This is a genomic window from Alkalicoccus luteus, assembly GCF_052061695.1.
Lineage (GTDB): Bacteria > Bacillota > Bacilli > Bacillales > Salisediminibacteriaceae > Alkalicoccus > Alkalicoccus luteus.
Genome location: NZ_JBPZEY010000002.1, coordinates 112,999 through 169,549, shown reverse-complemented (window position 1 = coordinate 169,549; position 56,551 = coordinate 112,999). Strand labels below are relative to the sequence as shown.

Here is a 56,551-nt window from a genome sequence, read left to right as displayed (position 1 = left end):
ACTGTACGGCTTCCAGCAGATGCTGCTCTTTGAAATCCGGCCAGAGTACTTCGGTAAACCAAAACTCTGAGTATGCAAGCTGCCAAAGCATGAAGTTACTCAACCGAATTTCACCGCTCGTTCGAATGAGGAGGTCAGGCTCCGTTAATCCATTTGTCATCAAATAATCTGACACGACGGATTCACTGATATCTTCTTTTCGTAAATGCCCTTTCTCCACGTCTTCATAAATATGCTCAAATGCTTCCATAATCTCATTGCGTGCACCATAGTTTAACGCAAAGTTTAAAATAAGACCTGTATTGTCAGCTGTTTTCGTGACAGCTTCTTCAACAGCCCGGCGCGTATACTCAGGCAGCCTCTCTTTCGAGCCGGTAATACGGACAATCACGTTTTCCTCCATCAAAACAGGGAGTTCCATGCTTAAGAATCGCTCCGGAAGCCTCATCAAAAAATCTACTTCTGTTTTTGGTCTCTTCCAATTCTCTGTAGAAAACGCATAAAGTGTTAATGTGTCTACACCGATCTTATTTGCAGAACGAACGATGGTCCGTATGACATTCATGCCTTCCCGGTGACCGGCAATGCGCGGCAATCCCCTCTGCTTTGCCCAGCGTCCGTTTCCATCCATAATGATAGCTATATGGGCTGGGACAGGGGCATCCTGATCAGGGAGCGTCTGCTCTACCGGATCGCTTTTCATTTTTCTTGCTAATTTATTTAACATGGCCTCTGCCTCCAACTGGTTCTAGTTGTCTAAAAAGCTCCTCTACTATTCTATCATGTTTGTCACCCCGTTATAATAAGGAAACAGATTTTTTCCTATTCCTGATGATAACAGCATAAGCATAAACAACGCTGGTCCAATTCCAACATGTTTTCTTTCTCTTAGAGCAAGGAAAGACTGTTGACTGCTCTCATTTAGTAACCTTAGGAGAAAAAATCGTTGTTTTATATTACATATGCCCGTTTTAACGAGCACCCTCCTCGCCTTCATTACATGGAATTGTCTTTGACACTGCCGGCGGCCCGGCAGTGTCAAAGGAAGCTGCATTCAGCTGAAAATGGATCCTTTTCGCTGAAATGAAAAAAGCTGCACGCCTGATTGGCGGGCAGCTTGCAACTTACACTTCCTTAACTTCGTTTTCTTTGTTTTTGGCATACTCATCAATCGTTTTAATCGTGCTGTCCGTGAGCTTCTGCACTTCATCCTGCTCACGCTTCAGCTCATCTTCTGTCAATACGCCATCCTTCTGCTCTTTCTTCAATTCATCATTACCATCCCGGCGGATGTTGCGAACTGCTACTTTTGCTTCTTCCGCATAACGGCCGATTATTTTGATCAATTCTTTCCGGCGCTCATCCGTAAGTGCTGGAATGTTAATGCGAATTACGTTGCCGTCGTTATTTGGAGACAGTCCCAGATCTGCTTTCTGAATTCCCTTTTCGATATTCTGAATGGAAGTTTTATCGAATGGTGTAATCAGCAGCAGACGTCCTTCCGGGACCGATACTGTTGCCAGCTGGTTTAACGGCGTCAACGCGCCGTAGTATTCCACCTGAACTTTATCAAGCAATGACGGGTTTGCTCTTCCTGCACGAATAGTGGAAAGCTCACGGCTGAACGCTTCTACTGATTTATCCATACGTTCTTTTGAATCTTTAATAACCTGCTGTGACATATCAGACATTCCCCCTAATAATTGTTCCAATATCTTCGCCTGTTACGGCTCGACGGATATTTCCTTTTTCAGCGATGGAAAAGACAATAAGCGGAATATCGTTATCCATGCATAAGGATGAAGCAGTAGAATCCATGACTCCAAGGCCATCCTTTAAAATATCCAAGTAAGTAAGCTGCTCGTATTTTTTAGCATTTACATCTGTGGAAGGATCTGAATTATAAACACCGTCTACGTTGTTTTTAGCCATCAGGATCACATCGGCTTCAATTTCAGCTGCACGCAGCGCGGCAGTCGTATCCGTTGAGAAATACGGATTTCCTGTACCCGCTGCAAAAATAACCACGCGCTTTTTCTCAAGATGACGAATCGCACGACGACGGATATAAGGCTCCGCCACCTGCCTCATTTCAATAGATGACTGTACACGCGTTTGGACGCCGATATTTTCCAGACTGTCCTGCAGAGCGAGTGAATTCATGACTGTAGCCAGCATACCCATATAGTCGGCTGTAGCCCGGTCCATTCCTTTAGCACTTCCGGCCATTCCTCTCCAAATGTTGCCGCCGCCTACGATGATAGCTATTTCGACATCAAGTTCATGAATTTCCCGAATTTGATCTGCGATGGACTGAATCATGTCCGGATCTATTCCGAATCCCTGCTCTCCCGCCAATGCTTCTCCGCTAAGTTTAAGTACAATTCGCTTATAGCTTGACTGCTCCATAAGTCCCTCCAAAGATGTAGATTCTCCCCATTCAGGAAAAAGGGACACCGGGGGTGTCCCTTTTTAACATGTGCTTACTTTTTCACCTGAGACATAACTTCTTCTGCGAAGTTGTCTTCACGCTTCTCCATACCTTCTCCAACTTCGTAGCGGAAGAATGTCTTCACAGAACCACCTTTGGATTCGACATACTTGCCTACTTTTTGGTCGCTGTCTTTTACGAATGCCTGCTCGTTTAAGCAGATCTCTTCGAAAAACTTGCCAAGACGGCCTTCAACCATTTTTTCGACGATGTTTTCAGGCTTGCCTTCATTCAGAGCCTGCTGCTTCAGTACATCGCGCTCGCGGTCTACTTCTTCTTCAGATACAGCATCGCGGCTGACATACTTCGGATTGATTGCAGCAATATGCATCGCTACGTCTTTAGCTGTTTCCTCATCTGCGCCTTCAACAACTGCGAGTACTCCAATGCGTCCGCCCATATGAATGTACGCACCTGCATGCTCATTATCGTCCAGCTCAACAATTTCAAAACGACGGAGGGAAATCTTCTCTCCAATTGTTGCGATCTGGTTATTAATAAAATCCTGAAGTGTATCCTGTTCACCAGCAAATTCCTGAGCAAGTGCTTCTTCAACATCTGCAGGGCTGTTAGTCAAAATGTGCTTCGCAACTGTATCGACCATATTGATAAAGCCGTCGTTTTTAGAAACAAAGTCCGTCTCTGAGTTGATTTCTACAATTACAGCGCGGTTGCCCTCTTTTACGATATGAGCAAGCCCTTCCGCTGCAACTCGGTCAGCTTTTTTGGCAGCTTTTGCAATGCCTTTCTCACGGAGGAAATCCACTGCTTTTTCCATGTCACCATCTGTTTCAGACAGAGCTTTTTTGCAGTCCATCATGCCTGCACCTGTTTTTTCACGAAGTTCTTTCACCATTTTAGCTGAAATTGCCATTTTAAAATCCTCCTTATGTGATAAAGTGAAGCCTTTCTTACAAAAAGGGTGATAAAGGGTCAGCCCCTCTATCACCCTTTTCCTGCTTACGCTGTAGTTTCTTCTCCCTGATTTGCCTCGATGATTGCATCTGCCATCTTTGCAGTAAGAAGACGGACCGCACGGATCGCGTCATCGTTACCCGGAATGACGTAGTCAATCTCATCAGGATCACAGTTCGTATCAACGATACCGACGATAGGGATTTCAAGTTTATGCGCTTCTGCAACAGCGATTCGCTCTTTACGAGGATCGATGATGAACAGTGCGTCCGGAAGCTTATTCATCTCTTTAATTCCGCCGAGGAATTTTTCGAGACGGTCCATTTCCTTGTTGAGAATAACAACTTCTTTTTTCGGAAGGACATCAAAAGTGCCGTCTTCCTGCATCTGCTCAAGCTGCTTCAGACGGGAAATCCGCTTGCGGATTGTCTCAAAGTTAGTGAGCGTTCCGCCGAGCCAGCGCTGATTAATATAGTACATTCCTGCACGCTCTGCTTCTTCTTTAACAGAGTCCTGCGCCTGCTTCTTCGTACCGACAAACAATACGGTTCCGCCCTGCGCTGCAACATCACGTACAAAATTAAATGCTTCTTCAACTTTCTTCACTGTCTTTTGAAGATCAATAATGTAAATACCGTTTCGTTCTGTGAAAATGTAGCGATCCATTTTAGGATTCCAGCGGCGTGTCTGGTGTCCGAAATGTACTCCGGCCTCCAGCAGCTGCTTCATGGAGATCACTGCCATATTCACTCACCTCCTGTAATTGTTTTTTTAAACCTCCGGCCTGTTCATTTGCAAAGGGGACTGTCTCCAGCAACGCCCTCCACATCCGGACCGTGTGTAATTAACACCAAAGAGAAATATATCATATATCAGCACTGATGACAATCATCAATTTTCCAACTGCAGATGAAAACGGATGAGCAATTCTACTTCTCCGGTTCCCATCTGCAGCTCCTCGGCAATCTGTTCCGGTTTTTTTCCTGCAGCATACAGCTGCAGGACTTTTGCACGGTCGGAGAGCTGGAACGTTTCATCCTGCTCCTGCGGCAGTGGAGGAGTATAGGAGCGCTGTACTTCCTCTGCATCTGCAACTTTCTGTTTTTGACTTATTTCAGCAGCCGCTGTTCCTTGTATTTCTTGCAGAAGCCGCTCATTACTGGCTTTCATTTCTTCTGTATAAGCAGCCAGAATGTCTTCCATCTGCCGCATTTTTTTATCCATATCCTGAGTCGGCTCTGCTTCCTGGCGCCTGAATAAAATGATCACCGCATAAAACGTCACTAGATGAAGCAGCAGGCTGGTCAGCAATAATAAGGTCATCTCTTACTCCCCCTCATCATCCCGGCACCGGGTGACGAATATAGTCGCTGCTTAATTCCCCATCACGAAGAGACACATGCATGCCTCCTGATTCTGATTGTACCGTCCTGCTGTATTTCCCTGCATGAAAGGTAACGTTCGGATACACCGTTTTATATACGAGGATCGCCCCGCTGTCGGATTCATGATCCAACGCCTCAAGGCGGTCTTCCGCAAGTCTGATGAGCTGGGCAGATTCCCGCATCGCAGCCGCTACTCTCTCAGCCGGGGCAGCGCCTGTGTTACGAATGAGGACAAGCTGCTTTAACTTTTTTCTATTCTCAGCGAGCTGCTCATCATACCGTTTCTTTTGAGCACTCACCCGGGCACTGACACCGCAATATACATCCGTTTTCGTATAAAGCCTGTTGCCGAGCACATTCATAGATGCTTCAGTCCCTGCAGAAACCGTCCCTCCGGATACAAGACCTGCACCTTTTGTACAGGTAAAGAAGGCACCGGCTTCGACTCGGCTGTGACGGACTTCTTTCTTTATGTAGACCGAACCTAGTGCCGTAACATCTGCTTCATTAAGAAACGAAGCTTCTACATCTTTATCGGCGCATACTGTTCCGTTCCCTGCTCCATTTACGCCGTATTTCACATATACTGATCCGCCACTTTTTATATAAGCAGCTTCAACAGCACCATGGATATAGATATCTCCTTCAGCTTCCAGCCGATAGCCGGATGGAACGCTTCCGTGTATCACTATATTTCCATTAAACGAAATATTGCCTGTACTCATGTCCAGGTCGCCATTTACCTCAAAGACGGGGTTAATGTGTACGAGTCTGCGGTCGACTGAAATTTGACCATCTGCAGCAGCGATAACCTTTAAACCGTCATCAGATAAAACCGTATTTTTACCTGGCCTCAGTTTGAAATCTTTACCTGGAGCAGGTTCAACCGTATTTCCAGTCACCGTAGTGCCTGGCTTTCCAAGTTCTGCTTTTACTTTTTCACCAACTTCGTCGTCTTTTGATGCCATCCAAATATCGGTGACATGACGAAGGTTAACCTGGCCTGCCTGTTCGTGATCCTGAATTTTCTGTTCGGGCAGCCGCATATACGCATCCTTTCCTTTAACAGGAGGCAGCCCAGTTGCTACTGTTACTTCCGTCCCGCAGCCGTTTGTGTGAATCTGCTGGAGCACCTCGGCAGAAATACCAAACGCCACTCCGCTCATTTGCAGCATCTCTTCCATAGCAGCAACCGGGACTCCCGGAGGTATTCCATCGGGTCCCGGCCGGATGACAGCCTCCATTTCTCCGGCAGATATGATGATCGCCGCCCCTTCCAGCTCTTCCATTCATCATCACTCCTTAAGCAATTAGTTATTCTCGTCAGTTAAAAACTGCTGAAGTTTTTTCATACACTTTGAATGAATCTGAGAGATGCGTGAGGTTGACAAATTCATAATGTTGCCGATTTCTGTAAGCGTCAGCTCTTCTGCGTAGAACAGCGAAACAACCGTCTGCTCTTTTTCGTTAAGCTTTCCTACAGCCTGGACGAGCTCCTGGAGCAGTCCTTTGTGAGCCAGTGCCTCATCCGGCGTTTTAGCCGTTTTATCAGCAAGCGTCTGAACAAATGAATCATCGCTGTCATCATCTCCTGCCTTTTCATCAATCGACAGGAAATGAGAAATGAAGCTGTCATTTAATGTTTTTGTGATATCAGATGTTTCGTAGCCGGTTTCCCTGCTGATCTCATCAGCCGTTGCTGCCCGGCCGAGCTGCTGCTCCAGCCTGTCGGCAGCCTGGTCAATCTTTTTGGCTTTTTCTCTGACAGAGCGCGGGAGCCAGTCCTCCTGACGAAGTCCGTCAATGATCGCTCCGCGGATTCGAAAGGAAGCATACGTGTCAAACTTGAGATCACGTGATGTATCAAACTTTTCCAGAGCATCATACAATCCGATAAGTCCATGGCTTCTAAGCTCTTCTTCTCTTACAGAACGCGGGAGATGGATCCGTACCCGCTGAACGTGATAATCTACGAGCGGCATATATGCTTCAATAAGAGAACTTCCAGCATGATCTGACCGATTCACCTGCCAATCCTCCCAATACTGGTGCAGCGGTTCGGCTATTTGACGGCTGTTCATTCAGCATCCTCCTCCTGAAAACTTTCCTCTTCAGCGGCTTCGGCAACATGGTCAGCAGTATCTTCCGGATGCTGTTTCAACGGCATCGTTACAGCGTTCATGATATAGAACAGTACAATTCCAGCCACCATTCCACAAACGCCGCCCAGCGCGCTTCGGAACCCGGAGACAGCTATACTGTTTACCGGAAAAGAGGCGATAAACGTTAGCAAGGCAGCTGCGGCTGCTCCAGTTACGGCAAAGCGAATCATGCTGTCACCACTCCTTTATGCACGGTACGAATTTCCAGACTCCCGTCAGCCGGATTAAATTCGATCGTTCTTCCACTATTACCACCGGTATCTTCAAACATAATTCGAATAGATGCGTCTGCTAAAAGCCGCTTCACTGCTTCTGTATTACGCGGACCGATTCGAAATGTATCCGAGTCGGAAAAAGAAAACATTTGAGCACCTCCGGCGAGCTTAGCGAGCAGCCTGCCAGACGGAACCCCTCTAGTTTGAAAGTAACGGAGCATGTCTTCTACGGCGGTATCGGCAAATTTGGCACGATTAAGTGGAGCTGACACATTTCGTGAGTCCGGAAGCATAATGTGTGCCATAACAGCCATACGGCTCTTTTGATCGTACAGGATGAGTCCGACGCAGGAACCTAATCCGGTCGTTCGAAGCTTTTCTCCTGGTTGAGCGCTCTTCATATCTGCCATGCCGACTTTGATAATCTCACTCATCTGATTGTCCTGCTGGTGGAAACAATGCGACCAGGGAGTCTGGTTCCGGAACAATCAAAAGGCTTCCTTCCATGCCGCCGCTCTCACTGTCATCAGTCAAGCATGCATCAATCAGCAAAGCAGCGTCTGCTTCCGGGGCCACCGCGCTGAGTGCTTCTGCAATGAGCACACTTTTCAGATCAGCCGCCTGCTGTGGAGGGGAAAGACTAAGCACTTTACCTGTGAGATCACTTACAGCGCTGATGTACGCTCCGCAGACAATATTGCCCGCCTCTGCAAACGCTGACTGCAGCAGCGCCGGAGAATCCGGTGCGGCATATCCTGTCATCTGCCGGGCAAGGCGCTCTGCCTGAGAATCGGGAAGCATAAAGACCATCCACCCGTTCAATGCACCCGAAAGTTGAAAGAGAACGGCTGAAGCGGCTTCCTCCTCATCGTCCAGAACAATGTCTTCAAAAGGCAGGATCGCAGCTGAGGGCACACGCATATCCATTCGCCGCCCCGTGAGGGTTGAAAGAGCAGTTGCAGCATGCCCGGCCCCTATATTTCCTGCTTCTTTCAGGAAGTCAAGCTCCTCAGCTCCAATCTCATAATTCACGGTGTTCCTCCATATTCTCAATCATGAGCAATGCCTCCTCATCGAGCACTTTTTCAAGGTGAAGCAGGATTAACAGCCGATTTTCCAGCTTTATCACACCGCGGATGCATGTATCATCAGCGGTGCCGGATTCGGGAGCTGCTTCCATACTGTCCCGCTCAATATCTATGACATCATTAGCAGCATCAACGATAAGTCCGACTTCCATTTCGCCGACCTGAACAATGATAATGCGAGTCGCATCTGTCGTTTCTCTATCTGCCATGTTAAATCGTCTTCTAAGATCAATGATCGGGGTAACGACCCCTCTTAGATTCATGACACCCTCTACAAAATCGGGTGTTCCCGGCACGCGTGTGACGTGCTGCATACGTTCAATAGAGCGAACTTTTTCTACTTCGGCGCCGTACTCTTCATCCTGCAGCTGAAAGACAATCAATTTAATGTTTCCTGCGGCTGTACTTTCCATACTCTTTCCTCCTCGTTTTTCGCGTGTGCAGTTCTATTGAATCAACGCATTACAATCAATAATTAATGCAACCTGACCGTCTCCTAAAATAGTAGCTCCGGAAACCGCCTTTGTGTTTTTCAGATAGTCACCTAGTGATTTCAGGACGATTTCCTGTTGACCGATAAACCGGTGGACGACCAGGGCCGCCATTTTATCTCCCTTGCGCACAATGATGACAGACAATTCTTCCGTTTTTTCTTCGGTAACCGGCACCTGAAAGAACTCCGTCAAATCAAGCAGCGGCACCACATGCCCTCGAAAATCTATCACCTTCTGCTGCTGCACGCTCCAGATGTCCTCGCGTTTAATAATCGCTGTTTCGATAATGGAAGAAAGCGGCACAGCATACTTTTCATGCTGAACTTCTACGAGCATCACAGATATGATGGAAAGCGTAAGCGGAAGCTGAACAGAAAACACCGTGCCCTCTCCGAGCGTTGAATCGATTGCTACCGTGCCTCCCAGCGTTTCGATTTTGTTTTTGACAACGTCCAGTCCAACGCCTCTTCCTGATATATCCGACAGCTTTTCTGCGGTGCTGAGACCGCTTGAGAAAAGCAGCTCGTAAATTTGTTTGTCTGTCAGCTGATTTGCCGCTTCCTCGGAAACAACCCCTCCTGTAATCGCTTTTTGAAGTACTTTTTGCTTATGAATGCCAGCCCCGTCATCTGAAACTTCAATGAAAACATGATTCCCACTATGATAAGCATGAAGTCGGACGGTACCGGCAGCCGGTTTCCCAGCTGCTTCACGTTCAGAAGGAGATTCAATACCGTGGTCAATGGAATTTCGAAGCAAGTGAACGAGCGGGTCCCCGATCTCATCGATCACTGTTCGGTCGAGCTCCGTTTCCGCACCTGATATGACGAGCTCCACTTGCTTTCCTAATTCTTTGGACAAGCCTCGGATCATTCGTGGAAAACGGTTGAAAACCTGCTCCACAGGCACCATGCGCATATTTAATATAATGCTTTGAAGGTCTCCTGAAATTCGGGTCATATGCTCGACTGTTTCGGTCAAATCACTGCTCCCAAGATCTTTGGCTATCTGCTCCAGCCGTCCCCGGTCAATAACGAGTTCTTCAAATAAGTTCATAAGACTGTCAAGCCGGTCGATATTCACACGGATCGTTTTTCCAGCTGGTGCTTGTTTAACCGGATCTGCTGAGCGTTCTTCATCTGCGGAGTCATTTTCTTTTGTCTCCGGAACCCTCTCCTGAATCACCGGTTTCTGCATCTCGGCCTCCGCACAGATGACGGAAGCTACCTCTGAAACTTTTAGTACAGCGGATTGAATTTCCTCAGCGGTATGTGCAGAAAGCACCACTGCCTGAAAATCAAAATCAAAAGCCTCTTCCTCAAGCTGTTCAGCTGCGGGAATGGATTTGATTACTTCGCCGTGTTTTTCCAAAGCTTCAAATACCATAAAAACCCTTGCGGCTTTTAAAACGACATTTTCCGAAAGACTGATGAATACTTGATAAGGGATAAATCCCTGCTCTCTAACTTGTTCGACGACAGCGGTTTCATATTCATCAAATGTGAGTGTTTCAAATTCCGGCACAGCTTCAGGCTGTTTCTGCTCGAGCCGGCCGAGCCGCCCTACAATCGCACTCACGTCCCTGCGACCTTCCCCGCCCGTTGCAACATCTGTAACCATTTGCTCCAGGTCATCTACCGAATCAAACACAATATCAAGAACGTTTGAACCAGCTTCAATTTTCTCATTACGGATTCCGTCCAGTACATTCTCCATGTGATGTGTTAAATTTGTAAGGTCTTCAAAGCCCATCGTTGCAGCCATTCCTTTTAACGTGTGAGCAGACCGGAAAACTTCGTCGATAATGGTTAAGTCCTGAGGGTTCTTTTCAAGTCGCAGCAAGTTGTCATTTATCGCCTGCAGGTGTTCTGTGCTCTCATCGATGAACATATCTAAATATTGATTTTTATCCATTTTTTCAGCCCTCCATATAATTCAGCATCGTCTGACAATCTCAGCGGCCATCTCATGCAAATGATGAACGGCTGTTACTAGTCCTGTAGACTCAGCTGCACGCGGCATACCATAAACAATGCATGATGCTTCTGATTCAGAGAGACATGTATAAGGACTGTGAGAAGCAATTTGCTTCAATCCTTCGGCCCCATCTTTTCCCATGCCAGTTAAAATAACGGCCGTGACATGCTCAAATTGCGCCTTAGCTGCGGAAGTGAACAACACATCAACTGCTGGACGATGTCCATGTACAGGTTTTTCCTGATCTAATTGTAATGATACATTAGTCCCTTTTCTAATCATAGTTAAATGGTATCCTCCCGGAGCAATATACGCAACACCATTTTTAGCAATTTCACCAGATTCTGCTTCTTTCACAGTAATTGCTGACAGATTATTTAACCGTTTGCTGAGAGAAGCAGTGAAGCCTGCAGGCATGTGCTGAACGATGAAAACAGGACAAGGCAGGTCTTTCGGGAGCAGCGGCAGCACCATTTGCAGTGCTTTTGGTCCTCCTGTGGAGGTGCCGATAACGACAGCTCGTTCAGAAGTCCCGGAGCTTTGAACGTTTGGAACTCGTTTCACTGGTGCAGAAAGTGAGACTGGACGATACTGTGCTTCCGCTGCAGCCCGAAGCTTACACGCTAACTCTTCAGAAAGACGATCCACTGAAGAGATTCCATTGTCTGGTTTAGCGATAAAATCGACAGCGCCGGCAGACAGTGCTTTCATCGTTTCTTCCGTTCCGGAGCTTGTCAGGCTGGAGACCATAATGACGTTAACCGGAGCCGTTTTCAACAACTCAGGAAGCGCTTCGAGACCAGTCATAATCGGCATTTCAACATCAAGCGTAATGATATCAGGCTTCAGGAGACGAGCTTGAATTATTGCTTCTCTCCCGTTTCGCGCCCGCCCGCAGACCGTAAAATCAGCCAGTAGTTCGATCGCGTCCGAAATCACCTTTCTCATAAAGGCCGAATCATCGACTACTAATACTCTATGATGCGTCACGGTCGTTCCCCCCTCAGAAAGAACGTCTTCAACCGCTCGGTGAAAGAGGAGGACGTCTGCTTCTTTTCACCCGCTAACGTATCTGCTGCCTGCTTAACTGCTTTGGAAGCTTTGGTCGCAGGTGCATGAAGGATGAAAGGGAGCTGGGTTTTCACTGCTTTTGCTACTGCTGCGTCATCCGGAATACTGCCTGCAAAGGCCACAGGAAAAGCCAGAAACTTCAAAGCGGCATGACGGAGACTGTCTGCTGTTCGTTTTCCTTCTTTTTCAGTTGACGCTCTGTTGACAAGAATGGAAACCGGTCTTGCTTCTTCAAGCTGACTGATAAATTTCAGGACAGCATACGCGTCCGTTACAGAGGTGGGCTCCGGCGTCGTAACGAGCAGCACATCATCAGCTGCCTTCAAAAACTGCAGGCTTTCGAACGTAATTCCAGCTCCGAGGTCGAAAATGAACCGGTCGTACATTCCTTCGAGTTTTTCAAGCTGCTGATTAAAACGATGCTGTTTGGCTTCATCAAGCGAAAAAAGTCTCTTAAGCGCACTTCCTCCGCTGATAAAATGGAGACCTGAATCGTGACAGGAAATGACCTCTTGAATGGCAAGCTCGTCATCAAGCATTTTCACAATACTTCCTTTCGCTTCAGTTCCTAAAAGGAGGTGTACGTTAGCCATGCCAATATCCAAGTCCATCAAAAGAACTTTTTCACCTCGATTAACGTACTCTAAGCCGAGATTCACTGACATATTCGATTTTCCGACTCCACCTTTTCCACTGCAGATCGCCGTAGTTCTGACCGGCTTCGCAGTGGATTGACGCTGCATCCGCATTCTTTCTCTAAGCATATACGCCTGATCATTCACGTTTCGTTCCTCCAGTCCAGCAGCCGATCTGTAAGCCTGTCTCTGTCCGCTGAAAGCAGATCATCCGGGACATTCTGTCCGGTCGTCATCACACTCACCGGAATACCAGCTGAACAGGCGATGCTGATTGCTGCCCCTGCAGTCACTGTTTCATCAAATTTCGTTAAAATAAGCGAATCCGGCTGGGCATGGGCAAATTGCGAAACGACCGCTTCCATATCCTCCAGCTTCGAAGTGGCTGAAAGCACTAAGTGCCGTTCCGAATCGGAATCGTCACCGAGAATGTCCTGAAGTTGGTTTACATAATGTGTGTTACGGTAATTTCGACCGGCGGTATCGATAAATACATGATCATAGTCGCTGAACTGATTTCGAAACCGCTGAATGTCTTCAGCTGAGTATGCTACTCCAACTGGAATTTCAAGAAGCTCTGCATAGGTTTTTAACTGTTCTACTGCCGCTATCCGATATGTGTCAGCCGTAATAAAAGCAGCCCTTTTTTTATCTTGGAGAACAGTTTTGGCAGCCAGTTTAGCTAATGTCGTCGTTTTGCCAACCCCAGTTGGACCGAATACCTGCACATATCGTGCTTCTGCAGCCGGAACAGGCGTAGGAATCAGTTCTGAAACAGCTTCTTTCACAGCTGACTCTAATGCTTTAGCTCCCGGCTCAGCATCAGCGGAGTACCAGACTCGAAACAGTTTATCCTTTATCTTTTCTGTCTCTGCTTCACCGAGACCTGCTTTTTGTAACCGTTGCAGCCAGCTGCCTATCGCATCCGGCGAGGATATTTTCATTTCTCCTGCGCTGATACTCTCATCCGGTGCATTGGCAGGCGCTTCCATTTTCAATCGGTTCACTTGGTTCACCGTTTTTTGCGGCTTTCCTACTCCTGGATCAGGGTCATGAGCAGCTGTCACTTCAACAATTGTTTTGGCTAAGAGACCAAATATGCCTCCCGTTTTCCGTTTTCTTGAATGCAGAATCACGGCGTGTATCCCCAGGTCCTGCTTCACTCTCGCCATTGCTTCTCCCATGGAAGGAGCTGTATATTTCTTTACTCTCATTTCACATTCACCACCCCTGTGCTCTGCACTTCAATATCGGGCTCCAGTTCGTTGTAGGAAAGTACAGGTACTTGCGGAAGATACCGCTCAATCAGATGTCTAATATACATTCGGACAGCTGGTGAACAGAGAATAACAGGTGCACGCCCCATTTCCTGCATTTTTTCTGACTCTTGCATCACGGCTTCTACGAGCTTTTGCGCATTTTCCGGATCAAGGTTTAAGAAAGCCCCGTGTTCCGTCTGCTGCACGGCATCTGCGACCATTTTTTCAACTGAGCCGCTAACCGTCATGACAAATAGCGGCTCTCCTTCTGATGCGTATTGAGCCGAAAGCTGTCTGGACAGGGCCTGCCTCACATACTCTGTCAGAACATCTGTATCCTTCGTCATTCTGCAGTAGTCTGCAAGAGCTTCAAAGATGACAGGCAAGTTTCGGATTGACACTTTTTCCTGCAGCAGTTTTTTCAGCACCTTTTGTACCTCTCCCGTAGAAAGCGGTGTCGGCGTCACATCTTCTACGAGTGTTGGATAGCTTTCATTCATATGGTCTATCAACTGCTTTGTTTCCTGGCGACCGAGCAGCTCATGGGCGTGCTTTCTGATAACTTCTGTCAGATGAGTGGAGACAACCGAAGGAGGGTCAACCACCGTGTAGCCTGATAGTTCAGCGGGTTCTTTCATGTCCTCAGAAATCCACAGGGCCGGTAGTCCAAATGCAGGTTCTATTGTATCGATTCCTGTAATTTGCTCATCATCTATTCCAGGACTCATCGCCATATAATGGTCAAGCAGCAGCTCTCCACGTGCCAGTTCACTGCCCTTAATCTTAATAACATATTCGTTAGGCTGAAGCTGAATGTTATCTCGAATCCGGATCACCGGAACGACCATTCCCATTTCTACCGCCAGCTGACGCCTTATCATGACTACTCTGTCCAGAAGATCGCCGCCCTGGTTTGTATCTGCAAGCGGAATCAGGCCGTAGCCAAATTCAAATTCCACTGGATCTACCTGCAATAAATTTACGACACTTTCTGGTGAGGTGAGATCTTCCTCTGTTTCCGGCGGTGGACTGTCGTCAGGATCCTTCCACATTTCTTCTGCCAGCTGCGACCGGACGAGCATAAAGCCGCCTATCCCGAGTACAGCTGCAATAGAGGTCGTGACGAGCAGGTCAATCGGTGTGAAGATACCTAGCGCCGCAATTGTTGCACCTGCTACGTAAAGCATTTTTGGATAAGCAAACAGCTGCGTCGTTACGTCATGACCGAGGTTGCCTTCGGAAGCTGCTCTTGTGACGACGATCCCGGTAGCTGTGGAAATAAGCAGCGCAGGTATTTGACTGACAAGGCCGTCTCCGACTGTCAGCAGTGTATATTTGTTGGCAGCCTCTGCAAGGGCAAGCCCCTCCTGCAGCATGCCGATTACCAGTCCGAAAATAATGTTTATGATGACGATCACGATTCCTGCGATCGCATCTCCTTTTACAAATTTACTGGCTCCATCCATCGAGCCGTAAAAATCAGCTTCTCGTTCAATTTTTTGCCTGCGTTCCTTTGCTTCTATGTCAGAAATCATACCTGCATTCAAATCAGCATCGATACTCATCTGTTTTCCAGGCATCGCATCCAGGGTGAATCGCGCCCCTACTTCTGAGACACGCTCCGCTCCTTTTGTGATAACGATGAATTGAATGACGACAAGAATGACGAATACAACAAAGCCGACTAAGGCGTTACCGCCGACAACAAACTGTCCGAATGTTTCGATCACGTTTCCGGCGTCTCCCTGGTTACCGAGAATTGCCCGGGTGGTGGAAACGTTCAACCCCAGTCTGAACAACGTGACTAACAGCAGCAGCGTTGGAAAAATTGAAAACTGCAGCGGCTCTCTTGTATTCATCGATACGAGAATAATCAGCAGAGCGAAGGTGATATTGATAATAATCAGAAAATCAATAATGACTGTTGGAAGCGGAATGATCAGCATGATCACTATTAAAATAACAGTCAACAATATGCTTAGATCTTTTAATGGCATGACGTGTAATCTCCTTCACTCCGCTCAGATTTTCTGCTGAATGCGATACACATAGGCTAATACCTCTGCTACGGCTTTAAAAAGATCTTCCGGTACCTGATCTCCGATTTCAGCCTCTGCATACAGAGCTCTCGCAAGCGGTCTGTTCTCCACCATGACAACTTCATGCTGTCTGGCCGTGTTCTTTATTTTCAGCGCGATATAGTCAACCCCTTTTGCGGTTATGACAGGTGCCTCCATGGCGTTCTCATCATATTTCAGCGCAATTGCATAGTGCGTCGGGTTCGTAATAACAACATCCGCTTTCGGTACCTCCTGCATCATTCGGCTCATCGCCATCTGACGCTGTTTCTCTTTAATTTTTGATTTGATGAGCGGATCACCCTCTGTTTTTTTATACTCATCCTTGACATCCTGCTTTGACATGCGGATGTTTTTTTCAAAATCGTATTTCTGATACATATAGTCGAGGATCGCCAGAAAGATCAGCAGAAACGCTACCGCCAGGCCCATAATCACGATCAGCCTGCCTATCAACATCATGCCATCCCGTATGGAATACAATCCGAGCCGGAGCAGGTCATCAATAAAAAAGTACATGACACCTCCAGTAACAATTCCAACGAGCAGAATTTTCATCATGGATTTTAAAAATTCAACGAGTGCCCGGATTGAAAAAATTCGCTTAAACCCTTTAATCGGATCAATTTTTTCAAGCTTCATTTTTATTGCTTCCGGCGCAAACAGCACGCCTACCTGCAAGAGATTTGCCGCGACACCGGCTGCTCCGGCTGCCAGCATAACCGGTGCCGTGATTAAAAACGCCTGAAAAGAAAATTCGAGCATGAGCATATGCAGATTTTCTTCTGTAAGCTCCATCAGCATGAAATCCGTAAACGTAAAGCGGAGCATCGCCATGAGTTCCTGTGTAATGTAGCTTCCCATGAGCCAGAAAAGCAAAAATACCAGCATAAGAATAAATGCCGTATTCACATCCGTGCTTTTCGCAACCTGTCCTTTATTCCTTGATTCCAGCCTTTTCTTAGGCGTCGCTTTCTCGGTTTTTTCTTGTGCAAAATGTTGAAGATCCAGCTGCAGGTGCATTAGACGCCTCCGTATATCTGCATAAGTGTACGCATCGTTTCTATCGTCGTATCAACCAGATGCTGGACGAGCATCAAAAACGGTGCCATCGTCAGTATCAGCACGATCAGTCCCAGAAATATTTTAAGTGGAAGCCCAACAACAAAAACGTTCACCTGCGGCACGGTACGTGCAATCATGCCGAGTGCGACATCAACTAGAAAAATGGATCCCACAACAGGCATCGACATTTGAAACGCGATAATAAACATTGTGCTGAATGTGACGATAATAAAATCGATAAGTCTTTCATCTCCGAACGGCAAAAATGGCTGATCAAGCGGAATATATTGATAGCTGAAGTAGGCTCCGTCAATCATCAGGTGATGGCCGTCTACTGCTAAAATAAACAGCAGTGCAAATGTATACAAGTAGCTTCCTAGCAGCGGCGACTGGGTTCCGGTTTGAGGATCCACCACATTTGCAATTAAAAATCCGAGTTTAAGGTCAATTAATCCACCAGCTATCTGTACTGCATACAACAAAATGACTGCGACTAGCCCGATTGTGAGACCGACAAGCGCTTCCTTTAAGACGAGTAAAAAATAACTGTAGTCTATTTCCAGAACCGGCCAATCTTCTGTAAAGAATATAATCCATGACATACATACAGCGACGCCTATTTTCAGTTGACCCGGGACTGTTTGATAGGAGAAAAACGGAAGCGTCATCATAAAGGCTGACATTCTGACAAGAATCAGCAGAAATGCCGGAAACCATTCCAACCACTCCATGGCTATCCGATAAACTGATGCAGGTTGCTGAAAATTGATTCAGCAAATGTAAGCAGCTGCGTCAGCATCCACGGTCCAAACACAATCAGTGCGATCATGACCCCTGCAATTTTCGGAATGAAAGCCAGCGTTTGTTCCTGTATTTGAGTCGTTGCCTGAAAAATACTGACCCCGAGTCCTATCGCGAGCGCCGTCAGCAGCAGCGGTGCTGCTATAAGGAGCGTGACGAACACGCCTTGTTCTGCCCAGCCGAGCACCATTTCCTGACTCATGCGTAAACCTCCTAAAAGCTGTATAATAGCGATCGTACAATTAAATGCCAGCCGTCGACCATTACAAAGAGTAATACTTTAAACGGCAGTGCGATCATCACAGGCGGAAGCATCATCATCCCCATTGACATGAGTACACTTGCGACGACCATATCGATGACGAGAAAGGGAACAAAGATCATAAACCCGATTTGAAAAGCCGTTTTCAATTCGCTGATGGCAAACGCAGGTACCAGAGCCGTTAACGGAATATCATCCAGCGTTTCCGGTCGCTCTTCCCCGGCATATCCCATAAACAGCGCCAAATCCTTTTCTCGCGTATGTTCGGCCATGAACTGCTTCATAGGTGCTGCAGCCTCTTCGAAAGCTTCCTCCTGAGTGAGCTCTCCATCAAACATCGGCTGCAGGGCATTCTCATTTACTTCCGAAAAGACCGGAGCCATCACAAAAAATGTAAGAAAAAGAGCCAGTCCGACGATGACTTGGTTTGGCGGCATCTGCTGTGTTGCGAGTCCGGAACGGACAAATGACAGCACAATAACGATTCTCGTAAAACTCGTCATTAATATTAAGATCGCCGGTGCGATAGACAGAACCGTCAGTAACAAAAGCAGCTGCACGGTGGACGTTAGATTCTCACCGTCCTGGCTGAAAATATCCAGAGCTGGTATCTCAATAAATGCTGTCATCATTTTTTACGAGCCTCCAGCGCCTCTTTCACTTTACTGTGAGACTGCTTTACGCGATCGAGCTCTTTGGAAAGAAAAGAAGGGAACTGCTCTCCGCTGTCTGCAGCATATGGATTCTCTTTTTTTCTCGAAAACCAGCCTGCCACTGCTTGCTTCGAAACCGAAAAATCCGAACGCTCATCAGCCAGCAGTTTTTCGATTTCTTCCGCATCCGTAATTTCTTTTAACAGCGTGACGGTGTCTCCCACTCCCAGTACAAGGAGCCGGTCGCCTGCTTTTACAAGCTGTACGGATTTATTTGTCCCGATGCCGACCCCTCCTGCATTGACAAGTCCGCGTGTGCTGCTGAAATTTTTCGCTTTTTTGTTAACCAGCTTTAAGACAAAATAAAGCAGCGCCAGCACTGCAGCCAATCCGCCAAAGAGCTGCAGCGTCATCATAAACATGCCGCTTCCTTGATTGTCACCGTTAACAGGAAAAGGCGTTTCTACCTCATCCCAGCTTTCCTCTCCCTGAGGATCTCCGCTTTCATTTTCCGTACTCCCGTTTTGGAGTCCTTCAAGCACGCTTTGCTCTTGCTCACCGTATTCCGACTCCGCCCAAGCGGTAGCAGGAAAGAGCAGGATGATGCTGATTAAGAATAGTACCCGCACGTTACACGCCCCCTGTATTACCCAACCGATTTATTAATGGCTTCGAGCACCCGGTCTGCCTGAAACGGCTTTACGATAAAATCTCTCGCACCTGCCTGGATCGCATCGATTACCATTGCCTGCTGTCCCATCGCAGAGCACATAATCACATTCGCATCCGGGTCATGCTTTTTTATTTCCTTCAATGAAGAAATTCCATCCATCTCCGGCATCGTAATGTCCATCGTCACGAGATCTGGCGAAAGCTCCTTGTACAATTCAAGAGCCTGTGCCCCATCAGCTGCTTCACCCGCTATCACAAATCCATTCTTCTCTAAAATGTCCTTAATCATCATCCGCATAAATGCCGCATCATCTACTACGAGTACTTTTTTTCCCATTGTCCATTCTCCTCATCCGCTATCCGCGTAAATTTTTCATTCGGTCTTCTTTGCTGACAATATCCAGTACGCGCACACCGAAGTTTTCATCGATGACGACGACTTCCCCTTTTGCAATCAGGCGCTGATTCACTAAAATATCTACCGGTTCTCCGGCCAGCTTGTCCAGTTCAACTATCGATCCTTTTGAGAACTCCAAAATATCTTTGATGGAGCGCTTCGTTCTGCCCAGCTCAACCGTAACTTCAAGCGGTATTTCCATCAGCATTTCCAGATTTCTTGTTTCCTGATCGCTTAACTGCGGACCTGAAAAATCTGTAAAGGCTGCTTCATGAATATCTGCTTCCCGCTGCGGATGCCTTGTACCGACATGCTGAGGCTGATGGTTGGGTTCATTTAAGCGCGCGCTCTCCGCGGGCGTCCTGCTTTCTTTTTCAGGTTCAGCGGCAGCTGCCGGCTGATCCTCCGTTACCGTTTCCAGTACCTCATTCGGGATATCCTGTGCAGCAGGGTTCATCAGCTTTTGCACCATGTTTTTTGCAAACGACAGGGTAAACAGCTGCATAATTTTCGAATCGATGAGTGTTCCGATTTTTAAATCAAATGATATTTGTACGAGCTGATCGTCATCCGGAAGCTCCGCGCCATCCGGATCCTCCTGCAGATCCATGATAGAAATGCCCGGTGGCGATATATCTACTTTTTGATTGAATATCGTCGACATGGAGGTGGAAGCTGAACCCATCATCTGATTCATCGCTTCCTGTACGGCACTCATTTCCATTTCGCCAAGCTGTTCTTCTACGTTCATCCCATCATTGCCCATCATCAGGTCTGCAATGATTGCAGCATCCTTCGTTTTAATTACGAGAAGGTTCACGCCTTCAAACCCTTCCGTGTACTCGACAGATACAGCAACGTGCGGTTTTGGGAATTCCTGCTGCAGCGATTCACGGGCAACCATCTGTACTTTTGGAGTTGTAATGTCGACCTTCTGATTAAGTAGCGTAGACAGTGCAGTAGCCGAACTTCCAAATGCTATGTTGCCGATTTCACCCAGCGCATCCTCTTCTATCGCCTCGAGCCCTGCTTCTTTTGGTGGAATCTTTTCGGCTTCAGGCTCAGGTGCCGGATCGGGTTCCTCTTCATCCAGGCCGTTCAACAATTCATTTATTTCGTCTTGTGAAAGCATATCGTCATTCATCATTATCCAGTCCCTCCAGTACTTCCGTGACCTGTACAGCAAGTGATTGTTTCATTTTACCTGGCTGTACTTTAAATTTGGATTCTTCGCCAACTCTGGCCGTAAGCGGTCTATCGTATTTTTGATTTAGTTCGATCATGTCGCCGCCGCCGAGCGATAAAAACTCCTCAATGGTGACATCGGTCCTGCCCAGCTCGACGATGAAGGGGACCTGGGAGCCTTTCACATGCCACTCCAATGATTGCAGCTCTTCTTCATTACGCTCCTTTTGCTTCTCCTGCATCCATAGATGAATCGACAATCTCGGAAGGATTGATTCAATGACTACGTGCGGAAGGCAAATATTGATCATCCCGGATGCTTCTCCAATTGCGGTTGAAAATGAAATAACGACAACCGTTTCATTTGGAGAAGCCAGTTGAAGAAATTGAGGATTGACCTCCACGTCCTCCATCACAGGATCGAACTCTTCCACTGAGAGCCAGGCCTCGCGGAAAACCTCCAGCATACGCTGAAACAGCTGGGTCATGATTTTAATTTCTATTTCCGTCAGATTTTCAACCTTGTTATATGGTTCTCCTCGTCCGCCGAGCATGCGGTCGAGCATTGCGTAGGCAATGTTTGGGTTCATCTCCATTACGAAGCGTCCATCAAGCGGAAATGGTTCAAACACGTTTAAAATCGTCATCTTCGGAACCGACCGGATAAACTCTTCGTAAGGGAGCTGATCGACAGAAGCTACCGAGATCGAAACGTACGTTCTTAGGTGAGCGGAAAGCTGGGTGGTCAGCAGCCTGGCGAAATTTTCGTGAATGCGCGTTATCGACCTGACCTGGTCTTTTGAAAAACGGAGCGCCCGCTTAAAGTCGTAGACTTTTATTTTCTTTTCTGTTTCTTCTTTTTTCAGCTCATCTGCGTCTACTTCTCCAGTAGATAACGAAGAGAGAAGAGCGTCGATCTCACTTTGTGAGAGCACATCTGCCATGCCAAACACCTCGCCTTATTGTAAAACCGGTTTATTGAATCACTTTCTGATTCATATAAACTTCTACGACATTGCCTTCTGTCATCAATTGATTTAATTCTTCCCGAATGCTGGCTTCTAAGTTACGAATTCCTTCAGATCCGCGAAAATCATCTACAGACCTGTCGGAAAGCTGTCCGATAATAATGTTTTCTACTTGAAACTGTCTCATTTCGAGCTCTGCTTTTGCATCTTCACTGTCTGCCTGCAGAACGAACGATGAACGAATAATCTGATTTGAGTACAGATTTGTCGTAATCTCTTCCGTTTCAAGCGACCTGCTTACAATTTCCTCAACTTTCGGTTCTTCTTCTCCCTCGACGCTCGTTTCGAAAAATTGTGTGTATAAAAAGAATGTAATGATACCGATCAGGGTCATAGCAGCCAGCACCATAAGCGTCACGTTCAGCAGCCTATTCTGAAGCATTTTTTTCCCCTTCCAACACGAGTCCGGCTGCTGTTCCAGCCAGTCCGACTTCTTGATAAAATCTCTTTATTTTTTCAGCCATCTGCTGCTCTGTTTCTAAAACGACCAGTTTTTTTCCGTTAATCAGGGTGATCGTTGTATCTGGAAAAGACTGAATTTGTTCAATGAACAGGGCGTTCAGCATAAATGGCTGGCTGTTTAAACGGGTCAGTTCAATCACTCAGCCACCTCCAATTAAGACGACGGAGCAGCAGAACTGCTGCCCGGTTCGCCGTTAGTTATATTTAACGCTTCAGATTAACGAGCTCCTGAAGGATTTCATCTGATGTTGTAATCATTCGTGTATTCGCCTGAAATCCACGTTGAGCAATAATCATTTCGGCAAATTCCTCGGAAAGATCGACGTTCGACATTTCAAGAGAAGCACCGACTAATTCGCCGCGCCCCTGAGTACCAGGCGTGCCAAACTGCGGATCACCAGAGTTCGCCGTGACGGCGTACGTATTGTTGCCTGCCTTATTCAGTCCACCCGGATTAGCAAAGTTTGCCATGGAGATACGCCCGAGTACAGCAGACTGACCATTTGAAAATACTCCGTTAATTTCTCCAGACGGTGCGATACTGAAGCTTTGCAGAGTTGCCTCCGCATCATCGATATCAGCTCCTATATCACCAGCTGCTGCACCTGCTTGAATAGTCAGTGGACCAAGCGCTCCCTCCCCGAAGGCATCAGCGTCATTTCCTGGACCGACACCCATTACGCTTAGCCCGTCACCGTTCACTAATGTTCCGGTTGAATCCAGGTAAAAGTTGCCGGCGCGGGTGTACATCATCTGATCGCCGTCCTGAACGACAAAGTAGCCGTCACCGGTAATCGCCAGATCAAGATCGCGGCCGGTGGTTTGAAGGGAGCCTTGCGTATTAACCGTATCGATTGTTGACATGCCGCCGCCAAGGCCAATCTGCTGCGGGTTTGTTCCGCCTCGTTGAGCACCGGCAGCACCGGCCCCCTGCATCTGCTGACTGACGAGGTCGTTAAAAGTCGTCCGTCCTTTTTTAAATCCGTGTGTGTTAACGTTTGAAATGTTGTTTCCGATAACATCCAGCTTGTTTTGGAAGTTCCCCATCCCGCCAATACCTGAATATAATGATCGAAGCATCGTATGCTATCCCCTTTCGAATGTAGGCGCTGCATCTGTCAGTCAGCAGCGCATCGGCTTCCCGAAGGTCCAGCCGACTATAAAATGATGGTGCCGTTAATATTACTGAAAATACTTCCGTTGCTCTCGCCGCGTTCGACTGCAGTGATGACTGTCTTACTGGCCGTATTAACAACCAGTGCAGCGTCAGCCGTTATAACAACGGAGTCGGTTACTCCTTTTTGTTCTGCTTCGGACAGTTTCTGATCCATCGTTCTCCAAGTATCCGAAGAAATGGATATATCTCTTTCCTGCATTCGTTTTGCTGCGTGTTTACTCAGCTGAATACCTGATTCTGCAGACTGTAGAGCTGCTTTGAAGTCGGCTCTGCCGTTTTGCTCCGGTTTGTTCAATGCTCCAGGCGGCGGAAACTGGAGATGATGGGGCATGATCTTGGTCATTGTCCCTCTCCTTTACATTTGATTAACAGATCGAAGGCTGGAGGTCGGTATCTTTTCCTCTCCGACTGCAAGCATCGCTCGCCCATCTTTAAATAAAACGGAATCTACTATTCCTGTTTTTTCTGATTTGCGGCCTTCTTCGTCTTCCATTTCATACGTAATTTCCCGACCGATCAAATCGCTGTGCGAAACAAAACCATTCTGCTGCTGGCTTTCAAACATTTTTCTCATTGTTTCGTTCAAGTTCGTCATTTGCTCCAGTGTCGAAAACTGCGCCATTTGAGCAATAAACTCTTTATCTTCCATTGGATTCATTGGGTCCTGATTTTGAAGCTGCGTCAAAAGAATCTTAAGAAATGCATCTCGGTCTAAATCCTGCTGCGGCGCCTGGTTCTTTTTCTGTTTAACTAAATCTTCGTAGAATACAGGTTGAGGACTTGTTCCTGCCGATTGAAGCATTAGTCATTCACCTCCTCTAATAAGGATGCCATCAGCTCGCTGAAATCCAAATCTGTATCCTGCTCCTCTTCATCTTCCTGAGCAGCTTCAAGGTTTGGCTCCTGCTGTTGGCGTTTTGACTCCTGATGTTCTTTCCATTGCTGTACAGACTGTTGAATATCAATGCGGTCCAACTGTAAATTCTGCTGTTGAAAGGCTTGTTTAAGCTGATGCACAGTCTGCTCCATCACTTCTCTGGCCTGCGAGGTAAATGTCATGATTCTGGCTTGCATGACACCATTTACCTGCTGCAGTGTAACTTCCAGTCTGCCGAGGCTTTGTGGATGCAGACGGATTGTAAGTTGCTGCGCTCCGTTTTGCATCTGCTGTACTTGCAGTCGTTTCACCAGCGTTTCAAATTGCTTGATCATCGTCTCCTGCCTCCCGGTGCTTTCCGTAACGGCTGCCTGCATGGAAAGCGGGACAAACGTTTGAACACGGATATCCGGGAGCGGCTTATGATGTAAGAACGCCTCTGATTTGACGGGTTTCACAGGGGCTTTTTGTTTCATCACCGGAAGCGGTTCTTCAAAAACAGGTCGAGCTGCTGTCTGTTCTCCTGGCCGTCTAAAAATAAATGCCTGTTCGGGCGCTCTGACAGGTTCGTGTTGTTTCAATTCTGATTGAATCAGTACTAAAAGAGCTTCAGCTTCTTTCACTGTCAGCAGCTGGTTGACTTCCTTCAGCTCACCAGTGGCATCCTGCATATCGATCCACTTGGTTACTTCTTCTGCGAACAGCTCCAGAGCTGCTGAGTTCTTTATAGCACTGTAGAGTACTTCAGCTGCCACTCGTTCAAGCTTTATCAGGTCCAACGAATCGACTTCACCGCTGATCAGCTGTTCAATTTGGTGCAGGAGCGTTTGATTCTCCGTGTCGACAGGCTGTTTTCTTTGTTCTCCATCACCAGGCTGCTCTAAAATCAGTTCTCCGGATATTGCATCAATGGTAAAAACACCTTGTTCCTCCTGCAGCCTCTCCAACAATTCCCTGATTACTGTTTGCGCCTCTCTCGGCAGCATCAGGAGTGGAACATCAGCTTCATCCAGTAACTCTTCTGACATCAGCTCCTCTACTGGCTCGCCCGTATTTTCTTCCGCAAGCTGAAGCAAGTCCATAAAAGCGTGCTCAGATGATGCATCGTCTTTTGAATGAATCGGCGTTTCTGTCATTACTGCTCGCATAAGCTGTATGAGCATTTTTTCACCTCCTTTCGGTATCAGATCACTGATTATTCGCTCGACAGTGCATTGATGATCGCTGCCGCCTGATCTTCCTCCATTCTGGAGAGGATCTCGGCCCTGCTTGTCACCTGCATCCCCCTAAAATACGTTACTGCCTCTTCAAGCGTCATTTCTTCCATGATCGCCGCTGCTCTCGAAGCAGTCATAAGTTGAAGCGTACGAATCATATCCTCCAGTTCTTCAAGGGCCTGACTGGAATCTTCATTTTCATCTTCCTCTTCTTCGAATTCGGGATCTTCCTCTTCAGCAGCAGCAAGCGCTTCTTCCAGCTCTAATTCCAATTCCTCAATACGTCGCTGCAGTTCCTGATTCTCATGGTGCAACACTGCTTCCTCTTCTTCATCGACTTCTTCTTCACTGAACAAAGAAGCGGTAAAATCAGCAGCATATCGAACTGGTTGAAAACCGAGATAGTACATGACTACTCCTGCCAGCATAACGGCAAACAAGACAGGAATAATCACTACCATAAAAATCAGCTGCAGTTTGCTCTGTTTTTTTTCTTTAACAGCGGGCATCGTTTGATCAACTCATCTTTCGTGAAAACTGGCGCATTGATATTTCATCCATGTTAAGCCGCTCAAGCCGTTTTTCTTCCAATTGAAACCGGTCTAATTCTTTTTTAAACAGCACATCGAATTTTCGAACGTCCTGCGACAGCTGCTGCAGAACCTTTTCTTTTTCCTGCATGTGGCGGCGCGCATGCTGTGTTTCGCGCTGCAGCGTGGCTATCATTTTCTCCAGGTAATCCATTTCCTGACGAAACTGAACGAGGTCTTCCGCCCTGATCCCCCCTGTCAAAGAGACATTTTGTTTGTCCGTTAATACTTCTTTTCTTTTTAGTGACTCAAACAAACGGCTGCCGCATTCCTCAAAGTGATCAGCTGCTCTTGCAAATGCAGCCGCCGCATCAGCTCGCTCGTTTTCTTTTATTTCCTGCACTTTTCGAAGTGAGAACGTAAACGTCAAGTTTGTCCAGCTCCTTTGTAAACGACTTCAGTTAGGGCTTCAACTGCTTCAGGAAAGGACAAATGCTCATCCGCCTGCTGTTTGACAGCCTCCATCAAATCCGGGTAAAGCTTGAGGGCCCGGTCTACATGCGAATTAGCACCTTTTTTATAGGCTCCGATTGAGATGAGATCCTCATGCTCTTTATATACAGCCAGCAGATGCCTGAATTCTTCTGCGGTGCGCAAATGGTCCGGAGTACATAACTCGTTCATCACCCGGCTGATGCTTTGCAGAACGTTCACAGCCGGAAAATGTCCGCGGTTTGCGAGTTCTCTGTCGAGAACGATATGGCCATCCAAGATTCCGCGGACCGTGTCTGCAATTGGTTCGTTGAAGTCATCTCCATCAACTAAAACCGTATAGAAGGCTGTTATAGAGCCGTTTTTATTTGTCCCGCTTCGTTCAAGAAGTCTAGGTAACATAGCAAATACGGACGGTGTATATCCCTTGGTTGCCGGTGGCTCACCAGCTGCCAGGCCTATTTCCCGCTGCGCCATTGCTACTCTCGTTACGCTATCCATCATTAAATTAACGTGCATGCCTCTATTTCGAAAGTATTCAGCAACTGCGGTAGCGGTCATAGCTCCCTTTACACGCATCAGCGCCGGCTGATCTGAGGTTGCTGCTACCACGATCGTCCTGCTCATACCTTCCAGTCCCAGATCCCGTTCGATAAAATCCTTGACTTCCCGCCCCCGTTCCCCGATCAGTGCAATTACGTTAATATCTGCATCTGAATGTTTCGCTATCATGGAGAGCAGCGTACTTTTGCCAACGCCGCTTCCAGCGAAAATACCAAGCCGCTGACCTTTTCCAATCGTAAAAAGTGAATCAATCACTTTTACACCTATCGGGAGAACCTGTTCAATTCTCGGCCTTGATAAAGGAGAAGGGGGGTTATTATCCGTCGAAATATTTGTTAATCCAAATATCGGATCTCCTTTTTCCAGCGGTCTGCCCAGCCCGTCCAGGACGGTGCCGATAAGTCCTGTTCCTACAGGAACCTTCCACGGGCTGCCGCTATTTTTCACTAGATTTCCTGGTGCAACGGACGTTACTCTATCGTATGGCATCAGAAGGAGACTTCCTTTCCGGAACCCCACAACTTCAGCTGGAATTTTCTGACCTGCAGAAGTAGAGATGAAGCAAACATCACCGATAGAAGCTACGGGGCCGGCGGACTCGATCATCAATCCGATTACCTGGCGAACTTTTCCGTATTCGACAAACGAAGAGCTGCGATCGACGATTTGCATCAGGCTGGCGATGTGGCTGCTCATGTGATGGCCGCTCTGCTTGCAAATAGTTTTTTCTTCAGTTCGTTCAACTGCACGTCTGCCCCTGCATCAATGCGGGAAGTCTCTGTTTCAATCGCGAGACCACCGGCATCCAGATCCGGATCCGGAAGTAATATAAGCTCCGCTGCAGGCCCGGCTGCTTCCTCCAGTTCATTTCGCTGAGAACAGATGAGCGCATAATCTGCTTGAGAAGCATAAACGGTAACAGTTTCTGTCCAGCTTCTGCTTTTTAACACTGCCTTTGTCATGTCAACATAAAAGCTACGTTCCTCCAGCTCACAGCCGATTATTTTCTCTGCAAGATGAAAAGCAAGTTTTAAGACATCCGTTTGCGATTCTTCCAGCTGATGCATTCGTTCCGTGAAAGCAAGTTCTACGATGGATGCAGCATCAGCGATCTGCTCTTTCCAATTCTGAGCTGCTTGCGCACTGCCTTCCTCAAATCCTGCATGGAAGCCTTCTCTCTCTGCCTCTTCATACATTTGCTGCGCCTTTTCCTTCATCTCGGATTCCAAATACGACAAACGCTCATTGACTTCGCGCTTTTGGCTGTTGAGCTCTTCCTGCTGTAAATAAATATCTTGCATCTGTTCCTGAACGATCTCTCTTTCGGCTTTTTCAGGAGCTTCCAGAGAAGCGGCAGCTTCTTCAGCTGCCGACATTTCAAAGGGGCGAATGATTTTAACAGAGGAGCTTGGAAGTCCGGATTTCCGAATAATGCTAGACAATGATATCATCTCCTCCGCCGCGGGCTATGACTATTTCACCAGATTCCTCCAGTCTCCTGATTGTACCTACAATTCGTGTCTGCGCTTCTTCCACATCACGCAGTCTGACGGGTCCCATAAATTCCATTTCTTCCTGGAATGTTTCGGACATTCGCTGCGACATGTTTGTAAAAACAATGTTCTTCACTTCCTCGCTAGCCACTTTCAGAGCAAGCTGTAAATCGTTGTTTTCCACGTCCCTGATAACGCGCTGAATCGAACGATTATCGAGAGTGACAATATCTTCAAATACAAACATACGCTTTTTAATTTCTTCTGCGAGCTCTGGATCCTGTATTTCCAACGCATCTAAAATAGTCCGTTCTGTGCTTCGGTCCACGCTGTTCAGCACTTCTACTACAGATTCAATTCCGCCTGCTTCCGTAAAGTCCTGTGTGACTGTCGAAGACAGCTTTTTCTCAAGAATGGATTCAACCTCATGAATAATCTCAGGTGATGTGCTGTCCATAATCGCAATTCGTTTAGCAACATCCGCCTGCAGCTCTTGCGGCAGCGCAGACAGAATTTGTCCAGACTGCTCACTGTCCAAGTATGAGAGTACCAGGGCGATTGTCTGAGGATGTTCATTTTGAATAAAGTTGAAAATTTGCATCGAATCCGTTTTTCTTGCAAAGTCAAACGGACGTACTTGCAAAGTAGACGTCAGCCTGCTGATTATAGCATCGGCTTCTTCACCGCCGAGCGCTTTTTCCAGCACATCCTTTGCATACCCGATACCGCCCTGCGAAATATATTCCTGTGCGACTGCCAGCTTATGGAACTGATCCAGAATCTCATCTTTTTGCTCCTGCTCCACTCGTCTCACACCGGCGATTTCCAGCGTTAATTTTTCAATCTCTTCTTCAGATAAATGTTTATACACCTGAGCTGAAACGTCCGGACCCATTGAGATGAGGAGGATGGCCGCTTTTTGACGGCCGGTCAATTCTTTTCGCTTTGCCATGATACGCTCCTCCTTTTAATCTTCCGACAGCCAGCTTCTGATCAGCTTCGAAAATTGATCCGGTTTCTCTCTGGCCAGTTTTTCCAGCTGTTTTCTTCGAGTCGTCGATTCATCTTCACGCTCTTCCAGAGGCGGAAGCTCATATTCCTCCTGAATAAAACCTGTTTCTTCCACATCATCTGTGTCTCTGCTTTTACGAACAAGAAGAAAAATAAGCAGTGCAACAATCAGAACAAGCAGTACCGAAACGATCATCCAAAGCGAAAGGCTTCCGCCCGGCTCTTCCATTTCGGGTGCTCCATGAAACGGCATTGCCGATACTAAAACTCGTTCTTCAATATCCTGTTCATCCCATTCAGCAGTCATTTCGCTGTCCACCGACGTGCGGATAATTTGACTGACGAGCGCCTGAATATCGTTCAATTGTGCCTGCGGCAGCGAGTTCATGTCTTCAGGGTCCGGTGGTTCCACCATAACCTGGATGCCAAGATCCCTTATTTTATAAGGACTTTCAACAATATCTCTCGAAATCCGGTTCACCTCGTTATTGATTCTTTCTTCTATCCGTTCAGAATCACCATAAGCGCCTCCCCCGGCAAAGCCGGGAAAGCCTGGCACATCGTCTTCATCTGTACCTGGTACCCCGCCGTCCTCTGGGTCGAGTCCTTCATAAATATCTGTGATTCGTTCAACACTGATAGCAATTCCTTCGTTCAGGTCTTCATCAACAGGCTCGACAAGCTCTTCCTGCCTGTTCTCCTGAGTGAAATCAATATCGGTAGAAACCGATACGACCGCTTTATTCGGCCCCATAATGGTCGCGAGCATCTGCTGCAGTTCCCGCTGTATGTCACGTTCGATATCCCGCTGTACGGCCCGATTCTGCTCATAAGCTGTACCTGTACTGCTCCCATCCTGCGAATCAAACTCCAAATGCCTGGACATTTGATCGGTAATAACGACATCTTCGACAGCCAAATTGGGCACACTCTGTGACACAAGGTGATAGAGGGAGCGAATTTGGGCTTCATCAAGTGAAGCACCCGGCTGCACATTGACCATCACGGAAGCTGTAGAAGCACCATCCTCTTCAGCCAGCCAAGGGCTTTCTTCTGGCATCGTTATCATGACCTGCGCCTGACTTATCCCGTCAATATTTCGAATCAAATCCTCTAGCGACGTTTGCAGAGCAGCACGTTCGAGCAGCTGAAATTCATTTTCTGTCGTTCCAAAACCCATATTCTCACTGAAGGTGCTGTAATCGATTCGTCCGGTTCGCGGTATTCCTTCTGCTGCAAGGGACACTTTCAGATCATCTACCATCCGGTCAGGCACTGATACAACTGTCCCGTCAGCTGAAACTTCGTTTGCAATTCCGCGGCCGTCAAGTGTTGCCTTTACTTCCCCTGCTTCCTGCATCGTCATGTTCGTGTAAAGCGGCACAAAGTGTGTTCGTGAGCCCGCCCATGAGATAGCAGCGGCTATTATAACGATCAGAATCAGAGTCCCGATCATTAAGCTTTTTTGATTTTTTGTTCGCGTTTGCCAGAACTCTTTGAATCGCGTTCCGGTCTGTGATAGCTGCTCTTTCATGCTTCCTCCCACTTCACCGACGCTCGTCAACTGGTGCAATTAATCTTTCCACGTTTAAACTCTTTAAAGTCCGGGAAACCAGACGATATACATAGTAAGTTAGTTAAACCTGCATTCGCATTATTTCCTGATATGCCTCGATCGCTTTATTACGAACTTCAACAGTTGTTTCCAGTGCAACAGACGCTTTTTGGCCTGCAATCATTACTTGATGAAGATCAACATCTTCACCGCGCGCCATCGCTGTTGTCATGTTTTCTGAGGCTGTACGGGTCTCATTAAGGCTGCCTACAGCATCATTCAGCCATGCAGAAAAAGAACTGCTTGCTTGAGCAGGCGTTGTTTCCAGTGCGTTTCGATAGCCAGGGTTCGCCATAATTGACGTTTGATTACCAATTGATTCAATAGCCATGCTTTCAATCCCCCTTTATTAGTTATCTTCCAATCTCCAGCGCACGCATCAACATGCTTTTATGCGCGTCAAATGCTGTAATATTCGCTTCGTACGATCTTGATGCCCCCATTAGATCAATCATTTCCTTTAACGGATCCACATTTGGCAGCTGTACATACCCGTCTTCATCAGCATCGGGATGATCCGGCTGATACATTTCTTTAAACGGTGTCGTGTCTTCGCCAATTGAGCTGATCGTGACTCCTGCAGGCTCACTGCCGCCCCCGGCACGCTGCATATGCGCCCTGAAGTCCTGATTTTGCTGGGACTGCATATGAACAAGCTTCCGTCTGTAGGGCTCCCACTCTCCGTCGACCATTCTTCCACGTGTCGAATCAGCGTTAGCCATATTGGCTGACGTGACGTCCATTCTTAAACGCTGAGCTGTTAACGCTGACGCACTGACATTCATCCCATTAAACATGGATCAGCTACCTCCCTTTCCCAATCGCCGTTCGAATCGAATTAAACTGACTGTTCATCCGCTCAATCAGGGAATGATAATAAATTTGATTTTCTGCCATGCTGCTCATTTCTTTGTCGATATCCACATTATTCCCATTATGGTTGTAAGTGGTGCCTCGGCTTTCCGATACATATGCTTGACCATTTGAATGTTCACTAAAGTGAACATGGTAGTCAGACGTTCTTCTTGCAGACAGTTTCGTCTGCTCTTCATCCAGCGCATGCTGAAATACCGTTTTTTGTGCTTTATATCCAGGTGTGTCCGCATTCGCGATATTAGAAGCTGTCGTTTTCTGACGAAGAACTGAAGCATTTAATGCATTTTCCATCAAAGTCATCCTGTCATTATGTAAGAGATTCATGCGTTAATATCCTCCTTTATGACCTTAATGCGAGATTAAACTACTCTAATAGTATTAAAATGTAAGCCTTTTGTCCAAGGTAATTATCAATTTGCAACAAGTAAATGCAAAAGTCCCTATTAAAATAAGACTAAAAGACAAGAAATATTTTGTCGAATTTTTTATTCTCTTTTCGAACAATAGCACATTACTTGCAAAACAGGTGTTAATTTTATGTGAATCTATGAAAACATGTAAAAAGAGAGACGATTGGACTAATGCATCTGCCATGTATAATTGATGACGAATAGCTCGCACACATACATTCTTGCGGGTCAGACTATGGATAAAGTCTGTTTGAGTGAATATCGTTAATTTGCCTGTATCTGCGGACACTCACTTTCCGGAGGGAACGTGATCAGCTTTCCCTCCTGCTGTCCGCCGGATCTTCGCCTCGTTCTATGAAGAGGTCCTTCTATGTCGGCAGCTGGCAGTCCGTTTCATGTGCCTGGTTATAAAGGCACGATCAGCTTCCAAACAGGTAGAACCTTCCCGATGACGTTTCAAATTGAACAGGGGTGTCCGTCGTGTCCGTGAAGTCTGAAGATGCCGTGCCGTTCAGATCTGCGAACGGCATCAACGCAAGAGCGGAGCCGGACTGGCTTTTGAAGGCTTCTCGTGAGAAGCCTGTGTCCGAGCGAAGCCGCGCCTGCTTCCCGCGACCTTCTCCCTGCAGAAAAGGGTCCTCTTGAGAAATAGCTGAAGGCCAGCTCACGGCAGGCTCGGTAAGCAGAGGGAAAATAAAATCATTTGAATAAATATATAAGCTGCTTGACTTTTCTAACAGACCGGCAGGCAGCTAACAAGGCACGCTTAATCTCCGCTACAGTCTAAACGGCTCTTCCTCCGATTAAAGTTACACAGGCACTGCTGTTTATTCTTTTGTTTCACAACCTGCCCTATGAAGTATAGTAGTTATGCACAAAAAAACAGAAATGCGCAAGTGCATTTCTGTTCTCAGTATGTCTATGCATTATTAATTTTTGTGCTTTTGCAGTTCTACGAGAAACTTATCGTTCAGTACTTTAATATAGGTACCTTTCATGCCAAGTGATCTGGATTCTATAACTCCAGCGCTTTCCAGCTTACGCAGGGCATTTACGATTACTGAACGAGTGATGCCTACGCGGTCCGCGATTTTTGAAGCCACGAGAAGGCCTTCATTTCCATCTAATTCCTGAAAAATGTGATCGACAGCCTCGAGCTCGCTGTAAGACAATGAGCTGATTGCCATCTGCACGACAGCTTTACTGCGTGCCTCCTGCTCTATTTCTTCCTGTTTTTCATGCAGAATTTCCATCCCAACAACAGTTGATGCGTACTCTGCAAGAAGCAGATCATCATTATCAAAAGATTCATCCAATCTCGCAAGAATCAGCGTACCAAGCCGCTGCCCGCCTCCCTGGATAGGAACAATTGTTGTGAGCCCGTTTTTAAACAGGTCTTTGTTCTCGACAGGAAAAGCTGTATAATCCGATTCAATATCTAAATTAGAAGATGTTTCTTCAATATTGAACAAGCCGCTAGTATAGCCTTCTGGAAACTGACGCTCCTCAAGCATCGATTTCATACGCTGGTTTTCAATTTCCTGCTTAATGGCATAGCCTAGCAGTTTACCGCGTCGGCTTACGATAAACACGTTTGCTTCAATCACATCGCGAAGTGTTACTGCCATATCTTTAAAATTTACAGCCTGACCGCCGCTTTTTTGCAGCAGGTCGTTTAGTTTTCTCGTTTTAGATAGTAAATCCATCTGTATCTGCCTCCAATAAATTATAAAATATAGTGACTGACATCTGTATTGCGCGCTACTGCGGAAAGCTTATCATCTACATAATCGGCTGTGATGCGTATTTCCTGCATCGTGATTTCTGGAGCTTCGAAGAGAAGATCCTCTAATAAACGCTCTAAAATCGTGTGCAGCCGGCGTGCTCCAATGTTTTCTGTATTGGCATTCACTTCGGCAGCAGCTTCTGCGATTTTGAGGACTGCTGCATCATCAAAGCTGAGCTGAATTCCTTCTACTTCAAGCATAGCGGTATACTGCTTCAGCAGAGCATGTTTTGGTTCCGTTAATATACGAACAAAGTCTTCCGTTCCAAGCGATGTCAGTTCCACTCTTATAGGAAGTCTACCCTGCAGCTCCGGAATTAAATCAGACGGTTTCGAGAAGTGGAATGCACCGGCACCAATAAAGAGCATATGATCCGTTTTAACAGGCCCGTATTTCGTCATGACTGTGGATCCCTCGATGACCGGAAGAATGTCACGCTGGACGCCCTCTCTGGAGACATCAGCTGACTGCTGCCCTTTTCCTGCTACTTTATCAATTTCGTCTATAAAAACGATCCCGAGCTGTTCTGCACGCATCACAGCTTCACGAGTGACTTCTTCCATGTTGATCATTTTTTGGGCTTCCTGTTCGCGCAAAACCGGTCTCGCTTCACGGACTGTCATCACGGCTTCTTTTTTTTGCTTTGGCATCATGCTGCTGAACATTTCCTGCATGTTCATTCCCATCTGATCCATTCCGCCTTGAAACATATCGGCTGGACCCCGGCTCTGCTCTTCCACAAAAACTGTCACTTCTTCGTCTTCAAGCTTTCCCTGCGCGAGCTGATCCTGAATTCGTCTGCGGATTTCTCGATAGGACTCGTCCTTTGCGGCAGGCTGTTCATCTTCTTCAGCATCGTCTTCCTCATTACCCTGAAAAAACATTTCAAGAGGATTCCGATAGGATGGCGCTTTCTTCTTTTTTTTGTGAGGATGCAGAAGTTCTACAAGCTTTCGCTCAGCAGCTTTATCTGCCTTGCTGCCGACTGACGCTGTTTTTTCTTCCTTCACGAGACGCACTGATGCTTCGACCAGATCACGTATCATCGATTCGACATCTCGGCCGACATAGCCAACTTCCGTAAATTTCGTCGCTTCTACTTTCATGAAAGGAGCATTCGCAAGCTTAGCCAAACGTCTGGCTATTTCGGTTTTCCCGACACCAGTCGGACCGATCATTAAAATGTTTTTCGGTGTTACTTCCTCGCGTACTTCCTGAGGGAGCTTGCTGCGGCGGTATCTATTGCGCAAAGCTACTGCGACCGATCGTTTTGCTGCCTTTTGACCAACAATAGTCTGATCGAGCTGTTCAACAATATCAGCAGGGGTTAGATCACGTTCCACTGGGTTACCTCCTTCAATGACTGCTCACTTCTTCAACAATGATATGGTCATTTGTATATACGCACAAGTCAGCTGCCGTTCGAAGCGCAGCTTCTGCTATTTCAGCGGCGGTCAGATGCGGAGCATGCATTTTCAGTGCTCTGCCTGCAGCAAGCGCGTAGTTACCGCCGGAACCGATAGCAGTGATTCCGTCATCAGGCTCAATCACTTCGCCCGTCCCGGCAATAAGATAAAGACTTTCTTTATCCATTACGATGAGCATTGCTTCCAACCTTCGCAGCACGCGATCACTGCGCCACTCTTTGGCAAGCTCAACTGCAGCCCGCTGCAGGTTACCGCCGAATTCTTCAAGCTTTGTTTCAAATTTTTCATATAAGGTAAATGCATCCGCTACAGAGCCTGCAAATCCAGCTGTCACCTTACCGCGGTAAAGCCTGCGGACTTTTTTTGCGGAATGCTTCATGACGACGGCATTGCCAAATGTCACCTGGCCATCCCCCGCCATCGCACAGCCGCCGTTATGCTTAACAGCAAATATAGTTGTCCCTTTGATTTTTTCCATGTGAACCCTCTTTTCTATGCTCTCGGATGGCTTTGATTGTAAACGGTTCGCAGCCTGTCCTTTGAAACGTGCGTATAAATTTGCGTCGCAGCCAGACCCTCATGCCCAAGCAGTTCCTGCACGGTCCGCAGATCTGCTCCTGCATTAAGCAAATGTGTGGCAAATGAATGCCTGATTACATGGGGACTGATTCTGCTGCTTACAGAAGCATCTTCTGACAGCTTGAGCAGCATTTTTTGAATCCCCCTGGCACTCAGCCTGCTCCCGCGGTAATTTAAGAAAATCGCTTCGCAAGTTGGGGAGAGCTCAGCTCTTCCCTGATTCAGATAGATTTCCAGTGCATCCTGGGCATAGCTCCCAACCGGAACATACCGCTCTTTGCCGCCTTTTCCGTGAACGAGGAGGGTACCAAGATCTCTATCGTAATCGGCAATATCCGCTTTTACACATTCCCCTACACGAATACCTGTCGCATACAGTAGTTCAAGCAGGGCAAAGTTGCGCATATCGAGAGCTGTGTGAGCCGGAAGCGCATGAAAAAGCGCCTTCAGTTCTTCCTCATAGAAAAAGACCGGCAGTTTCCGGCCTTGTTTAGGAGCTGACAGCAGCGCTGCCGGATTTTCAGCATTTACGTCTTCCCGGTGCAGGTAACGGTAAAAAGCCCTGAGTGAAGACAGCTTTCGCGATACCGTCCTTCTCGAGGTGCCGTGTGCATATAGCTCGGTTAAAAATCCTCTGAGTTCAGTCGTTCCTGCGTCCTCTATCGTTTTCTTATAGCGGCCATGTAAAAACGAACGGTACTCCTCCAAGTCACGCTGATACGCATGAACCGTATGAGGCGAAGACCGCTTTTCCATTTTTAAATAATCAATGAAGGAACTCATTTCAATATCCATAATATCCCTTCCAGTCCGGACTTTATCCACACAATTAGAGCTACTAAATAGTATCACACCTTAGTAGCTCTTTCAATTATGTTTACATTTTTTTCACAAAATTCTGAATGGAGTCCAGTGCTCGCTCAGCGTACTTTTCATAGCGCTCCTGCTTGCCTTTGATTCGTTTTTCAAAAGGAGGGACCAGTCCGAAGTTAACGTTTATCGGCTGAAAATTATCAGGATTAGCACTTGTAATATAATGAGCCATTGCTCCGATCATTGTCTCTTCAGGGAATGTTACCGGTTCCTGATCATGCAAGAGTCTTGCGGCATTGATGCCAGCTGTAAGGCCGGAAGCAGCAGATTCCACATAGCCTTCCACACCAGTCATCTGACCCGCAAAAAATAAGTCGCTGCGGTCTTTATATTGGTACGTGGTACGCAAAAGGTTAGGAGAATTAACAAACGTATTACGGTGCATGACCCCGTACCGCACGATGTCCGCGTTCTCCAGTCCAGGAATCATACGAATCACCTCTTTTTGAGGCCCCCATTTCATATGCGTTTGAAACCCGACGATGTTATAGAGAGTGCCGGACGCGTTATCCTGCCGCAGCTGGACGACTGCATATGGCCGTTTGCCGCTTTCAGGCAGCTCCAGTCCCACTGGTTTCATCGGCCCGTAAAGCAGTGTTTTACGTCCTCTGCCTGCCATAACTTCTACCGGCATACATCCTTCGAAGAACATTTTTTTCTCAAATTCTTTTAACGGTACCGTTTCCGCTGCTATGAGTGCATCATAAAACTGGTTAAATTCCTCTTCCGTCATAGGACAGTTTAAGTAAGCTGCTTCCCCTTTATCATATCGGGATTTCAGATATACTTTATCCCGGTCAATCGAGTCCACCTCAATAATTGGAGCTGCTGCGTCATAAAAATACAGATATTCTTCACCGGTCAGCTCTTTTAATTTAGCTGCGAGGCTTTCTGATGTAAGTGGACCAGTTGCTACAATTGTCGGCCCCTCCAGCAGATCTTCCACCTCTTCTGTGTGCACCGTAACATTTTTATGCTCTTTTACTAAGCTCGTCACTTTAGCCGCAAATTCATGGCGGTCTACCGCCAGTGCTCCGCCTGCAGGAACAGCGCATTCGTCTGCAGCTCGGATGATAACGGAATTCAGCTGACGCATTTCTTCCTTTAAAACTCCTACAGCGTTTGTCAAACTGTTTCCCCGCAGAGAGTTACTGCAAACAAGTTCAGCAAATTTATCCGTATGATGTGCCGCGGTCTGCCTGACAGGCCGCATCTCGAATAAATGAACGTGGATCCCTCTCTCAGCAAGCTGCCATGCCGCTTCGCTGCCGGCCAGACCTGCTCCCACTACATTAACTGATTGATTCATTGGTATTTACTCCTTTCCCGTTCGTCACAGCAGAAAGCCGCCTGAGAATGCCCAGACAGCTTCCGTGAGAACACGCGGCATTAGCCGCCTCGCTTCAGTTTCGTTCTTCTTCGTAATCGCACGATGAACAAGTGACGTGCGTGCCTTTTTTCGATTTCTTTTCCACGAGCATGCTTTCACACTTCGGACAAGGTCTTGCAATCGGTTTGTCCCAAGATATAAAGTCGCAGTCCGGATACTGATCACAGCCGTAAAAAATACGCCTTTTTTTACTTTTTCGCTCTACGACCTGTCCCTTTTCACATTTTGGACAGTCTACGCCGATTTCCTTCACAATCGCCTTTGTGTTACGGCATTCCGGAAAATTAGAGCACGCCATGAATTTTCCGTAGCGTCCCATTTTATAAACCATTTCATTTCCGCACTTCTCACAGTCTTCACCGGCAGGCTCATCTTTTATTTCAACTTCCTTCATTTCTTCTTCAGCGGTCTTCAACCGTTTTTCGAAACCTTGATAAAAGTCATCAATGATTCCTACCCAGGAGTTTTTGCCTTCTTCAACCGCATCCAGGTTTGATTCCATCGAAGCAGTGAATTCTACGTTCAAAATCTCCGGGAAGAACTCTTCAATTAATTCGAGTACGATCGTACCAAGCTCTGTCGGAACAAACCGTTTGTCTTCCAGAGCTACGTATCCTCTCCGCTGAATCGTATCAAGCGTCGGTGCATACGTTGACGGACGCCCGATTCCCAGCTCTTCAAGCGTGCGGACAAGCCTCGCTTCTGTGTATCTCGGCGGCGGCTGAGTGAAGTGCTGATTCGGTACTATTCCTTGCGCTTCGGTCGTTTCCCCTTCCTCAAGATCCGGAAGAAGCCTGTCTTTTTCTTCTTTTCCATCATCGTTTCCCTCAATATACACCTTCATAAAACCAGGAAACTTCATTTTTGAGCCGTTTGCCCGAAAGCGGATACCGTTGTTTTCCAGATCAACTGCCATCGTATCCATTACAGCAGGTGCCATCTGGCTGGCAACGAGCCTCTCCCAGATCAGCTTGTAAAGCCGGTATTGATCTCTCGACAAATACTGCTTCACTGCTTTTGGATCAAGATCGGCTGAAGTAGGCCGCACAGCTTCGTGGGCATCCTGGGAATTGGACGACTGCTTTTGTTCTCGTTCTTTTCCTAAATACTCGTTACCATAATGGGATTCGATATAGGCTTTCGTTTCAGCTTTTGCCGTATCCGAAATACGTGTGGAATCCGTTCGCATGTATGTGATTAGACCGGTTGTCCCGCTTTTTCCTATATCGATCCCTTCATAAAGCTGCTGAGCAAGCATCATCGTCTTTTTCGCACGAAAATTCAGCTTCCTTGCTGCTTCCTGCTGAAGAGAAGACGTCGTGAATGGCACAACTGGATTGCGCTTGCGCTCGCGCTTCGTCACTTTTTCCACCTTCAGCTTATTTCCATCCATCTGCTCCAGCACTTTATTTACTTCTGCTTCACTAGTAAGTTCTGTTTTTTCACCGTCCACATGAGTAAATTTAGCTTCAAATTGGCGGCCGTCTTTCTCCATTTCAGCCGTTATAGACCAATACTCTTCAGGCTCAAAAGCGATAATTTCATTTTCCCGGTCAATGATCATTTTAACCGCTACAGACTGAACCCTGCCGGCACTAAGTCCTTTCTTCACTTTTTTCCAAAGAAGCGGACTGATATTATAGCCGACCAGACGGTCCAGAACTCGTCTAGCCTGCTGAGCATCTACTAAATTCAAGTTGATTTCACGCGGATGCTTAAATGAGTCCTTAATGGCCTGCTTGGTTATCTCATTAAAGACCACACGGCATTTCGAATCTTTATCGATGTTTAAGCTGTCCGCTAAATGCCACGCTATTGCTTCGCCCTCTCTGTCGGGGTCGGCAGCAAGATAGATTTTCTTCGCTTTTTTAGCGGCTTGTTTTAATTCTTTTAAAATCGGACCTTTCCCGCGGATCGTAATATACTTAGGAGAGTAGTTATCTTCTACGTCTACACCCATTTGACTTTTAGGTAAATCGATGACGTGCCCCATCGATGCTTTAACGACATATTTTTTCCCTAAATATTTTCCAATTGTTTTCGCTTTAGCGGGAGATTCGACGATTACGAGGTAATCGGACATATACAGTTTTCCTCCCTTGTTACAACTTTGAAGAATCTCCCCTATTATTAAACACTCTATCTCAATTTGTCAAACAACTTTTCCGTCTGAGACAGGCTTCGAGCTCTTCTGACAAATGAATTGGCTTGCTGATAAGACCAGCCCCGTCCCGAATCAGCTCATTACACCCTTCCACTGCAGCTTCTCCAGGAGAACCCGGCACTGCCAGTACTTCTCTGCCTTGTTCAAGCGCTGTTTCCGCTGTAATAAGGGAGCCGCTTCTGCCAGCTGCACTGACGACAAGCACCGCATCGGCCAGCCCGCTGATAATCCGATTTCGTTCAGGAAACATCCATCGTTCAGGCTTTATATTTGGAGGATACTCACTGATGACGAGCTCATCCTGTTCCAACCGTTCTTTCAGCTGTCGGTTTTCAGCGGGGTAGCAGGTACGGTGGCCATGCCCCAAAACGGCAGCGGTACGGAACCCTTTTTTTAATGCGAGGCGGTGTGCGAGTCCGTCAATTCCACCTGCCAGTCCGCTTATGATTACTGTTTGAGCCGGTACACCATTGGGGATCAGCCGATTTAATGCTGCGACTGCATAGTGACCAGGTTTTCTGGAGCCTACTACAGCAAGCTGAAGACGGGTTTGTACTATTGAAATGTCTCCTCTGTAGTAAAGAACAGCAGGCGGGCAGCTAATCGTGCGGAGCTGAGCAGGATAATCATCATCTGCAAGTGTCAACGCCTGAATATCTGCTGCCGGATACTCAATCCCTCTTAGAAGTGTCTTACGGGCCTGCCACACGGTTTTTTGCACCGATAACGACCATTGAGAGCTTAATGGACCAGACGCCTTATGAAGGCACTTCAGCTCGCTGTCTGCCTCTAATACAGCATGCACCAATCTGCTGTTGCCGCGGGCTGCCTCATGAAGGGCGATAAGCTGTTTTCGTTTCATATATTCATCTCCTCTTATTAATATCAGAAACAGCTGTCTCTGCAAAAAAAAGACGTGGAAAGGGAAAAATCCCTTTCCACGCCTCAAAAAAATCGGATGCGGCTTAATTTACCGCGTGCGTGACACACTTATCATAAATGTTATTTTCTTTCAGAACTTCAATGAGTGTTTCACCCATTACAGCCGGTGTTTCCGCTACTTTCACACCAGCATTGTTTAATGTGCTGATCTTTTCATCCGCCGTTCCTTTTCCTCCGGAAATAATTGCGCCGGCATGTCCCATACGCTTTCCTGGAGGAGCTGTTTTCCCGCCGATAAACCCAACTACAGGCTTCGTCATGTTTTCTTTAATCCACTCGGCTGCCTCTTCTTCTGCCGTACCGCCGATTTCACCAATCATGATGACAGCGTAAGTGTCAGGATCTTCATTGAAGAGCTTCAGCACATCAATAAAGTTTGTTCCGTTTACCGGATCGCCTCCGATTCCTACTGCCGTCGACTGGCCGATTCCTTCTGTAGAAAGCTGATGTACAGCTTCATACGTTAAAGTACCGGATCGTGAAACGACTCCGACGTGGCCCTTTTTATGAATGTAGCCTGGCATAATACCGATTTTACATTCTTCCGGTGTGATAACCCCCGGGCAGTTTGGTCCAATCAGACGAGTATTTTTGTCTTCAAGGAACCGCTTTACTTTTATCATATCAACGACAGGAATACCTTCCGTAATCGTGATGACAAGCTCGATTCCTGCATCTGCAGCTTCCATAATCGCATCCGCAGCAAACGGAGGCGGAACGTAGATGACGGAAGCATTTGCCTTCGTCTCCGCGATCGCTTCTTCCACCGTATTGAATACTGGAACTCCTTCGATCTCTGTGCCGCCTTTACCCGGTGTAACACCGCCGACGATCTGAGTACCATACTCAATAGCCTGCTTTGTATGGAAGAGGCCGGTAGCACCGGTGATTCCCTGCACGATAACTTTGGTATTTTTATTCAGTAAAATACTCATGTATTAACCCGCCTTTCCAACTGCCTGGACGATCTTTTGTGCACCGTCTGCCATTGAGTCAGCAGATGTGATGTTGAGACCGGATTCGTCCAGAATTTTTTTGCCGAGTTCCACATTTGTTCCTTCAAGACGCACAACAAGCGGCAGCTCGAGACCCATCTGTTTCGTCGCTTCCACAATGCCTTCTGCAATAACGTCGCATTTCATAATTCCGCCGAAGATATTCACGTAAATACCCTTTACGCTTTTGTCTGAAAGAATGATTTTAAATGCTTCAGTTACTTTTTCAGCTGTTGCTCCGCCCCCAACGTCGAGGAAGTTAGCCGGGTCGCCGCTGTAATGTTTAATGATATCCATCGTCGCCATTGCGAGTCCGGCACCGTTAACCATACATCCGATATTTCCGTCCAGGGAAATATAGCTCAGGTCGTATTTGGACGCTTCAATCTCTTTTTCGTCCTCTTCATCCAGATCACGAAGCTCCAACACGTCTTTTTGACGATAGAGGGCGTTGGAATCGAAGTTCATTTTTGCATCAAGCGCCATGACATTGCCGTCCCCGGTTGTCACGAGCGGATTAATCTCTGCAATAGAGCAATCCTTTTCTTCAAATGCCTTATATAGTCCAAGCATGAACTTAACCGTCTTACCGACCAGCTCTTTCGGAATATTCATATTAAATGCAAGTCTGCGTGCCTGATAAGGCATGAGACCAGTAACCGGGTCAATTACTTCTTTAAAAATCTTCTCCGGCGTTTCAGCGGCTACTTCTTCAATTTCTGTTCCGCCTTCCTCAGATCCCATCATAACGATACGGGACGTGTCGCGGTCCACTACAAGCCCGACGTAGTACTCGTCCTTAATATCGCAGCCCTCTTCGATCAGAAGCCGTTTGACTTCTTTTCCTTCCGGTCCAGTCTGATGGGTAACGAGAACCTTGCCGAGAATCTCTTCAGCATATGTACGGACTTCGTCCAGGTTCTTAGCTACTTTTACACCACCGGCTTTACCTCTTCCTCCGGCGTGAATCTGCGCTTTGACAACGGTTACATCTGTTCCTAAAGATTTTGCTGCGTCAACGGCCTCCTGGCGCGTATAAGCAACTTTACCGTTAGGGACAGCCACACCATAGTCACGTAAAATTTCTTTACCTTGATACTCATGGATATTCATAGCCATCCTCCTCAATTGAGTCGTTGGTGCTTGAATTAATGTGAGCCTTTTCTGAATGAGAGGCTTTTCACACAATCATCATTTTACAATAGATTGCCTGGTTTATACACCGATAACGATAAAAAAACTCTAAATTTTTATGGACCGGGCTTTTTACCAGCGAGTCTGCGGACTTTTTCTTCCTGATCGAGCCTGTATATATATAGAAAAATCTCCGCAGCAGCATCATATAGTTCACCCGGTATCTCCTGATTTAATTCCAGCTGTGAGAGTACTTCTGCCATCGACGGATCCCGGTACAGCGGAACACCGCTCTCTTCTGCACGCTGAATGATCTCCTCCGCACGCAGCCCCGCCCCTTTTGCTTTAACTGAAGGGGCGGGGCTTTTTGCCGGATCATACGCGAGTGCAGCTGCTTTTTTTCTAACGTGGTGCTTCATATGCGTACGTCCACCTTTCCAGTATGGAGCACAGCTTTTGCGGATGGCGTCTTTATCTGTTGATCTGTTTCCTGCCTCCATGCGACACCTGAAAGGCTGTATTGTTTTTCCTGCATAGCAGCTGCCAGCTTCTTATACCAATGCTCTTTCAGATCAGCCGGCTCTGGATGACGGCTGTAAACGGCAATAGATACGATGCGGTTTTGAATTTGCACGTCGACGGTTATTTCACCAAAATGCTCCATCTGTAAATAAAACAGCATCCGGCAGTGGTTTTGATCAAGAGAGCCGTCATGTGTTCGTCTACCGGACCATTGAATGTGAAGGCCTGTTTGATCAATTGGAAATTGGATCGCACTCATCATGCTTGGCACCTGCAGCTGCTCCTGGGAAACAAGCTGTAATCCTGAAAGAATACGGGCCGCTGCCTCTGCGGTTCCTGCTGCTTGTGGAACAGCTGCTTGCAGCAGGCTAAGCTCCAGTCTGATTCTTCCTAACTCTATTGAACTTCCGGGCTGCACACCAGTTCCTGGCTCTTTTTTAGGGAATAACAGCGCATGCTCGAGCAGAAGACTTCTCGATAAAGAAGACTGAATGAGCGCTGCTGTCTGCATATCACTGCGGATCTGCGGAATTTCTGATCGGGCAGAGAAGAGCGGAAGCGTGCGCTCTGTCAGCTTAATCTGCACTGCTCCTGATGCATGTTCCACCCCTTTCATTTGAGCGGTCGCGTGCACGATCTCCCTGACTGCAGCCGGCCATGCAGCAGCATTTGGCTTGTCTTTTCCAAACAGCACATGTAACAGAAGCTCTCTGTTTCTTCCCTCCTGTACGAGCGATTCATTAACGAATCGCTCCACCATCGCAGGATGAGATACGAGGGTCCGGGAAGCAGCAGCACGCAAAAAGGGAAATTCGCCTTCTCTGCCGGGCGGAACAGCTTCTGCGGAGGTGCGAAGCATGGCACCAAGCTTGTCGGTGTCCGATAACGCAAGTGCTGATTGAATCGTATCCTGCCTCACAGCAGCGCCTCTCGCATGAAGGAGCGACAGTGCTTCTTCCAATTTCACCGGCGGAATGGTTTCTCGGGCTTTGATGTTCGTGACAGCTTCAATGTGACTGCCTGTCAAAGGAAATCCCTGCCTGTGAAGCATCCGTACTGTTTCGATATTAGGTTTAGATGCTGCCATGTTTAACTGTGGAAGCATTTTCTCCGGCTGCGCTTGTGTACCGCTCTCGCGGACGATTTTTAAAATGGGAATAGAATCAGAAGTCTCAACACGAAACCAATAGTGACGGTTTTTTTCTACCCCCGTTTTCAGTGCGGCAGTCATCATCGTACCGTTTACAAGCAGCTTAGCTGTATTCCCGGGGTAAATCGCGGTCACCCTGCCAGCAATAATACTGCCGGGCTCCAGGCGAAAAGCAGACGTCCATCCCGATTCTGCTGAGATTCGATTCTGCAGTATATGAAGCATATCCACGGCTACACCCCTCTGTTTATCTCGTTATGATAAGCGATTCCTGTTCCGTACCGGTGCAAAGCTCTGCCGATGATACGGCGTTGGTCCAAGCCGGTCGAGCGCCTGTAAATGTTCACTCGTGCCATACCCTGCATTGGCTTGAAATCCGTAACCCGGGTAAATCCGGTCCAGTTCGGCCATTTCTCTGTCCCGCGTTACTTTAGCAACAATAGAAGCAGCTGCAATCGAAACGGATTTCGTATCGCCTTTCGTTAGCCTTTTTTGACTGATAGAAACCGGCAGCTCCATCGCATCTATTAACAGGTAGTCAGGCTGAACCGGCAGTCGTTCCAGCGCACGAATCATCGCTATTTTAGACGCCTCGTAGATGTTGTATGTATCGATTTCTTTTGGCGTACAGCTGCCTACACCTACTGATGCACAAGCCAGAATGTCTTCAAAGAGCTGCTCTCTTTTTAGTTTCGGTATTTTCTTGGAATCATTTAGCCCTGGCAAATAAGCTTCATTCGGCAATATGACTGCTGCTGCTGTCACGCCTCCCGCTAGAGGACCTCTGCCAACTTCATCAATTCCTGCAATGGAACAATAGTCACGCAAATCACGCTCATAGCGAGTCATTTCCTGCCATAACTCCTGATACTGCTGCTCCTGCCTAAGCTTTCTGTCAAATTTTCTCAGCTCCGCCTGAACACCTTTGCGGCCGTCCTGCCTGAATGGAGCTGCAGCTTTTTCATCCGTTGACTGCTGCAGGATCTGTTTTATCGCTTTGATCGTCGCCATCAGGTACCCTCCCTCTCACCATGAAAAGGACGATACATTGATCGCCCCTTATGTTTACATAATAAAATTATGGTTAATATATAGGTTTTTCAAGCGTGACTGGGCCAAACAATCCTTGTCGAAAATCACGAAAGATAATTTCCGCTGTCCGGTCATAGTCAACGTGCCCGCCCGATATCAGACAGCCCCGTCGTCTGCCGATGTCGTCAAAAAGCTGAACTTTATCGTCTGGAATCTCCTCCAGGTTGTAGCGGCTTTTCAACAGCTGCGGATATTCAGCAGCCATAAACGTTAAAAAGAATAATACAGCATCCTGAAAGTCAAATATCTCTTCTTTCACCGCGCCAGTCAGCGCCAGTCTGTAGCCGACGGCTTCATCTTCGAACTTTGGCCAAAGAATTCCTGGTGTATCCAACAACTCAAGCGTACTTCCCATTTTAATCCACTGTTGTTTCTTCGTTACGCCTGGTTTATCGCCAATATTAGCGATTTTCTTTCCAGCCAGTTTATTAATAACGGTCGATTTACCCACATTCGGTATACCAACAATCAGCGAGCGAAGCGGACGAGGATTGATACCTTTACGCTCCCACCGCTCATATAGAGGCGCTGCGAGCTTTTGCACTTCGGCCGGTATTTGTTTCATTCCTTTGCCATGCTGGGCATCTATTGTCAATGGCTTTACTTTCTCTTTTTCAAAATAGGCTTCCCACTCTTTCGTAATTTGGGGATCAGCCAAGTCAGCTTTGTTTAACAGCATTAATCTCGGCTTATTTTCTGTTACTTCTTCAATCATCGGGTTTCGTGAAGACATCGGAATACGGGCGTCCACAATTTCCATCACGACATCGATCATTTTCAGTTTTTCCGTTACCTGGCGTTTCGCTTTCGCCATATGTCCCGGATACCATTGTATTTTCAAACGTGTCCTCTCCTTTGCATCACACTTAGTTTAATAAACCGGCATTTGTTGGAGGCCAGAAAATCAACTCTGCTTTTCCGGATATTTGGTTAACCGGTACTGGTCCTATATGGCGGCTGTCGTAGCTGTTCAGCCGATTATCTCCTAGCACGTATACGTGTTCATCCGGGACCGTTAACCGCTCTTCAGAAGGTACTGCAGGCTCTTCACCTGTCAAAAATGGTTCAGCTACCGGTATGCCGTTTACCATCAGCCTGCCATCGTCATACCACAGGGTGTCACCCGGAAGCCCTATTACGCGCTTCACATAGTGTCTCTCGTCGTTCGACGTAAACACGACAATATCAAACCGTTCCGGTTCGTCAAACACGTAGCCGATATGACTGATCAGCATTCTATTCTCGTGTCTCAGCGAGGGTTCCATCGAGTCACCATCTACAACAGCGGGGGAGAAGACAAACAGCCGTACTGATACTAAAATGAGTATGCTCAACATGACTGCTGAGAACCATCTCCACTGTTCTTCAGGATACATTGCGCTCTCCTCCCTCTGCTTTTCCGAATGTACTTATAGTGTACAGGACGCCGCAGCAGATTGCATCGTGTGGATGTCATCTCTTCTGTATTTCAACCGGCCGCTCGTCCTGAACAGAAAGCGATATCACAGATACGCTGGCCTTTACGCCTCCGTCTCACCTCACGTTGCACATCCAATAAAAAAACCGCCCCGGCAGACCGGGACGGCTTCCATTTCCACTTTAACGCATAGAACGCTCTGGAATACGAGCTGCTTTTCCGCGAAGAGAACGCAGATAGTAAAGCTTCGCACGACGTACCTTACCGTAGCGCTTCACTTCGAGCTTGTCGATACGTGGAGAGTGTACTGGGAAAGTACGCTCAACGCCAACATTGTAAGATACTTTACGAACGGTAAACGTAGAGCTGATTCCAGAACCGCGGCGCTTGATGACGACACCTTCGAATACCTGGATTCGCTCACGGGAACCCTCGACAACCTTTGCGTGAACACGCACAGTATCACCTGCACGAAATTCAGGGATGTCGGATTTCAGCTGTTCTTTCGTAATATCACGAATGAGTTGTTCCATTATTGTCCGCCTCCTTCCCTACAGATACTCTTGTCTGGTGCAACAGCGGAATATCTTGATCTGGCCTTTAAGCCACAAAAAACATCATATCACAGCAGATTCATGATGACAAGGCATTTTCCTTGATTCATTGATTTTCTTCCCACGAATGAATGAGTTTCCGTTCTGCCTCTGACAACGACGCTTTTTCCAAAAGATCCGGACGGCGCTCCCATGTTCGTCGCAGCGATTGCTCTCTTCTCCACGCTTCGATCTTGGCATGATGGCCGGACAGGAGCACATCGGGAACCTTCATGCCATTAAAATCAGCTGGACGGGTATAGTGCGGGTATTCAAGCAGACCGGTGCTGAAGGAATCCGTCACGGCAGACGTATCATTGCCAAGCGCTCCCGGAAGCAATCTGGTTACACTGTCTGCAAGCGCCATAGCACCGATTTCACCTCCGGTCAGGACATAATCCCCGATCGAAATCTCATCTGTTACAAGCTCCTGTCTGATCCGTTCATCGTACCCTTCATAGTGGCCGCACAGCAGGACCAGCTCTTCTTCCTTAGCGAGCTCTTCAGCTTTCGCCTGCGTAAACCGCTCACCTTGGGGACAAAGCAGAATCACTCTGGCTTTGGATCGGTCTGTGGTATGTTCAACAGCATCAAAAAGGGGCTGTGGAGTAAGAACCATACCGCCTCCTCCTCCATACGGATAGTCGTCTACACGTTGATGCTTATCCTTGCTGAACGTCCGGAAATCAACCACGTTATAGGAAACGATTCCTTTTTCCTGAGCATTTTTCAAAATGGAGTGCTGAAACAATCCCTCGAACATTTCCGGAAACAATGTTAAGATGGATATTTTCATGCTATTCCAGCCCTTCAGGGATCCGGACGGTAATGACGCCCTCACGCTGATTGACACGTAAGACGACATCCTCTATATAAGGCAGCAGAAGCTCTCCTTTATCGGTATCAAGAACCCATACATCATTTGCACCGGGCTGAAGGATTTCTTTAACTGTGCCAACGGAATGGCCTGCTTCATCAACCGCCTCCATGCCGATGATCTCATGATAGTAAAATTCACCATCATCCAGTTCATCTTCTTCAAGCGCTGTTTTCTCAATCTTGAGCAGGCTTTCTTTTAACGCCTCTGCTTCTGTAACTCCGCTGATTTCCTCGAAGGTAAGCAGATCAAAATTTTTATGCTGTCTCCAGCTGGTAACGGTGAGAGAAACCGGAGCGCCAGACGAACCGAATGCAGTTAAGACTGCACCGGTCCGGTAACGCCGCTCCGGAAAATCAGTGCGGGAGATAACCCGCACTTCGCCGCGGATACCGTGAGTATTCACGATTTTCCCGACGTTAAGCCAATCAGTCATCTTCCATGCCTCCGTGGCGGAGTTCATGAACAACACCGTCTTTAACGACGATTTCTGTGCCTTTCATGATTTCATCCCAGTTGTCACCCTCTGCAACTTCCTCAATCATCTGGATCGTGCCTTCCCGAAGCTCCGCTCCAATTTCCAGTTCTTCAAGCTGACCGAGCTTCAGCTCAATCTGACGGATTCGTTCCTTACGCTTAGCAACTTCTTTATTAAAGCTTTCCTGAAGCGACTTTTGATACTTTGGATCGTTGTTTTCCTTCATTTTCTTATGTAGAACAAATTCCAGCTGCTTTAATTCATTGTTCAGCTTGTACTGTCGGGACAGAAACTGTTCCTGCAGCTTTGTTCTGCTGTCCTCTGTTAAAATCTGCTTTACTACCACTTTTTTGATGATCTCCAAATGGAGCACCTCCTCATAGTCATTCCCAATTAAGTATACATGGTTTTAAGAGTGAAAAAAAGAGCAGATGCCGAAGCACCCGCTCATTAACCGATATCCAGCTGAACACGCTTTTTGCTTCCGGCTCCGGCTGCAAATACAACCGAACGGACAGCTTTGGCAATTCTGCCGTGTCTGCCGATCACTTTTCCCATATCGTCCGCGTGAACCTCCAGGCGGATAAAAAGGGAATGACCTTTATCTTCTTCGGTTACACGGACGTCATCAGGGTGATCAACCAGCGCTTTTGCGATTGTTTCAACCAGTTCTTTCAACAGTCATCCACCGCCTGTTTTTTTATTTGTTGTTTTTTGCTTCGTGAAGACGCTGCATCAGGCCTTTGCTGGAGAAAAGGTTGCGAACAGTGTCGGATGGCTTAGCGCCGTCCATCATCCATTTTACAGCCTTTTCTTCATCCACGCTGAACTCCACAGGGTTCTTAAGCGGATTATATACGCCGATTTCTTCAATAAAACGTCCATCACGTGGTGCGCGGGAATCCGCAACAACTACGCGGTAGAACGGAGATTTTTTTGCTCCCATTCGTTTCAGACGAATTTTAACTGCCATGTGTTTCACCTCCAAAAATGTCTTACACGATTAATTATATTAGCATATTCAGGCCCGGGTGGCAACCCTAGTAAAGGAAAAAATCTTTACAGTACTTTCATTCCCGCAAAATCAGGGCTCAGCCTGTTTTGTCCGACTATAAAATCGAGCTATTCCACGATTATTCGGCAGCCCGAATGAAAAGACGGCACCTACATAAACGGCATTTTAAATCCGCCTTTTTTCTTCCCTTTAGACATGCCTGTCATCTGTTTCATCATCTTCTTCATTTCATCAAACTGCTTGATCAGACGATTGACTTCCTGGATGTTGCGGCCGCTGCCTTTTGCAATACGACGTTTGCGGCTTCCATTCAGCACAGCCGGATTATCACGCTCTTCTTTCGTCATACTTTTGACAATCGCTTCAATATGCGCTATCTGCTTATCATCTACCTGAAGGTTTTTCATTCCCTTCATTTTTCCTGCTCCGGGCATCATTTGCAATAGCTCATCGATCGGCCCCATGTCTTTTACCTGGGCTAACTGATCGAGAAAGTCATCAAAAGTTAAATCATTTGACCGCATTTTGCGTTCAAGCTCTTTTGCTTTTTCTTCATCCACATTTGTCTGTGCTTTTTCAATAAGACTGAGCATATCGCCCATACCGAGAATACGAGATGCCATCCGTTCAGGGTGGAATGGTTCAAGCGCATCCGATTTTTCACCCATACCAGCAAATTTAATCGGCTTGCCTGTTACGGCTTTTACTGATATAGCCGCCCCGCCTCGTGTATCCCCGTCCAGTTTCGTCATAACGATACCGGTAATTCCGAGGCGCTCGTTAAAGCTTTCTGCAACGTTCACCGCGTCCTGTCCAGTCATGGAGTCAACGACTAGCAGCACTTCATCCGGCTTGACGGCAGCTTTAATTTGATCAAGCTCTCCCATTAAATCTTCGTCTACGTGCAGACGTCCTGCTGTATCAATCAGCACATAATCGTGATGGTCTTCTTTCGCCTGCTCCACGGCCTTTTCAGCAATCTCAACCGGACTGACCTGATCGCCCATTGAAAAAACAGGCATATCGAGCTGCTTCCCTAGTGTTTCCAACTGCTTAATAGCGGCCGGCCGGTAGATATCGGCCGCTGCCATCAGCGGCTTGCGATTATGCTTTTTCCGCAGGTGAAGCGCGAGCTTTCCGGTTGTCGTCGTTTTACCCGCCCCTTGAAGACCGACCATCATCACGACTGTCGGCGGCTTTTGGGACGTATTCAATTTGCTCTGCTCTCCGCCCATAAGCGCTGTCAGCTCTTCATTTACTACTTTTATGACCTGCTGACCCGGCGTCAAACTGTCCATTACTTCCTGACCGACAGCACGTTCCTTGACGTCTTTAATAAATTGCTTTACTACTTTAAAGTTAACGTCCGCCTCCAGAAGAGCAAGCCGGACTTCCCGCATCATATCTTTAACGTCCTGCTCCGACACTTTTCCTTTGCCTTTAATCTTCTTCATGGAGCCCTGCAGACGTTCGGCTAATCCTTCAAATGCCATTTCAGCGCCTCCTACTCAATTTTTTCAAGGCCTGCGAGCAGCTGCTTCAATTTCGTATCGCTGCTGTCCTCGAGCAGATCCCTCAGCTCGTTCAGCTTCGAGCGCCGTTCTTCATATTTTTCAAGAAGCTGCAGCTTCTCTTCATATTCTTCCAGCAGCAGTTCTGTCCGGCGGATATTATCGTAGACTGCCTGTCTGCTGATGGAAAAATGTTCTGCAATTTCACCAAGAGACCAGTCATCCAGATAGTACATGGACATATACTGATTCTGTTTTTCAGTTAACAGTGCATGATAGAAATCATATAGATAATTCATGCGGATCGTTTTATCAATCATGTCTGCACCACCTTGTTAAGGACTGAACCTTTACACATTAATGCTACTTGACACTTCTTTCGCTGTCAATCAGGAACTCTCCTGCTCTTCACGTTCAATGACATCTGCGAACAAACCGTGAACATATTGATCCGGATCAAACTCGTGCAAATCTTCTACCTTTTCGCCCAGTCCAACGAATTTAACCGGAATATCCAGCTCGTTCCGTATGGCGAGGACGATTCCGCCTTTCGCTGTTCCATCAAGCTTCGTCAAAACAATTCCAGAAACATCCGTCGCCTCTCCGAACATCTTCGCCTGCGTCATCGCATTTTGCCCGGTCGTAGCGTCCAGAACGAGGAGAACCTCATGAGGAGCATCCGGAATTTCCCTCGTCAACACACGCTTTACTTTCTCCAGCTCTTTCATGAGATTCACTTTATTTTGCAGGCGGCCCGCTGTATCACACAAAAGAACATCTGCCTTTCTGGATTTAGCAGACTGGATCGCATCATACATGACAGCTGCCGGATCAGAGCCTGCCTGCTGCTTCACAACCTCGACACCTGCACGCTCTCCCCAAACTTCCAGCTGTTCAATCGCACCTGCTCGAAAGGTATCACCGGCTGCAAGCATGACACGGCGGCCTTCGTCTTTAAATTTTTGAGCCATTTTCCCAATCGTAGTTGTTTTCCCAACGCCGTTTACGCCGACGAATAAGATGACGGTAAGGCTGTCGTTCTGCATGTTCAGCTTTGTTTCCTGATCATCACGGACGAGCAGCTCCGAAAGCTTTTCGGAAATCAGCGGCTGCAGATCAATTGATTTTTTTATGTTTTGTCTCAATGCCTCATCCCGCAGTTCGTCTACAAGCTCCATGACGGTGTTCACGCCGACATCAGAAGCGATCAGAATATCCTCGAGCTCTTCGAAGAATTCTTCATCCACGGTTCTGTAATCCATCATAAGCTCATTCATTGCGCCTACGAACGATTCACGCGTTTTCGTCAGCCCGTCCCGGAACTTATCCGTTACTTGTTCCGTCTGGTTTGACAATTTATCCTTTAACTTCTTAAAAAAACTCATTTATTTTCCTCCTTCAATGCTCCCGCCTCGACAAGCTCTTTGCTTTCCTCCAAGCGGACCGACACGATATCAGAGACGCCGGACTCTTGCATGGTGATGCCGTAGAGAGCGTCCGCTTCCTCCATCGTGCCCTTCCGGTGCGTCACCACGATAAACTGCGTATCACGACTGAATTCTTTCAAGTAAGAAGCAAATCGGTGCACATTAGCTTCATCAAGGGCTGCTTCTACTTCATCCAGGACGCAGAACGGCACTGGTCTGGCGCGAAGAATGGCAAACAGCAGCGCGATAGCTGTAAGTGCACGCTCTCCTCCCGAAAGAAGCGCAAGATGCTGCAGCTTTTTACCTGGGGGCTGAGCCGTAATATCTACGCCTGTATGGAGCAGGTCATCCCCGTTTGTGAGCTCCAAAGATGCACTGCCGCCGCCGAATAACGACCGGAATACATCTTTAAAATGGGTTTGAATTTCTGTGAAAGCATCCATAAACCTCGTTGTCATTTCGGTGTCCATTTCCTTAATTATCGCTTCCAGAGAAGCTTTTGCTTCTTCCAAATCCATCTGCTGACCGCTAAGGAATTCAAAGCGTTCTTTCACTTCCCCATATTCATCAATAGCTCCGATGTTTACAGGGCCAAGCTCTTCCATGCTCATTTTTAGCAGCTTCACCTTACGGACAGCATCTTCAATCGGCTCCTGCAGAGGGAATTCGGCCTCCGCTGCCTCAAACGTCAGCTCATACTCCTGCTGAAGTTTTTCCAGCCTTGTATCCAGCTCGACATCCAGGCGCCCTTTCTCTAATTCTACAGAATGTTTTTGCTCGCTGCAGTATGTGAGCTGGTTTCGTGCTCTCGAACAAGCTTCATCCAGCTCCTCAACTTCGTCAGCAAGCTGCTTTCTCGTTTCTTTAAGATTTGCCAGCTCGCGCTGCAGACGCTTCCGCTCGGCTCTGCTTTCTTTCAGATTCTCCTCTATACTGGACGAATCAAGTGCCGATTCACTGAGTTCTGCTTCAAGCAGGCTGTTCGCTTCATCTTTTTCTATAATTTCTCTCGTCAGCTTCTGAACTGCTGCCTGAATTCGCTCATTATTCTCCCGAGCACTGCGAACCTGCTCCTGGACGGCAGCTTTCACTGCTTTTAATTCGGAGATACGTTCACGCAGCTCCTCTTCGCGGGTCCGATCCTCTTCACGGGCTTCGGTCAATTCAGAGATTTGCTTATCTGCTTGTGCAAGCTTCCGCTCTGCTTCATTCAATAAAGACTGCTTTTCCTGTTTTTTCGCAGTAGCAGCGGCAAACTCACGCTTCATTTCCTCCAGCTCGAAGCGGAGCTGCTCTGTACGTTCTTCTTCGTGCTGCTTTTTCAAAGTCAATTCTTCATAGGCGCTGCGTGCCGCAGCTTCTGCTTCTGTAACTGCTTCTGCTTTTTTCCGAGTTTCCGCCAATTGGTCGTTCAGCCTGCTCCCTGCACGTTTCGTCTCAGCGAGCTGTGTTTCGGCTTTATCTGTCTGCTGCTGCAGCTTATCCTTCTGAGCCTGCAGCTTATCGATCTCCTGTCTGCGCCCTAATAGAGAAGCCTGCTTGGTCTGACGGCTTCCACCTGTCATTGAGCCACCTGCATTAACGATGTCGCCTTCCAGCGTGACGACTCGATAGCGGTGCTGAACAGCCGCTGCCGCAAGCTTTGCCTGGTCCAGCGTCTCCGTCAGGATCACATTTCCAAGAAGATGCTCTACGACACGTTCGTGCGCCTTATCGGAAGTTACCGCTTCTGCAGCCGTTCCGAGGCAGCCTTCTACTTGATTTAGTTTCTTGCGGTCTGCTGCACCAATTGTTCGCGGCTTTATCGTCGTGAGCGGAAGAAATGTGGCGCGGCCGAGCTTATGCTTTCTCAAATAGCCAATCGCTTTCTGAGCCGCAGACTCATCGTTCGTCACGACATGCTGCTGAGCTGCGCCAAGTGCTGTTTCCAGTGCTGTAGTATGTGATTCCGGAACGTGAATGAGCTCGGCCACGGCCCCCGCAATACCTGGAAAACGATGATCCTTGTCCTTCAGTAATTCTTTAACACCGTGAAAGAACCCGCTGTATTCCTGCTGCATCGTTTTCATGGATTCCAATTTAGCATCCAGCTGATGCAGCCGATGGAGTGCTTCATAATAAAAGGTCTCTTTTTTTTCATACGACTTGCGAAGTTCATCGTACTGCAAATTCGTTTCTTTCCAGGATTTCTGAAGGTCTTTCTTTTGCTGAACCTGCTGATTCCAATTATTTTCTGCTGTCTGAAATGCGTCAATCAGTTCATCGAGCTCCGCCTGCCGCTTCTCATAAGCCTCCGTTTTTGATGCTGCTACACGTTCTGACCGCTCCAGCTGGTCCTGTATAAATTTGAGATCGTTGGCGGCACTTGTCTTATGATTTAACAACTCAAAATACTCGCTTTTCCAATCTTCCAACACGGATTCTTTATCTCCGGTTGCCGCTGACAAACGCGTTAATAAACGCTGCAGCTCTTCGTCTGCCTCCTCTGCTTTTATAACCGCTTCTTCCAAAACAGACTGCGCACGGCTTCGTTCAGATTCGAGCGCTTCCCGCTCTGCCTGAAGCTGTTCCAGCTCTTTACGGTATTGCGTTCTATTTTCCGAATAGTGCTTTTTTCGTTC

General features: G+C 47.2%; 64 protein-coding genes (2 of these 64 running past the window's edge). All 64 read right to left on the bottom strand.

What is annotated here, in order from left to right:
* A protein-coding gene (gene uppS / locus ACSZLD_RS03105; protein WP_377908260.1) for an undecaprenyl pyrophosphate synthase crosses the window boundary here: on the bottom strand, positions 1-727 show its 5' portion. 38 nt of this gene lie to the left of the window's left edge; only the first 727 of its 765 coding nucleotides appear in the window; it begins with the start codon at positions 725-727; its stop codon lies beyond the left edge, outside the window.
* Between the two features lie 397 nt (positions 728-1,124).
* Complete coding sequence (gene frr / locus ACSZLD_RS03100) at positions 1,125-1,682, bottom strand: ribosome recycling factor (protein ID WP_444684196.1); 558 nt, start codon at positions 1,680-1,682, stop codon at positions 1,125-1,127.
* Between the two features lies 1 nt (position 1,683).
* Positions 1,684-2,409: a UMP kinase gene (gene pyrH, locus ACSZLD_RS03095; RefSeq protein ID WP_444684195.1), complete on the bottom strand. Its 726-nt coding sequence runs from the start codon at positions 2,407-2,409 to the stop codon at positions 1,684-1,686.
* A 74-nt stretch (positions 2,410-2,483) separates the two neighbouring features.
* A complete protein-coding gene (gene tsf, locus ACSZLD_RS03090; protein ID WP_444684194.1) occupies positions 2,484-3,365 on the bottom strand; it encodes a translation elongation factor Ts in 882 nt (293 codons plus the stop codon).
* 86 nt (positions 3,366-3,451) lie between these two features.
* On the bottom strand, positions 3,452-4,150 hold the full coding sequence (rpsB, locus tag ACSZLD_RS03085; protein WP_168004611.1) for a 30S ribosomal protein S2: 699 nt from the start codon (positions 4,148-4,150) through the stop codon (positions 3,452-3,454).
* A gap of 147 nt (positions 4,151-4,297) precedes the next feature.
* The gene (locus tag ACSZLD_RS03080) at positions 4,298-4,729 is read right to left on the bottom strand and encodes a DUF6115 domain-containing protein (protein WP_444684193.1); all 432 of its coding nucleotides are present in this window, start codon (positions 4,727-4,729) and stop codon (positions 4,298-4,300) included.
* Positions 4,730-4,745: 16 nt separating this feature from the next.
* A complete protein-coding gene (locus tag ACSZLD_RS03075; RefSeq protein ID WP_444684192.1) occupies positions 4,746-6,080 on the bottom strand; it encodes a flagellar assembly protein A in 1,335 nt (444 codons plus the stop codon).
* A 21-nt stretch (positions 6,081-6,101) separates the two neighbouring features.
* Complete coding sequence (locus tag ACSZLD_RS03070) at positions 6,102-6,872, bottom strand: FliA/WhiG family RNA polymerase sigma factor (RefSeq protein WP_377908254.1); 771 nt, start codon at positions 6,870-6,872, stop codon at positions 6,102-6,104.
* Positions 6,869-7,123 (bottom strand): hypothetical protein, encoded by a 255-nt coding sequence (locus tag ACSZLD_RS03065; protein ID WP_444684191.1) that lies wholly within the window; start codon positions 7,121-7,123, stop codon positions 6,869-6,871. Before ACSZLD_RS03065 ends, ACSZLD_RS03070 begins: the two co-directional genes overlap by 4 nt.
* A complete protein-coding gene (locus ACSZLD_RS03060) occupies positions 7,120-7,602 on the bottom strand; it encodes a chemotaxis protein CheD (RefSeq protein WP_377908252.1) in 483 nt (160 codons plus the stop codon). The genes ACSZLD_RS03065 and ACSZLD_RS03060 overlap by 4 nt, the downstream gene beginning before the upstream one ends.
* Entirely contained in the window at positions 7,595-8,200 is a 606-nt protein-coding gene (locus ACSZLD_RS03055; protein ID WP_444684190.1) for a chemotaxis protein CheC, read from the bottom strand. Before ACSZLD_RS03055 ends, ACSZLD_RS03060 begins: the two co-directional genes overlap by 8 nt.
* Positions 8,190-8,669, bottom strand: a complete 480-nt coding sequence (locus ACSZLD_RS03050; RefSeq protein WP_444684189.1) for a chemotaxis protein CheW — start codon at positions 8,667-8,669, stop codon at positions 8,190-8,192. The genes ACSZLD_RS03055 and ACSZLD_RS03050 overlap by 11 nt, the downstream gene beginning before the upstream one ends.
* A 33-nt stretch (positions 8,670-8,702) precedes the next feature.
* Positions 8,703-10,664, bottom strand: a complete 1,962-nt coding sequence (locus ACSZLD_RS03045) for a chemotaxis protein CheW (protein WP_444684188.1) — start codon at positions 10,662-10,664, stop codon at positions 8,703-8,705.
* Between the two features lie 21 nt (positions 10,665-10,685).
* Positions 10,686-11,717 (bottom strand): protein-glutamate methylesterase/protein-glutamine glutaminase, encoded by a 1,032-nt coding sequence (locus ACSZLD_RS03040; protein WP_377908248.1) that lies wholly within the window; start codon positions 11,715-11,717, stop codon positions 10,686-10,688.
* Positions 11,714-12,580: a MinD/ParA family protein gene (locus ACSZLD_RS03035; protein WP_444684187.1), complete on the bottom strand. Its 867-nt coding sequence runs from the start codon at positions 12,578-12,580 to the stop codon at positions 11,714-11,716. Before ACSZLD_RS03035 ends, ACSZLD_RS03040 begins: the two co-directional genes overlap by 4 nt.
* Positions 12,577-13,647, bottom strand: coding sequence for a flagellar biosynthesis protein FlhF (locus tag ACSZLD_RS03030; protein ID WP_444684186.1), 1,071 nt, complete (start codon positions 13,645-13,647; stop codon positions 12,577-12,579). Before ACSZLD_RS03030 ends, ACSZLD_RS03035 begins: the two co-directional genes overlap by 4 nt.
* Positions 13,644-15,689, bottom strand: coding sequence for a flagellar biosynthesis protein FlhA (gene flhA, locus ACSZLD_RS03025; RefSeq protein WP_377908245.1), 2,046 nt, complete (start codon positions 15,687-15,689; stop codon positions 13,644-13,646). The genes ACSZLD_RS03030 and flhA overlap by 4 nt, the downstream gene beginning before the upstream one ends.
* Before the next feature lie 24 nt (positions 15,690-15,713).
* Positions 15,714-16,793, bottom strand: a complete 1,080-nt coding sequence (gene flhB / locus ACSZLD_RS03020; RefSeq protein ID WP_377908244.1) for a flagellar biosynthesis protein FlhB — start codon at positions 16,791-16,793, stop codon at positions 15,714-15,716.
* Entirely contained in the window at positions 16,793-17,566 is a 774-nt protein-coding gene (gene fliR, locus ACSZLD_RS03015; RefSeq protein WP_444684185.1) for a flagellar biosynthetic protein FliR, read from the bottom strand. Before fliR ends, flhB begins: the two co-directional genes overlap by 1 nt.
* A gap of 2 nt (positions 17,567-17,568) precedes the next feature.
* Complete coding sequence (gene fliQ, locus ACSZLD_RS03010) at positions 17,569-17,838, bottom strand: flagellar biosynthesis protein FliQ (protein ID WP_168004625.1); 270 nt, start codon at positions 17,836-17,838, stop codon at positions 17,569-17,571.
* A gap of 11 nt (positions 17,839-17,849) precedes the next feature.
* Positions 17,850-18,530 carry a flagellar type III secretion system pore protein FliP gene (fliP, locus tag ACSZLD_RS03005; RefSeq protein WP_377908242.1) on the bottom strand — a complete coding sequence of 227 codons (681 nt, stop codon included), beginning with the start codon at positions 18,528-18,530 and terminating at the stop codon, positions 17,850-17,852.
* The gene (locus tag ACSZLD_RS03000; protein WP_444684184.1) at positions 18,527-19,180 is read right to left on the bottom strand and encodes a flagellar biosynthetic protein FliO; all 654 of its coding nucleotides are present in this window, start codon (positions 19,178-19,180) and stop codon (positions 18,527-18,529) included. The genes fliP and ACSZLD_RS03000 overlap by 4 nt, the downstream gene beginning before the upstream one ends.
* 17 nt (positions 19,181-19,197) lie before the next feature.
* Positions 19,198-19,560 (bottom strand): response regulator, encoded by a 363-nt coding sequence (locus tag ACSZLD_RS02995; RefSeq protein WP_377908240.1) that lies wholly within the window; start codon positions 19,558-19,560, stop codon positions 19,198-19,200.
* A gap of 19 nt (positions 19,561-19,579) precedes the next feature.
* Positions 19,580-20,764 (bottom strand): flagellar motor switch phosphatase FliY, encoded by a 1,185-nt coding sequence (gene fliY / locus ACSZLD_RS02990; RefSeq protein WP_444684301.1) that lies wholly within the window; start codon positions 20,762-20,764, stop codon positions 19,580-19,582.
* Positions 20,757-21,749, bottom strand: coding sequence for a flagellar motor switch protein FliM (gene fliM / locus ACSZLD_RS02985; protein WP_444684183.1), 993 nt, complete (start codon positions 21,747-21,749; stop codon positions 20,757-20,759). Before fliM ends, fliY begins: the two co-directional genes overlap by 8 nt.
* 31 nt (positions 21,750-21,780) lie before the next feature.
* Positions 21,781-22,215 (bottom strand): flagellar basal body-associated protein FliL, encoded by a 435-nt coding sequence (gene fliL / locus ACSZLD_RS02980; RefSeq protein ID WP_377908238.1) that lies wholly within the window; start codon positions 22,213-22,215, stop codon positions 21,781-21,783.
* Positions 22,202-22,435: a flagellar FlbD family protein gene (locus ACSZLD_RS02975; RefSeq protein ID WP_377908237.1), complete on the bottom strand. Its 234-nt coding sequence runs from the start codon at positions 22,433-22,435 to the stop codon at positions 22,202-22,204. Before ACSZLD_RS02975 ends, fliL begins: the two co-directional genes overlap by 14 nt.
* A gap of 64 nt (positions 22,436-22,499) precedes the next feature.
* Entirely contained in the window at positions 22,500-23,375 is an 876-nt protein-coding gene (gene flgG, locus ACSZLD_RS02970; protein ID WP_444684182.1) for a flagellar basal body rod protein FlgG, read from the bottom strand.
* Positions 23,376-23,452: 77 nt separating this feature from the next.
* Positions 23,453-23,815 (bottom strand): TIGR02530 family flagellar biosynthesis protein, encoded by a 363-nt coding sequence (locus ACSZLD_RS02965; protein WP_377908235.1) that lies wholly within the window; start codon positions 23,813-23,815, stop codon positions 23,453-23,455.
* 12 nt (positions 23,816-23,827) lie between these two features.
* Positions 23,828-24,274 carry a flagellar hook assembly protein FlgD gene (gene flgD, locus ACSZLD_RS02960; protein ID WP_377908234.1) on the bottom strand — a complete coding sequence of 149 codons (447 nt, stop codon included), beginning with the start codon at positions 24,272-24,274 and terminating at the stop codon, positions 23,828-23,830.
* Positions 24,274-25,512 carry a flagellar hook-length control protein FliK gene (locus tag ACSZLD_RS02955; protein ID WP_444684181.1) on the bottom strand — a complete coding sequence of 413 codons (1,239 nt, stop codon included), beginning with the start codon at positions 25,510-25,512 and terminating at the stop codon, positions 24,274-24,276. The genes flgD and ACSZLD_RS02955 overlap by 1 nt, the downstream gene beginning before the upstream one ends.
* A 32-nt stretch (positions 25,513-25,544) precedes the next feature.
* Positions 25,545-26,075: a magnesium transporter MgtE N-terminal domain-containing protein gene (locus ACSZLD_RS02950; protein WP_444684180.1), complete on the bottom strand. Its 531-nt coding sequence runs from the start codon at positions 26,073-26,075 to the stop codon at positions 25,545-25,547.
* A gap of 7 nt (positions 26,076-26,082) precedes the next feature.
* Positions 26,083-26,526: a flagellar export protein FliJ gene (gene fliJ, locus ACSZLD_RS02945; protein WP_377908231.1), complete on the bottom strand. Its 444-nt coding sequence runs from the start codon at positions 26,524-26,526 to the stop codon at positions 26,083-26,085.
* Positions 26,523-27,848, bottom strand: coding sequence for a flagellar protein export ATPase FliI (gene fliI / locus ACSZLD_RS02940; protein ID WP_444684179.1), 1,326 nt, complete (start codon positions 27,846-27,848; stop codon positions 26,523-26,525). The genes fliJ and fliI overlap by 4 nt, the downstream gene beginning before the upstream one ends.
* Complete coding sequence (locus ACSZLD_RS02935) at positions 27,845-28,594, bottom strand: FliH/SctL family protein (RefSeq protein ID WP_444684178.1); 750 nt, start codon at positions 28,592-28,594, stop codon at positions 27,845-27,847. The genes fliI and ACSZLD_RS02935 overlap by 4 nt, the downstream gene beginning before the upstream one ends.
* A complete protein-coding gene (fliG, locus tag ACSZLD_RS02930; protein WP_377908228.1) occupies positions 28,587-29,597 on the bottom strand; it encodes a flagellar motor switch protein FliG in 1,011 nt (336 codons plus the stop codon). The genes ACSZLD_RS02935 and fliG overlap by 8 nt, the downstream gene beginning before the upstream one ends.
* A gap of 15 nt (positions 29,598-29,612) precedes the next feature.
* The gene (fliF, locus tag ACSZLD_RS02925; RefSeq protein ID WP_444684177.1) at positions 29,613-31,190 is read right to left on the bottom strand and encodes a flagellar basal-body MS-ring/collar protein FliF; all 1,578 of its coding nucleotides are present in this window, start codon (positions 31,188-31,190) and stop codon (positions 29,613-29,615) included.
* Positions 31,191-31,293: 103 nt separating this feature from the next.
* Entirely contained in the window at positions 31,294-31,602 is a 309-nt protein-coding gene (gene fliE, locus ACSZLD_RS02920; protein WP_377908226.1) for a flagellar hook-basal body complex protein FliE, read from the bottom strand.
* Between the two features lie 22 nt (positions 31,603-31,624).
* Complete coding sequence (flgC, locus tag ACSZLD_RS02915) at positions 31,625-32,068, bottom strand: flagellar basal body rod protein FlgC (RefSeq protein WP_444684176.1); 444 nt, start codon at positions 32,066-32,068, stop codon at positions 31,625-31,627.
* 7 nt (positions 32,069-32,075) lie between these two features.
* Entirely contained in the window at positions 32,076-32,438 is a 363-nt protein-coding gene (flgB, locus tag ACSZLD_RS02910; protein WP_444684175.1) for a flagellar basal body rod protein FlgB, read from the bottom strand.
* Positions 32,439-33,486: 1,048 nt separating this feature from the next.
* Entirely contained in the window at positions 33,487-34,263 is a 777-nt protein-coding gene (gene codY, locus ACSZLD_RS02905) for a GTP-sensing pleiotropic transcriptional regulator CodY (protein WP_377908223.1), read from the bottom strand.
* Between the two features lie 20 nt (positions 34,264-34,283).
* On the bottom strand, positions 34,284-35,687 hold the full coding sequence (gene hslU / locus ACSZLD_RS02900; protein ID WP_444684174.1) for an ATP-dependent protease ATPase subunit HslU: 1,404 nt from the start codon (positions 35,685-35,687) through the stop codon (positions 34,284-34,286).
* Positions 35,688-35,700: 13 nt separating this feature from the next.
* Complete coding sequence (hslV, locus tag ACSZLD_RS02895; RefSeq protein ID WP_377908220.1) at positions 35,701-36,249, bottom strand: ATP-dependent protease subunit HslV; 549 nt, start codon at positions 36,247-36,249, stop codon at positions 35,701-35,703.
* A 14-nt stretch (positions 36,250-36,263) separates the two neighbouring features.
* The gene (xerC, locus tag ACSZLD_RS02890; RefSeq protein WP_444684173.1) at positions 36,264-37,145 is read right to left on the bottom strand and encodes a tyrosine recombinase XerC; all 882 of its coding nucleotides are present in this window, start codon (positions 37,143-37,145) and stop codon (positions 36,264-36,266) included.
* An 82-nt stretch (positions 37,146-37,227) separates the two neighbouring features.
* Positions 37,228-38,532 carry an FADH(2)-oxidizing methylenetetrahydrofolate--tRNA-(uracil(54)-C(5))-methyltransferase TrmFO gene (trmFO, locus tag ACSZLD_RS02885; RefSeq protein WP_377908217.1) on the bottom strand — a complete coding sequence of 435 codons (1,305 nt, stop codon included), beginning with the start codon at positions 38,530-38,532 and terminating at the stop codon, positions 37,228-37,230.
* Between the two features lie 94 nt (positions 38,533-38,626).
* Positions 38,627-40,696 (bottom strand): type I DNA topoisomerase, encoded by a 2,070-nt coding sequence (gene topA, locus ACSZLD_RS02880; RefSeq protein WP_444684172.1) that lies wholly within the window; start codon positions 40,694-40,696, stop codon positions 38,627-38,629.
* A 61-nt stretch (positions 40,697-40,757) separates the two neighbouring features.
* Positions 40,758-41,639, bottom strand: coding sequence for a DNA-processing protein DprA (gene dprA, locus ACSZLD_RS02875; RefSeq protein ID WP_444684171.1), 882 nt, complete (start codon positions 41,637-41,639; stop codon positions 40,758-40,760).
* A 103-nt stretch (positions 41,640-41,742) separates the two neighbouring features.
* Complete coding sequence (gene sucD, locus ACSZLD_RS02870; RefSeq protein ID WP_444684170.1) at positions 41,743-42,654, bottom strand: succinate--CoA ligase subunit alpha; 912 nt, start codon at positions 42,652-42,654, stop codon at positions 41,743-41,745.
* A 3-nt stretch (positions 42,655-42,657) separates the two neighbouring features.
* Positions 42,658-43,827, bottom strand: coding sequence for an ADP-forming succinate--CoA ligase subunit beta (sucC, locus tag ACSZLD_RS02865; RefSeq protein WP_377908213.1), 1,170 nt, complete (start codon positions 43,825-43,827; stop codon positions 42,658-42,660).
* A 137-nt stretch (positions 43,828-43,964) separates the two neighbouring features.
* Positions 43,965-44,267 carry an EscU/YscU/HrcU family type III secretion system export apparatus switch protein gene (locus ACSZLD_RS02860; RefSeq protein ID WP_444684169.1) on the bottom strand — a complete coding sequence of 101 codons (303 nt, stop codon included), beginning with the start codon at positions 44,265-44,267 and terminating at the stop codon, positions 43,965-43,967.
* On the bottom strand, positions 44,264-45,751 hold the full coding sequence (locus tag ACSZLD_RS02855; protein ID WP_444684168.1) for a hypothetical protein: 1,488 nt from the start codon (positions 45,749-45,751) through the stop codon (positions 44,264-44,266). Before ACSZLD_RS02855 ends, ACSZLD_RS02860 begins: the two co-directional genes overlap by 4 nt.
* A gap of 24 nt (positions 45,752-45,775) precedes the next feature.
* Complete coding sequence (rnhB, locus tag ACSZLD_RS02850) at positions 45,776-46,531, bottom strand: ribonuclease HII (protein WP_444684167.1); 756 nt, start codon at positions 46,529-46,531, stop codon at positions 45,776-45,778.
* Positions 46,532-46,604: 73 nt separating this feature from the next.
* Positions 46,605-47,453: a ribosome biogenesis GTPase YlqF gene (gene ylqF, locus ACSZLD_RS02845; protein ID WP_444684166.1), complete on the bottom strand. Its 849-nt coding sequence runs from the start codon at positions 47,451-47,453 to the stop codon at positions 46,605-46,607.
* Positions 47,454-47,478: 25 nt separating this feature from the next.
* Positions 47,479-47,988 carry a signal peptidase I gene (gene lepB, locus ACSZLD_RS02840; RefSeq protein WP_444684165.1) on the bottom strand — a complete coding sequence of 170 codons (510 nt, stop codon included), beginning with the start codon at positions 47,986-47,988 and terminating at the stop codon, positions 47,479-47,481.
* Between the two features lie 223 nt (positions 47,989-48,211).
* The gene (gene rplS / locus ACSZLD_RS02835; protein WP_377908206.1) at positions 48,212-48,562 is read right to left on the bottom strand and encodes a 50S ribosomal protein L19; all 351 of its coding nucleotides are present in this window, start codon (positions 48,560-48,562) and stop codon (positions 48,212-48,214) included.
* A 127-nt stretch (positions 48,563-48,689) separates the two neighbouring features.
* Positions 48,690-49,418 (bottom strand): tRNA (guanosine(37)-N1)-methyltransferase TrmD, encoded by a 729-nt coding sequence (gene trmD / locus ACSZLD_RS02830; RefSeq protein ID WP_377908205.1) that lies wholly within the window; start codon positions 49,416-49,418, stop codon positions 48,690-48,692.
* Between the two features lies 1 nt (position 49,419).
* Positions 49,420-49,935 carry a ribosome maturation factor RimM gene (rimM, locus tag ACSZLD_RS02825; RefSeq protein ID WP_377908204.1) on the bottom strand — a complete coding sequence of 172 codons (516 nt, stop codon included), beginning with the start codon at positions 49,933-49,935 and terminating at the stop codon, positions 49,420-49,422.
* Positions 49,928-50,350, bottom strand: a complete 423-nt coding sequence (locus ACSZLD_RS02820; protein ID WP_377908203.1) for a YlqD family protein — start codon at positions 50,348-50,350, stop codon at positions 49,928-49,930. The genes rimM and ACSZLD_RS02820 overlap by 8 nt, the downstream gene beginning before the upstream one ends.
* A gap of 77 nt (positions 50,351-50,427) precedes the next feature.
* Positions 50,428-50,655 (bottom strand): KH domain-containing protein, encoded by a 228-nt coding sequence (locus ACSZLD_RS02815; RefSeq protein WP_377908202.1) that lies wholly within the window; start codon positions 50,653-50,655, stop codon positions 50,428-50,430.
* Positions 50,656-50,677: 22 nt separating this feature from the next.
* Complete coding sequence (gene rpsP / locus ACSZLD_RS02810; RefSeq protein WP_377908201.1) at positions 50,678-50,950, bottom strand: 30S ribosomal protein S16; 273 nt, start codon at positions 50,948-50,950, stop codon at positions 50,678-50,680.
* A 191-nt stretch (positions 50,951-51,141) separates the two neighbouring features.
* The gene (ffh, locus tag ACSZLD_RS02805) at positions 51,142-52,485 is read right to left on the bottom strand and encodes a signal recognition particle protein (protein WP_377908200.1); all 1,344 of its coding nucleotides are present in this window, start codon (positions 52,483-52,485) and stop codon (positions 51,142-51,144) included.
* Between the two features lie 11 nt (positions 52,486-52,496).
* Positions 52,497-52,823 (bottom strand): putative DNA-binding protein, encoded by a 327-nt coding sequence (locus ACSZLD_RS02800; protein ID WP_377908199.1) that lies wholly within the window; start codon positions 52,821-52,823, stop codon positions 52,497-52,499.
* Between the two features lie 69 nt (positions 52,824-52,892).
* Positions 52,893-53,888 (bottom strand): signal recognition particle-docking protein FtsY, encoded by a 996-nt coding sequence (gene ftsY / locus ACSZLD_RS02795; RefSeq protein ID WP_444684164.1) that lies wholly within the window; start codon positions 53,886-53,888, stop codon positions 52,893-52,895.
* Positions 53,885-56,551 carry the 3' portion of a chromosome segregation protein SMC gene (smc, locus tag ACSZLD_RS02790; protein ID WP_444684163.1) on the bottom strand. The gene runs 924 nt beyond the window's last position, so only the last 2,667 of its 3,591 coding nucleotides appear in the window; its start codon lies beyond the right edge, outside the window; it ends in the stop codon at positions 53,885-53,887. The genes ftsY and smc overlap by 4 nt, the downstream gene beginning before the upstream one ends.

Bases quoted from the DNA above. Each gene is read 5' to 3' on its own strand.
- xerC (WP_444684173.1), bottom strand. From the start codon at position 37,145: ATGGATATTGAAATGAGTTCCTTCATTGATTATTTAAAAATGGAAAAG.
- ACSZLD_RS03050 (WP_444684189.1), bottom strand. From the start codon at position 8,669: ATGGAAAGTACAGCCGCAGGAAACATTAAATTGATTGTCTTTCAGCTG.
- rimM (WP_377908204.1), bottom strand. From the start codon at position 49,935: ATGACTGATTGGCTTAACGTCGGGAAAATCGTGAATACTCACGGTATC.
- trmFO (WP_377908217.1), bottom strand. From the start codon at position 38,532: ATGAATCAATCAGTTAATGTAGTGGGAGCAGGTCTGGCCGGCAGCGAA.
- topA (WP_444684172.1), bottom strand. From the start codon at position 40,696: ATGTCCGATTACCTCGTAATCGTCGAATCTCCCGCTAAAGCGAAAACA.
- ACSZLD_RS02800 (WP_377908199.1), bottom strand. From the start codon at position 52,823: ATGATTGATAAAACGATCCGCATGAATTATCTATATGATTTCTATCAT.
- fliY (WP_444684301.1), bottom strand. From the start codon at position 20,764: ATGAATGACGATATGCTTTCACAAGACGAAATAAATGAATTGTTGAAC.
- ACSZLD_RS02955 (WP_444684181.1), bottom strand. From the start codon at position 25,512: ATGCTCATACAGCTTATGCGAGCAGTAATGACAGAAACGCCGATTCAT.
- ACSZLD_RS02950 (WP_444684180.1), bottom strand. From the start codon at position 26,075: ATGCCCGCTGTTAAAGAAAAAAAACAGAGCAAACTGCAGCTGATTTTT.
- fliL (WP_377908238.1), bottom strand. From the start codon at position 22,215: ATGCTTCAGAATAGGCTGCTGAACGTGACGCTTATGGTGCTGGCTGCT.
- fliI (WP_444684179.1), bottom strand. From the start codon at position 27,848: ATGAGCAGCCACATCGCCAGCCTGATGCAAATCGTCGATCGCAGCTCT.
- fliF (WP_444684177.1), bottom strand. From the start codon at position 31,190: ATGAAAGAGCAGCTATCACAGACCGGAACGCGATTCAAAGAGTTCTGG.
- sucC (WP_377908213.1), bottom strand. From the start codon at position 43,827: ATGAATATCCATGAGTATCAAGGTAAAGAAATTTTACGTGACTATGGT.
- ACSZLD_RS03065 (WP_444684191.1), bottom strand. From the start codon at position 7,123: ATGATTCGCTTTGCCGTAACTGGAGCAGCCGCAGCTGCCTTGCTAACG.
- rnhB (WP_444684167.1), bottom strand. From the start codon at position 46,531: ATGGCGACGATCAAAGCGATAAAACAGATCCTGCAGCAGTCAACGGAT.
- dprA (WP_444684171.1), bottom strand. From the start codon at position 41,639: ATGAAACGAAAACAGCTTATCGCCCTTCATGAGGCAGCCCGCGGCAAC.
- fliG (WP_377908228.1), bottom strand. From the start codon at position 29,597: ATGGCAAAGCGAAAAGAATTGACCGGCCGTCAAAAAGCGGCCATCCTC.
- fliP (WP_377908242.1), bottom strand. From the start codon at position 18,530: ATGATGACAGCATTTATTGAGATACCAGCTCTGGATATTTTCAGCCAG.
- ACSZLD_RS02995 (WP_377908240.1), bottom strand. From the start codon at position 19,560: ATGGGAAAAAAAGTACTCGTAGTAGATGATGCGGCATTTATGCGGATG.
- codY (WP_377908223.1), bottom strand. From the start codon at position 34,263: ATGGATTTACTATCTAAAACGAGAAAACTAAACGACCTGCTGCAAAAA.
- fliM (WP_444684183.1), bottom strand. From the start codon at position 21,749: ATGGCAGATGTGCTCTCACAAAGTGAGATCGACGCTCTTCTCTCTTCG.
- flgB (WP_444684175.1), bottom strand. From the start codon at position 32,438: ATGGAAAATGCATTAAATGCTTCAGTTCTTCGTCAGAAAACGACAGCT.
- ACSZLD_RS03045 (WP_444684188.1), bottom strand. From the start codon at position 10,664: ATGGATAAAAATCAATATTTAGATATGTTCATCGATGAGAGCACAGAA.
- ftsY (WP_444684164.1), bottom strand. From the start codon at position 53,888: ATGAGTTTTTTTAAGAAGTTAAAGGATAAATTGTCAAACCAGACGGAA.
- ACSZLD_RS02860 (WP_444684169.1), bottom strand. From the start codon at position 44,267: ATGAAGCACCACGTTAGAAAAAAAGCAGCTGCACTCGCGTATGATCCG.
- ACSZLD_RS02965 (WP_377908235.1), bottom strand. From the start codon at position 23,815: ATGACCAAGATCATGCCCCATCATCTCCAGTTTCCGCCGCCTGGAGCA.
- hslV (WP_377908220.1), bottom strand. From the start codon at position 36,249: ATGGAAAAAATCAAAGGGACAACTATATTTGCTGTTAAGCATAACGGC.
- fliQ (WP_168004625.1), bottom strand. From the start codon at position 17,838: ATGAGTCAGGAAATGGTGCTCGGCTGGGCAGAACAAGGCGTGTTCGTC.
- ACSZLD_RS03080 (WP_444684193.1), bottom strand. From the start codon at position 4,729: ATGACCTTATTATTGCTGACCAGCCTGCTGCTTCATCTAGTGACGTTT.
- lepB (WP_444684165.1), bottom strand. From the start codon at position 47,988: ATGTATCCTGAAGAACAGTGGAGATGGTTCTCAGCAGTCATGTTGAGC.
- rplS (WP_377908206.1), bottom strand. From the start codon at position 48,562: ATGGAACAACTCATTCGTGATATTACGAAAGAACAGCTGAAATCCGAC.
- fliE (WP_377908226.1), bottom strand. From the start codon at position 31,602: ATGGCTATTGAATCAATTGGTAATCAAACGTCAATTATGGCGAACCCT.
- pyrH (WP_444684195.1), bottom strand. From the start codon at position 2,409: ATGGAGCAGTCAAGCTATAAGCGAATTGTACTTAAACTTAGCGGAGAA.
- rpsB (WP_168004611.1), bottom strand. From the start codon at position 4,150: ATGGCAGTGATCTCCATGAAGCAGCTGCTGGAGGCCGGAGTACATTTC.
- flhA (WP_377908245.1), bottom strand. From the start codon at position 15,689: ATGCCATTAAAAGATCTAAGCATATTGTTGACTGTTATTTTAATAGTG.
- frr (WP_444684196.1), bottom strand. From the start codon at position 1,682: ATGTCACAGCAGGTTATTAAAGATTCAAAAGAACGTATGGATAAATCA.
- ACSZLD_RS03030 (WP_444684186.1), bottom strand. From the start codon at position 13,647: ATGAGAGTAAAGAAATATACAGCTCCTTCCATGGGAGAAGCAATGGCG.
- rpsP (WP_377908201.1), bottom strand. From the start codon at position 50,950: ATGGCAGTTAAAATTCGTCTGAAACGAATGGGAGCAAAAAAATCTCCG.
- trmD (WP_377908205.1), bottom strand. From the start codon at position 49,418: ATGAAAATATCCATCTTAACATTGTTTCCGGAAATGTTCGAGGGATTG.
- ffh (WP_377908200.1), bottom strand. From the start codon at position 52,485: ATGGCATTTGAAGGATTAGCCGAACGTCTGCAGGGCTCCATGAAGAAG.
- flgG (WP_444684182.1), bottom strand. From the start codon at position 23,375: ATGCTTCGATCATTATATTCAGGTATTGGCGGGATGGGGAACTTCCAA.
- fliR (WP_444684185.1), bottom strand. From the start codon at position 17,566: ATGGAGTGGTTGGAATGGTTTCCGGCATTTCTGCTGATTCTTGTCAGA.
- ACSZLD_RS03060 (WP_377908252.1), bottom strand. From the start codon at position 7,602: ATGAGTGAGATTATCAAAGTCGGCATGGCAGATATGAAGAGCGCTCAA.
- flhB (WP_377908244.1), bottom strand. From the start codon at position 16,793: ATGCACCTGCAGCTGGATCTTCAACATTTTGCACAAGAAAAAACCGAG.
- ACSZLD_RS03070 (WP_377908254.1), bottom strand. From the start codon at position 6,872: ATGAACAGCCGTCAAATAGCCGAACCGCTGCACCAGTATTGGGAGGAT.
- flgD (WP_377908234.1), bottom strand. From the start codon at position 24,274: ATGCTTCAATCGGCAGGAACAAGTCCTCAACCTGTATTCTACGAAGAT.
- flgC (WP_444684176.1), bottom strand. From the start codon at position 32,068: ATGTTTAATGGGATGAATGTCAGTGCGTCAGCGTTAACAGCTCAGCGT.
- tsf (WP_444684194.1), bottom strand. From the start codon at position 3,365: ATGGCAATTTCAGCTAAAATGGTGAAAGAACTTCGTGAAAAAACAGGT.
- sucD (WP_444684170.1), bottom strand. From the start codon at position 42,654: ATGAGTATTTTACTGAATAAAAATACCAAAGTTATCGTGCAGGGAATC.
- ACSZLD_RS03075 (WP_444684192.1), bottom strand. From the start codon at position 6,080: ATGGAAGAGCTGGAAGGGGCGGCGATCATCATATCTGCCGGAGAAATG.